This is a genomic window from Dyadobacter sp. HNCC25DJ185 (assembly GCF_056895195.1).
The window spans coordinates 519,043-576,713 of the sequence record NZ_JBXHAR010000004.1; the positions used below are offsets into that span (position 1 = coordinate 519,043).

At 47.2% G+C, this 57,671-nt stretch carries 45 protein-coding genes (1 of these 45 running past the window's edge); 31 read left to right on the forward strand and 14 right to left on the reverse strand.

Translation table 11 applies throughout. The features are described from left to right. Positions 1 to 46 precede the first annotated feature (46 nt). From fusA to rpsL, 3 genes are all read right to left on the reverse strand, one after another. Positions 47 to 2,167 carry an elongation factor G gene (fusA, locus tag AC1XUF_RS14105; RefSeq protein ID WP_483342438.1) on the reverse strand — a complete coding sequence of 707 codons (2,121 nt, stop codon included), beginning with the start codon at positions 2,165 to 2,167 and terminating at the stop codon, positions 47 to 49. Between the two features lie 299 nt (positions 2,168 to 2,466). After that, positions 2,467 to 2,934, reverse strand: a complete 468-nt coding sequence (gene rpsG, locus AC1XUF_RS14110) for a 30S ribosomal protein S7 (RefSeq protein ID WP_483342439.1) — start codon at positions 2,932 to 2,934, stop codon at positions 2,467 to 2,469. A 117-nt stretch (positions 2,935 to 3,051) separates the two neighbouring features. Then, positions 3,052 to 3,465 carry a 30S ribosomal protein S12 gene (gene rpsL, locus AC1XUF_RS14115; protein ID WP_138365922.1) on the reverse strand — a complete coding sequence of 138 codons (414 nt, stop codon included), beginning with the start codon at positions 3,463 to 3,465 and terminating at the stop codon, positions 3,052 to 3,054. 380 nt (positions 3,466 to 3,845) lie between these two features. Between rpsL and AC1XUF_RS14120 the strand changes: the two genes are divergently transcribed. From AC1XUF_RS14120 to AC1XUF_RS14155, 8 genes are all read left to right on the forward strand, one after another. Continuing rightward, entirely contained in the window at positions 3,846 to 5,870 is a 2,025-nt protein-coding gene (locus AC1XUF_RS14120; RefSeq protein WP_483342440.1) for a CHU_0125 family OmpA-like outer membrane integrity protein, read from the forward strand. Between the two features lie 126 nt (positions 5,871 to 5,996). Continuing rightward, positions 5,997 to 7,190, forward strand: a complete 1,194-nt coding sequence (locus AC1XUF_RS14125) for a deoxyribodipyrimidine photo-lyase (RefSeq protein ID WP_483342441.1) — start codon at positions 5,997 to 5,999, stop codon at positions 7,188 to 7,190. A gap of 146 nt (positions 7,191 to 7,336) precedes the next feature. Next, a complete protein-coding gene (locus AC1XUF_RS14130) occupies positions 7,337 to 7,918 on the forward strand; it encodes a LemA family protein (RefSeq protein WP_483342442.1) in 582 nt (193 codons plus the stop codon). 84 nt (positions 7,919 to 8,002) lie between these two features. Beyond that, a complete protein-coding gene (locus tag AC1XUF_RS14135) occupies positions 8,003 to 8,446 on the forward strand; it encodes a TPM domain-containing protein (protein WP_483342443.1) in 444 nt (147 codons plus the stop codon). A gap of 5 nt (positions 8,447 to 8,451) precedes the next feature. Continuing rightward, positions 8,452 to 9,219, forward strand: coding sequence for a TPM domain-containing protein (locus AC1XUF_RS14140; protein ID WP_483342444.1), 768 nt, complete (start codon positions 8,452 to 8,454; stop codon positions 9,217 to 9,219). 172 nt (positions 9,220 to 9,391) lie between these two features. Next, positions 9,392 to 10,300, forward strand: coding sequence for a hypothetical protein (locus AC1XUF_RS14145; protein WP_483342445.1), 909 nt, complete (start codon positions 9,392 to 9,394; stop codon positions 10,298 to 10,300). A gap of 154 nt (positions 10,301 to 10,454) precedes the next feature. Then, a complete protein-coding gene (locus tag AC1XUF_RS14150) occupies positions 10,455 to 11,945 on the forward strand; it encodes a peptide MFS transporter (protein ID WP_483342446.1) in 1,491 nt (496 codons plus the stop codon). Positions 11,946 to 11,988: 43 nt separating this feature from the next. Further along, entirely contained in the window at positions 11,989 to 14,034 is a 2,046-nt protein-coding gene (locus AC1XUF_RS14155) for a M13 family metallopeptidase (RefSeq protein ID WP_483342447.1), read from the forward strand. On the opposite strand, the gene AC1XUF_RS14160 is transcribed toward AC1XUF_RS14155, so the two are convergent. Genes AC1XUF_RS14160 through AC1XUF_RS14175 form a run of 4 tightly spaced genes read right to left on the reverse strand, consistent with a single transcriptional unit; the run spans position 14,035 to position 20,007 of the window. Beyond that, positions 14,035 to 15,195 (reverse strand): XylR family transcriptional regulator, encoded by a 1,161-nt coding sequence (locus tag AC1XUF_RS14160; RefSeq protein WP_483342448.1) that lies wholly within the window; start codon positions 15,193 to 15,195, stop codon positions 14,035 to 14,037. Between the two features lie 37 nt (positions 15,196 to 15,232). Further along, positions 15,233 to 16,480 (reverse strand): MFS transporter, encoded by a 1,248-nt coding sequence (locus AC1XUF_RS14165; RefSeq protein ID WP_483342449.1) that lies wholly within the window; start codon positions 16,478 to 16,480, stop codon positions 15,233 to 15,235. A 52-nt stretch (positions 16,481 to 16,532) separates the two neighbouring features. Next, a complete protein-coding gene (locus AC1XUF_RS14170; RefSeq protein WP_483342450.1) occupies positions 16,533 to 17,363 on the reverse strand; it encodes an ROK family protein in 831 nt (276 codons plus the stop codon). Positions 17,364 to 17,409: 46 nt separating this feature from the next. Beyond that, positions 17,410 to 20,007 carry a family 20 glycosylhydrolase gene (locus AC1XUF_RS14175; protein WP_483342451.1) on the reverse strand — a complete coding sequence of 866 codons (2,598 nt, stop codon included), beginning with the start codon at positions 20,005 to 20,007 and terminating at the stop codon, positions 17,410 to 17,412. Between the two features lie 196 nt (positions 20,008 to 20,203). Between AC1XUF_RS14175 and AC1XUF_RS14180 the strand changes: the two genes are divergently transcribed. The 3 genes from AC1XUF_RS14180 to AC1XUF_RS14190 are packed head-to-tail and all read left to right on the forward strand — an operon-like array spanning position 20,204 to position 24,580. Continuing rightward, positions 20,204 to 21,310: an acyltransferase family protein gene (locus tag AC1XUF_RS14180; protein ID WP_483342452.1), complete on the forward strand. Its 1,107-nt coding sequence runs from the start codon at positions 20,204 to 20,206 to the stop codon at positions 21,308 to 21,310. Further along, positions 21,310 to 23,748, forward strand: a complete 2,439-nt coding sequence (locus AC1XUF_RS14185) for a hypothetical protein (protein ID WP_483342453.1) — start codon at positions 21,310 to 21,312, stop codon at positions 23,746 to 23,748. The genes AC1XUF_RS14180 and AC1XUF_RS14185 overlap by 1 nt, the downstream gene beginning before the upstream one ends. A gap of 16 nt (positions 23,749 to 23,764) precedes the next feature. Continuing rightward, a complete protein-coding gene (locus tag AC1XUF_RS14190; RefSeq protein ID WP_483342454.1) occupies positions 23,765 to 24,580 on the forward strand; it encodes an HpcH/HpaI aldolase family protein in 816 nt (271 codons plus the stop codon). On the opposite strand, the gene AC1XUF_RS14195 is transcribed toward AC1XUF_RS14190, so the two are convergent. Both AC1XUF_RS14195 and AC1XUF_RS14200 read right to left on the reverse strand, forming a co-directional pair. After that, positions 24,581 to 25,561: a nucleoside hydrolase gene (locus tag AC1XUF_RS14195; protein ID WP_483342455.1), complete on the reverse strand. Its 981-nt coding sequence runs from the start codon at positions 25,559 to 25,561 to the stop codon at positions 24,581 to 24,583. An 86-nt stretch (positions 25,562 to 25,647) separates the two neighbouring features. Then, positions 25,648 to 30,990 carry a S8 family serine peptidase gene (locus AC1XUF_RS14200; protein WP_483342456.1) on the reverse strand — a complete coding sequence of 1,781 codons (5,343 nt, stop codon included), beginning with the start codon at positions 30,988 to 30,990 and terminating at the stop codon, positions 25,648 to 25,650. A 308-nt stretch (positions 30,991 to 31,298) separates the two neighbouring features. Here AC1XUF_RS14200 and AC1XUF_RS14205 point away from each other — a divergent pair, with 308 nt between their 5' ends. Further along, positions 31,299 to 32,072 (forward strand): shikimate dehydrogenase family protein, encoded by a 774-nt coding sequence (locus tag AC1XUF_RS14205; protein WP_483342457.1) that lies wholly within the window; start codon positions 31,299 to 31,301, stop codon positions 32,070 to 32,072. On the opposite strand, the gene ribD is transcribed toward AC1XUF_RS14205, so the two are convergent. Then, positions 32,069 to 33,169, reverse strand: coding sequence for a bifunctional diaminohydroxyphosphoribosylaminopyrimidine deaminase/5-amino-6-(5-phosphoribosylamino)uracil reductase RibD (ribD, locus tag AC1XUF_RS14210; RefSeq protein ID WP_483342458.1), 1,101 nt, complete (start codon positions 33,167 to 33,169; stop codon positions 32,069 to 32,071). The genes AC1XUF_RS14205 and ribD overlap by 4 nt on opposite strands. 58 nt (positions 33,170 to 33,227) lie before the next feature. Between ribD and prmC the strand changes: the two genes are divergently transcribed. Both prmC and AC1XUF_RS14220 read left to right on the forward strand, forming a co-directional pair. Then, positions 33,228 to 34,088: a peptide chain release factor N(5)-glutamine methyltransferase gene (gene prmC / locus AC1XUF_RS14215; RefSeq protein WP_483342459.1), complete on the forward strand. Its 861-nt coding sequence runs from the start codon at positions 33,228 to 33,230 to the stop codon at positions 34,086 to 34,088. A gap of 148 nt (positions 34,089 to 34,236) precedes the next feature. Continuing rightward, the gene (locus tag AC1XUF_RS14220) at positions 34,237 to 35,190 is read left to right on the forward strand and encodes an AAA family ATPase (protein WP_483342460.1); all 954 of its coding nucleotides are present in this window, start codon (positions 34,237 to 34,239) and stop codon (positions 35,188 to 35,190) included. Here AC1XUF_RS14220 and yidD read toward each other — a convergent pair whose 3' ends face one another. After that, positions 35,191 to 35,400 carry a membrane protein insertion efficiency factor YidD gene (gene yidD / locus AC1XUF_RS14225; protein ID WP_483342461.1) on the reverse strand — a complete coding sequence of 70 codons (210 nt, stop codon included), beginning with the start codon at positions 35,398 to 35,400 and terminating at the stop codon, positions 35,191 to 35,193. A 50-nt stretch (positions 35,401 to 35,450) separates the two neighbouring features. Between yidD and lgt the strand changes: the two genes are divergently transcribed. Both lgt and AC1XUF_RS14235 read left to right on the forward strand, forming a co-directional pair. Beyond that, the gene (lgt, locus tag AC1XUF_RS14230; protein ID WP_483342462.1) at positions 35,451 to 36,281 is read left to right on the forward strand and encodes a prolipoprotein diacylglyceryl transferase; all 831 of its coding nucleotides are present in this window, start codon (positions 35,451 to 35,453) and stop codon (positions 36,279 to 36,281) included. A gap of 93 nt (positions 36,282 to 36,374) precedes the next feature. Beyond that, the gene (locus AC1XUF_RS14235) at positions 36,375 to 36,995 is read left to right on the forward strand and encodes a hypothetical protein (RefSeq protein ID WP_483342463.1); all 621 of its coding nucleotides are present in this window, start codon (positions 36,375 to 36,377) and stop codon (positions 36,993 to 36,995) included. A 98-nt stretch (positions 36,996 to 37,093) separates the two neighbouring features. Here the strand turns inward: AC1XUF_RS14235 and AC1XUF_RS14240 are convergent, their stop codons facing one another. Beyond that, the gene (locus AC1XUF_RS14240) at positions 37,094 to 37,633 is read right to left on the reverse strand and encodes an RNA polymerase sigma factor (RefSeq protein ID WP_483342464.1); all 540 of its coding nucleotides are present in this window, start codon (positions 37,631 to 37,633) and stop codon (positions 37,094 to 37,096) included. Between the two features lie 511 nt (positions 37,634 to 38,144). Between AC1XUF_RS14240 and AC1XUF_RS14245 the strand changes: the two genes are divergently transcribed. The 13 genes from AC1XUF_RS14245 (at position 38,145) to AC1XUF_RS14305 (ending at position 54,193) form a co-directional block, all read left to right on the forward strand. Continuing rightward, a complete protein-coding gene (locus AC1XUF_RS14245) occupies positions 38,145 to 40,070 on the forward strand; it encodes a PfkB family carbohydrate kinase (RefSeq protein WP_483342465.1) in 1,926 nt (641 codons plus the stop codon). After that, positions 40,067 to 42,325: a ligand-binding sensor domain-containing protein gene (locus tag AC1XUF_RS14250; protein ID WP_483342466.1), complete on the forward strand. Its 2,259-nt coding sequence runs from the start codon at positions 40,067 to 40,069 to the stop codon at positions 42,323 to 42,325. The genes AC1XUF_RS14245 and AC1XUF_RS14250 overlap by 4 nt, the downstream gene beginning before the upstream one ends. Before the next feature lie 12 nt (positions 42,326 to 42,337). Next, a complete protein-coding gene (locus tag AC1XUF_RS14255; RefSeq protein ID WP_483342467.1) occupies positions 42,338 to 43,399 on the forward strand; it encodes a polysaccharide deacetylase family protein in 1,062 nt (353 codons plus the stop codon). A gap of 9 nt (positions 43,400 to 43,408) precedes the next feature. Further along, a complete protein-coding gene (locus tag AC1XUF_RS14260; RefSeq protein WP_483342468.1) occupies positions 43,409 to 44,599 on the forward strand; it encodes a sialidase family protein in 1,191 nt (396 codons plus the stop codon). Between the two features lie 17 nt (positions 44,600 to 44,616). After that, entirely contained in the window at positions 44,617 to 46,839 is a 2,223-nt protein-coding gene (locus AC1XUF_RS14265) for a hypothetical protein (protein WP_483342469.1), read from the forward strand. A gap of 41 nt (positions 46,840 to 46,880) precedes the next feature. Further along, a complete protein-coding gene (locus AC1XUF_RS14270; protein ID WP_483342470.1) occupies positions 46,881 to 48,203 on the forward strand; it encodes a DUF3748 domain-containing protein in 1,323 nt (440 codons plus the stop codon). Positions 48,204 to 48,292: 89 nt separating this feature from the next. Beyond that, complete coding sequence (locus AC1XUF_RS14275; protein ID WP_483342471.1) at positions 48,293 to 48,499, forward strand: DUF2683 family protein; 207 nt, start codon at positions 48,293 to 48,295, stop codon at positions 48,497 to 48,499. After that, complete coding sequence (locus AC1XUF_RS14280) at positions 48,490 to 48,750, forward strand: Txe/YoeB family addiction module toxin (protein ID WP_483342472.1); 261 nt, start codon at positions 48,490 to 48,492, stop codon at positions 48,748 to 48,750. Before AC1XUF_RS14275 ends, AC1XUF_RS14280 begins: the two co-directional genes overlap by 10 nt. A gap of 169 nt (positions 48,751 to 48,919) precedes the next feature. Continuing rightward, the gene (gene uxuA, locus AC1XUF_RS14285; protein WP_483342473.1) at positions 48,920 to 50,137 is read left to right on the forward strand and encodes a mannonate dehydratase; all 1,218 of its coding nucleotides are present in this window, start codon (positions 48,920 to 48,922) and stop codon (positions 50,135 to 50,137) included. Positions 50,138 to 50,162: 25 nt separating this feature from the next. Then, positions 50,163 to 50,957: an SDR family NAD(P)-dependent oxidoreductase gene (locus AC1XUF_RS14290; RefSeq protein ID WP_483342474.1), complete on the forward strand. Its 795-nt coding sequence runs from the start codon at positions 50,163 to 50,165 to the stop codon at positions 50,955 to 50,957. Positions 50,958 to 51,022: 65 nt separating this feature from the next. After that, the gene (locus tag AC1XUF_RS14295) at positions 51,023 to 51,856 is read left to right on the forward strand and encodes a BRO-N domain-containing protein (protein WP_483342475.1); all 834 of its coding nucleotides are present in this window, start codon (positions 51,023 to 51,025) and stop codon (positions 51,854 to 51,856) included. 36 nt (positions 51,857 to 51,892) lie between these two features. Next, positions 51,893 to 52,726, forward strand: a complete 834-nt coding sequence (locus AC1XUF_RS14300; RefSeq protein WP_483342476.1) for a ThuA domain-containing protein — start codon at positions 51,893 to 51,895, stop codon at positions 52,724 to 52,726. Positions 52,727 to 52,753: 27 nt separating this feature from the next. Continuing rightward, complete coding sequence (locus tag AC1XUF_RS14305) at positions 52,754 to 54,193, forward strand: Gfo/Idh/MocA family protein (RefSeq protein WP_483342477.1); 1,440 nt, start codon at positions 52,754 to 52,756, stop codon at positions 54,191 to 54,193. Between the two features lie 67 nt (positions 54,194 to 54,260). Here the strand turns inward: AC1XUF_RS14305 and AC1XUF_RS14310 are convergent, their stop codons facing one another. Continuing rightward, positions 54,261 to 55,121, reverse strand: coding sequence for an AraC family transcriptional regulator (locus AC1XUF_RS14310; protein ID WP_483342478.1), 861 nt, complete (start codon positions 55,119 to 55,121; stop codon positions 54,261 to 54,263). A 261-nt stretch (positions 55,122 to 55,382) separates the two neighbouring features. On the opposite strand from AC1XUF_RS14310, the gene AC1XUF_RS14315 reads away from it, so the two are divergent. Next, positions 55,383 to 55,811: an META domain-containing protein gene (locus AC1XUF_RS14315; RefSeq protein ID WP_483342479.1), complete on the forward strand. Its 429-nt coding sequence runs from the start codon at positions 55,383 to 55,385 to the stop codon at positions 55,809 to 55,811. A 175-nt stretch (positions 55,812 to 55,986) separates the two neighbouring features. After that, positions 55,987 to 56,811, forward strand: coding sequence for a sugar phosphate isomerase/epimerase family protein (locus tag AC1XUF_RS14320; protein ID WP_483342480.1), 825 nt, complete (start codon positions 55,987 to 55,989; stop codon positions 56,809 to 56,811). A gap of 47 nt (positions 56,812 to 56,858) precedes the next feature. Here AC1XUF_RS14320 and AC1XUF_RS14325 read toward each other — a convergent pair whose 3' ends face one another. Beyond that, on the reverse strand, positions 56,859 to 57,671 hold the 3' portion of the coding sequence (locus AC1XUF_RS14325; protein WP_483342481.1) for an ATP-binding protein. Its footprint extends 348 nt past the window's final position; only the last 813 of its 1,161 coding nucleotides appear in the window; its start codon lies beyond the right edge, outside the window; the stop codon is at positions 56,859 to 56,861.

The window sequence follows — 57,671 nt, forward strand, 5'->3', positions numbered from 1 at the left end:
GTTTTATGATAAATCTTTGCCAGATTACTCGGGCAAGAGATCAATATTAGGCTTTAACCAAACCCTTTGCCTTTTCAATCACACCTTCTGCAATGTTGTTAGGAACGATTTCGTAATACGCAAAAGTAAGAGATGCCGTTGCACGACCAGATGACATGGTCCGAAGGTCAGTTACATATCCAAATAATTCAGAAAGAGGCACATCTGCTTTAATAACCTGAGCTCCATTACGGGAATCCATACCTCTCATAATTCCCCGGCGACGGTTTAAGTCACCAGTGATAGGGCCAGTATATTCGTCTGGTGTAAGAACTTCGACGTGCATAATTGGCTCCATCAATTTTGAACCCGCGTGGCGGGCAGCTTCTTTGAAACCTAACTTCGCCGCAAGTTCAAATGACAGTGAATCTGAATCGACATCGTGGAATGATCCATGGAACAACCGCACTTTCATCGAATCCAAAGGATAACCTGCCAACGCACCGTTGATCATAGCTGCTTCAAATCCCTTTTGAACCGGCTGGATAAATTCACGAGGAATAGCACCCCCAACAACTTCGTTCACAAACTGTAAACCTTGTTTCGGTTCTTGTCCTTCTTCATTATCGTCACGTGGCCCAATTTCAAAGACGATATCAGCAAATTTACCCCGACCACCCGTTTGTTTCTTATATACCTCGCGGTGTTCGAAATTCTTAGTAAGAATCTCCTTGTAAGCAACCTGAGGAGCACCCTGGTTTACTTCTACCTTAAATTCGCGACGCATACGGTCGATAATAATCTCAAGGTGAAGCTCACCCATCCCTTTGATGATAGTCTGACCAGTTTCCTCATTACTTTCAACCTGAAGAGTTGGATCTTCCTCGATCAGCTTAGTGATGGCTTTTGAGAAGTTATCACTATCAGCAGCTTTTTTAGGCTCGATCGCATATCCGATTACAGGCTCTGGGAATACCATTGATTCCAGAACGATTGGCGATTTTTCATCTGAAAGCGTATCACCCGTTTTAATATCCTTAAACCCAACAACAGCACCGATATCACCCGCTTCAAGCCTGTCAATCTGATTCTGCTTGTTAGCATGCATTTGGAAAATACGTGAGATACGTTCCTTATTTTCGGAACGGTTGTTCAAAACGTAAGAGCCTGATTCCAAAACACCAGAATAAGATCTGATAAAGCAAAGGCGTCCTACATATGGATCTGTTGCAATTTTAAATGCAAGTGCACAGAAAGGATCCTTTACTGTTGGTTGGCGGCTGATTTCAGCACCCGTGCGAGGATCAGTACCAACAATGCTCTCGCGATCCAATGGTGAAGGCAAAATAGCCATCACATAATCCAGCATAGTTTGTACTCCTTTGTTTTTAAATGAAGAACCACAAACCATCGGAACAATTTTCATGCTGATGGTTGCTGCACGCAACGCTGCAAGAATTTCGTCCTCAGTAATGGAAGCAGGATCTTCAAAATATTTCTCCATTAGCGTATCATCGAATTCAGCTACCGCTTCAAGAAGTTTTTCTCTCCACTCAGTTGCCTCTTCGATCATATCATCTGGAATAGGAACCTCCGTGAAAGTCATTCCTTTGTCAGCCTCATTCCACTCGATACCGCGGAAGTTAACCAAGTCAACCACACCTTTAAATGAATCCTCAGCACCAATTGGTAACTGAAGAGGTACAGCGTAGCTTCCCAGCATTTCCTTAACCTGTGTACAAACCTTAAGAAAGTCTGCACCTGAACGGTCCATTTTATTTACAAAACCAATCCGGGCAACATTGTAATTGTTAGCCAAGCGCCAGTTGGTTTCAGATTGCGGTTCAACACCATCAACTGCACTAAAAAGGAAAACCAAACCGTCCAAAACACGAAGTGACCTGTTTACCTCAACAGTAAAGTCAACGTGACCTGGGGTATCAATAATGTTAATATGGTATTTTTCATTCCGATAATTCCAATCAACAGTCGTTGCTGCGGAAGTAATGGTGATCCCACGCTCCTGCTCCTGCTCCATCCAGTCCATTGTAGCAGCACCATCATGTACTTCTCCAATTTTGTGGCTTACACCTGCATAATAAAGTATACGCTCCGTTGTTGTTGTCTTACCGGCGTCAATATGCGCAGCAATACCAATGTTTCTTGTTAATCTTAGATCACGTGCCATGACAGATGGTGATGTGTTATATTTTATTCGATGTGCAATTCAATTTGAAGCATTGAAATCCAGGGACTAACAAACGCCGCTTTGGAAATTCAGAGCGCAAAAGTACAGATTGTCAGCCATAAAAACAACATTGGAAATATTTTTTTATCAAATAATTCCTGATCATATGTTCAGTGCATTTTACTCCTTCGATCATCAGCAAGTAAATAGTGCTGTCAAACTTCTGGCCGAATGAATAGCAAAAAAACAGGTACCACATTTTCGTGTGGTACCTGTTTCATTTCAGAGGTTAAATAACCCTAGAAACGGAAGTGCGAGAACGCCTTGTTGGCATCTGCCATACGGTGCGTGTCATCTTTCTTTTTAACTGCCGAACCTTCACCTTTCGCAGCAGCGATAATTTCACCCGCCAAGCGATCAACCATTGTTTTTTCTCCACGCTTACGTGAATAGTTAATCAGCCATTTCATGCCAAGAGATTGCTTACGCTCTGGACGAACTTCTGTTGGAACCTGGAAAGTAGCACCACCGACACGGCGGCTTTTTACCTCAACAGAAGGAGTTACATTGTTCAATGCTTTTTTCCAGGTTTCAAGACCATTTTCGTTGGTTTTTTTCTCAACCAATTCCAATGCGTCGTAAAAAATGGTAAATGCTATACTTTTCTTTCCTTCGTACATCAGGTTGTTAACAAACTTGGTAACCTGAACATCTCTGAACTTAGGATCAGGAAGGATGTATCTTTTCTTTGGTTTCGACTTTCTCATTTTGTCTTAAAATTTTTACGTAGGTTTCGTTTTGCAACTTATTCACCCCGAACATCGTCCGAGATTACTTCCCTTTTATCAGATTAATTCCTTAATAAAAGCAGAGAGAGTTACTTTTTATTTTTTCTTACCCTTTGTTGGTGCTGCCTGAACTTGTCCTGGCTTTGGACGCTTGGCACCATATTTAGAACGACGTTGTCTACGCCCGTTCACACCTGCTGTGTCCAACGCACCACGGATAATGTGATAACGAACACCTGGCAAGTCTTTAACACGACCACCACGGATCAAAACGATCGAGTGCTCCTGAAGGTTGTGGCCTTCTCCTGGGATATAGGCATTCACCTCCTTGTTGTTTGAAAGACGAACACGGGCAACTTTACGAAGAGCTGAGTTCGGTTTTTTGGGCGTTGTAGTGTACACCCTGGTGCACACACCCCTACGCTGAGGGCATGAATCCAAAGCCGGTGACTTGGATTTCCATGTAATGGTCTCTCTACCTTTACGGACTAATTGTGAAATAGTTGGCATTTAACAAATTGATTTTGATCCGGTTAACAAACCAGCCTTTTGTTATATAAACAGTTTTCCCGAAAAATCGGACTGCAAAAGTAGCAGAGTTGTGTTGATTTACAAAATGTTAGTAGTTGTTTTTATAAAAAACCTGATGGTTGCGGCTATGACCCGGTTATAACGGTCGCAGGAGTTGAAAACTAAATCGCTCTCCTACCATCAGTTTCAATCACAATAACCCTATTATTGCAGGATCTGAGGGTCTGGAATAGCCTAAATAGCCTAAATAAAAATCTTGGTCTGCCGTATCCATAATTTTATTTCCAATCGTTGTTTATTAGTATTGTTTTTCCAAAACCCGTGTGCGCGTCGGATCGTTTGATTTTATACTTTAAATTATGAAACTTTTGCGGAGTAATTTTACCCTCATCGTTAGCCTCTTTACGATAACGTTATACCTTTCCGGCTGCAATTCGGCGATGCAAGCTTATAAAGATGGACAGAAAAAGTTTGCAAACGGAGAATATGACCTCGCTATAAAAGGTTTCGAAAAAGCCGCAGCAGAAAACTACGAACCTGTCCAAACAAATTACCTGATTGCCGAATCATACCGCCTTTCCAATCGCTTCAGACAATCCATACCTTACTATAAGAAGGCATTGGACGGCGGCTTCACTAACTCTGATGCAAAATTCCAATATGCCTATGCCTTAAAAGCGGACGGTCAGTACAATGAGGCTTCCGCACAATTTGCCGCTTTTGCCAAGGATACCAGCGGAGCACCAAACTTACAGGAACGTGCATTGAGAGAAGTCGAAATCCTAAAAATCGCCGATCGCCTGAAAACACAGAAAATGGAGGTCGAAATCAAAGACATTCCACTTAATACCGCTGGTTCAGAATTCTCACCGACCATACTTGGCAACGAACTTGTGTTTTCTTCTTCAAAAAAAGAAAAAATCTATAAAAATAATGGACAGCCCATGCTTGGACTGTACAAAGTTGCGATATCCGAGGATGCGGGGTCAACTCAGGGAAATCCTGTTTTACTTAGTCAGGAAATCTTCGCTGAAGATGCCAATGAAGGCTCTCCCGCCTTTTCTCCCGATGGCAAAACACTGGTTTTTGCCCGTGGCAACAATGGTAAGAAAAAGGGGACTGCAGATGTAGATCTTTATATGAGCCGCAACGTAGGCGGACAATGGACCGTGCCTGCGATACTCCCTATTAACGACTCTTTGGCCTGGGACGGGTCGCCCGCATTTTCAAGAGACGGCAAGACTCTTTATTTTGCTTCAAACAGGGCCGGAGGCGCTGGTGGTATTGACATCTACCGCACCAATATGGACGCATCGGGACGGTTTAGCAAACCCGTGAATATGGGTAGGGATATTAATACAGCAGGAGATGAAATGTTCCCGTATGTTGCCGAAGGAGGAAAACTCTATTTCGCATCCGACGGACATCCTGGGCTTGGCAAACTGGACTTGTTCTCCGCAACAAGGAGCCAGGGGGTAATCTCCATTGAGAATCTTGGAATTCCATTCAACAGTCCGCAAGATGATTTTGGGCTTGTGTTTTACAAGAGCCTCAAAAAAGGCTTTTTTGCATCCAATCGTGACGGGGGGAAAGGTGATGATGACATCTACTATTTCTCGTCGCCAGAAGAGCCTGATAGTTCCGAGATTGCAAAAAACAATGATCCAAACAATCCGCTTAACCCCAATAATCCAAACTACATTAATGGGAAACCAAAAGTCGTACGTTATTTTCTAGCAGGCAATATTGTTACCACTGGCCAAAACCCCACAGCAATAGATTCCGCAGTAATACACATACTTCCTGATACTTCCGAAACCCAGATTGCGCAGTTAACGTCAAACTCAGAGGGCAAATTCGGGAAACAGCCCGTCGAAGAAGGAAGGTCTTACAGCCTCCTCGTTCAGCGCAAAGGCTACATTAGCAAACGCGAACCTTTTTCAATGAACGGAAAGTCGATTCCGCCGATCTTTTTAACCAAAGAACTCACCGATACCACATTCAATGTAACGATCAGACTTGATAAACTTGAATTAAACAAAACATTTGTACTGGAAAATATTTATTACGATTTAAACAAATACAATATCCGGCCAGATGCAGCAGTGGAGCTTGACAAGCTGGTGCAGATCCTGAAAGATAATCCAACCATGACCATTGAGCTCAGCTCGCACACAGATGCCCGGGCTACCGATGCGTATAACATGACCTTGTCGCAAAACAGGGCCGAATCGGCAGTGACATATCTCAACTCGAAAGGGATTGACGCCGACCGGATGGTCGCCAAAGGTTATGGAGAGAGAGAATTGATTATTCCCAATGCAAAGACGGAAGAAGAGCATCAGAGGAACCGTCGAACCGAATTTACTATTCTCAGCTACTAAAAAATCAGATATTATCTTAAAGCCCGCTTAGGAGACATTCCTAAACGGGCTTTTGCTTTACCCCCGCCCAATTTTTGTATAATTGTACCTTAAAAAACTCGCTTTCAGATTTATTTAAGTATTTTAATGGCTCAACGCATTATTTACTGGTTTAGGAATGACCTGCGATTGAACGACAATGAAGCTTTGTTCAACGCCGTTCAAGCTGCCAGAGAAGTCGTTCCGGTATACGTTTTCGACCCCCGACAATTCGAGAAAACAAGGTTAGGTTTCCGGAGGACAAGTGCGCTGCGGGCGCAGTTTATTCTAGAATCGGTTTCGGAACTTCGAAATCTTCTGAGGAAGAAGGGAGGCGATCTGCTAATCCGCGTAGGTGAGCCTGAAAAGATTGTTGCGCAGATGGCAGAATACTACAATGCAGAGTATGTTTATACAAGCAAAGAAATAGGACCCGAGGAAACAAGAATAGAGTCTTCTTTGAGCAAGAATCTCAAGATCAGCAATGTGGATATCAAATTGTTCTGGATGGATACCTTGATGAATGCGGTTGAACTGCCCTTTCCTATTTCAAAACTACCTTCCAATTTTCTTGATTTCAGTAACAAGATCAAAAACAGCATTCATATCAAGGACTCTCTCCCCGCACCGGAAAAAATAACGTTGCCGGCAGATTTCGATGCCGGAATGCTGCCGTCCTTGCCTTCGCTTGGGGTCGATCCGAAGGAAATCTTGCTGTCACACCAAAAATCAGCCAATAAGCTGGCTGGTGAAACCGAGGCGCTAAACGCATTTGAAGGATTTCTCAGAGACATTGATCTTCGTACCGAAACACATGGATTTTTAGATACGCTGACAGACTCGGGTTTATCGCAGTGGTTATCCCTTGGATGCTTATCGGCCAGGGATATATATAACAGGATCATAGCCCGAAATCCATCTGATCAAAATGAGCGGGTAATTCAGGATCTGCTTAAAAGAGACTACTTCCACTGGATCCTGCTTCGATATGGCCCACGGATATTCAAGCCCAGCGGTGTAAGGCATGATTTTACCACCCGCTGGATCAATGATAACGACATACTCACTATCTGGATCAATGGAAAAACTGAAGACGAGGAAGTTAATGCAATTATGGCGAAGTTGCCCGCAACTGGATCACTGACAACCAGAGAACGGGAGCTCTCCGCAAATTACCTGGTTAACCACCTAGGCATCAATTGGACGCTTGGCGCCATGTATTTTGAAAGCTGCCTGCTGGATTACGAGGTATCAGTGAGTTGGGGGAGGTGGAACAATATAGCAGGAGTCGGGGAACATTAATTTGTCCTGACGGGCCCGGAGCCCGTCATCACGAAACCTTCCCGACCTATGGTTCCCAAAATGCCGGTTATGTAAATTTTGTGCCGGTTTTTGCTAGCTTTGGACAACTTTGAATCACATTCATTAATTCTAAACTGAATATTAAAATGTCAAAAGGACTCATTGCAGTAATCGTCGTAGTTCTGATTCTGGGATTCGTAGGCTGCGGTAAATATAATGGCCTGGTAAGTAAAGACGAGGTCGTAAAAGAATCGTGGGCAAAAGTAGAAAGCCAGTATCAACGCCGGGCCGACCTGATCCCAAACCTCGTAAGTACCGTCAAAGGGGCGGCTGATTTTGAAAAAAGCACATTAACCGCCGTGATTGAGGCGCGTAGCAAAGCAACTCAGACTACAATCAACGCAGATCAACTTACTCCTGAGAATATCGCCAAGTTTCAGGCTGCGCAGGACCAGTTAAGCGGGTCCCTATCCAGATTACTTGTATCCGTGGAACAATATCCGCAGCTCAAAGCCAATCAGAATTTCCTTGAACTTCAGGCTCAGCTTGAAGGCACTGAAAACAGGATCGGAGTAGCAAGGAACGATTTTAACGCAGTTGTCAAAGATTATAACCAGGAGGTCCGCACTTTTCCCACCAATTTATTTGCAGGAGTCTTCGGGTTCTCTCAGAAAGGTTATTTCACCGCAGCAGCCGGCTCCGAAAAAGCCCCTTCTGTGAAATTCTAATTAAGGGATAAATTGGTTTCCGTCAAATAATGTCCGGAAACCAATTTTGTTTTTGTATTCTTCCCGCCCAAAATCGATCAGCTTATGCCAGGGGATTCTCTTTTTTTCTCGGACGAACAGCAGAAACGCATTATCGACGCGATTCAACAAGCTGAAAAACAGACTTCCGGGGAAGTCAAAGTTCATATAGAAAAGAAATGTCCGACCACAGATGTCATGGAGAGGGCCAAGGAAGTATTCTTGTTTCTCCAATTGCATCAGACTGCAGAGCGCAATGGGGTACTTTTTTATCTCGCATATGAGGACAGAAAATTTGCTGTTCTCGGTGATAAGGGGATAGATGAGAAAGTATCGGGCGATTTCTGGAATACTACCAAGGACCTTCTACGCGAATATTTTTCCAAGGGGCAATTTTCAGAAGGGTTATCAAAGGGCATTGAAGAAGCCGGTATCCAGCTAAAAACGCACTTCCCGTTCCAATCCGATGACATCAACGAACTTCCCGACGACATCTCGTTCGGACAATGAATGCTATGAATAAAATCCTGAGCCTTTGTTTTCTTTTAGCCATATCGCTTGAGGCCCTACAAGCGCAGAATATCCCCGCGAAGCCAAACCCGCCACGACTGGTGAACGATTTCGCAAACCAGCTGAGCGAAGGTGAAAAGGCCAGTCTTGAACAAAAATTGGTTGCATACAATGATTCAACTTCATCACAAATCGTCATTGTAATTGTCCCCACCACCGGCGAATATCCGATTGCCGATTATGCATTCAAATTGGGCCGGGAATGGGGTGTTGGGCAAAAAGGAAAAGACAACGGTATCGTGCTTCTTTGGGCACCCACCGACAGAAAAGTATTTATTAGTACTGGATACGGAATGGAGGGCGCCATACCAGACGCCATTGCAAAGCGGATCATCTCCCAGGTTATTACTCCGCAATTCAAGAACGGCCAATTTTACCAGGGGCTGGATCAGGGAGTTGATATGATCTTTAAATATGCTACCGGTGAATACAAAGCGGACCCGAAAGAAGATAACGGAGACGGGTCGTCTTCGCCTCTGCTCACGTTTGCTATCATCTTCGTCATTATCCTCATTATCATTTTTAGAAACCGAAGAGGCGGTGGTGGCGGAGGGCTCCGTAATTTCGGTGGTCCGATAATATGGCCATATACTACCCATTCCGGGGGAGGAAGCTTCTCTGGTAACTGGGGAGGTGGCGGAAGTGACGGCGGCGGATTCGGAGGATTCGGGGGCGGAAGCTTTGGAGGCGGGGGGGCTGGCGGCGACTACTAATACACACAACCTTATCGCTTTCAGTCTATTATAAACAAAAACAATGAGCCGACCGCAAAATTAGACTTGCGGTCGGCTCATTGTTTTTGCGGTGGATTAAAAACTTTGTGTATCGCATTGGCACAGTTCTTTGAACATATCCCATAAATTATATCATTTAACCTAAGCATTTATGGAAAAGAAAAATAATAACGGACTTTTGGTCGGTTTGATCCTGATGACCATTGTGGCTGCAGTTTTCGGCTATTTGTATTATAATGAACACAATCTGGCTAAGGTGCAGCAAACAAATATTCAGGCCCGCGTGAACGAGCTCGCAACCGCCGAAATAAAACTTGACTCGATTGGAAAGCAACTCGACGCAAGAATCGTGGAAGTGCAAAACCTTGGTGGTAACATTGAAGAGCTGGAAAAAGCGAAAGCCTCATTAGAACAGGACCGTATCTCGCTGCGCAAAGGAAATACCAATCTGGGCAAGAAAGTGAAGGAGTACGAGGAATTCCTGTCAAAAAAAGACGTTGAAATCGCCCAGCTCCGGGAAGAAAACCAGCAGCTGATTAGTCAAAATGAAACGCTGGTCCAGGAAAAAACAGAACTGCAGACAACCAAGCAGGCCATAAGCGATTCGCTAAGCGGGGTTGTTGCCAAGAACACCGAGCTGGAATCGAAAGTAACCATGGCTGCGGCGTTGAGAGCTCGTAACGTAAAAGTTTATGCTGTCTCTTCAAAAGGTAAAGTACGGGAAGGAGAAAATGTGAAGGCCAAAAGAGTAGACAAAGTCAGGGTCGATTTCATGCTTGAGAAAAATCCGCTGACCATGTCAGACAACAAAACGATTTACCTCCGCATTATTGATCCTACCGGTGCTACCATTTCGGATACCAAGACAGGTTCTGGCACATTCGATTTTAATGGTCAGGAGCAAGGTTACACGATCAGCAAAGACGTGCTTTACGCGAATAACAATCAGGACGTCAGTATTATGTATGACCGTGATGCGCCCTTCACAAAAGGCACTTACACAGTTGAATTATACTCTGAAGGCTTTTCGGTTGGTGAGGGGTCATTTTCTGTTAAATAATTCAGGTTACACATCTTTGTTGAAAGGGACAGCCGATAAAATATCAGGCTGTCCCTTTTATTTTCTCGGCATATATATTTATCTATAATTCCTATCTTGCGCGGAAAAATTATATACAGATCACTCAAAAAACCAAATAAAACATTACTGTTATATGCCTTCACAGATATCTCAAAAGCACCCCACCGGACTTTACGTCTTGTTTTTTGCCGAAATGTGGGAGCGGTTCAGTTACTACGGGATGCGCGCGATACTCCTGCTCTTTCTGATTGATAAAGTGAGTGGTGGGATGGCAATGAGCGCGGCAGAAGGCGCGGCAATTTATGGGATCTATACCGCCTCGGTATATCTTTTAACATTACCCGGCGGTTGGCTCGCAGATAACATTCTGGGACAAAAAAAAGCAATCTGGTACGGGGGAATTGTCATCATGGTCGGGCACATGATACTTGCCGTTCCCGGTGGTTCAGTGCTGTTTTTCATCGGCCTTACTACGGTTGCGGTCGGAACTGGTTTATTGAAACCCAACATCAGCTCCATTGTGGGTGAGCTTTATCCCGAAGGCGGTGCCAGGCGGGATGCAGCATTTTCCATTTTTTACATGGGGATCAACCTCGGCTCATTTTTAGGGATAGCCATCGTTGGTTACCTCGGCGAGCGGGTTAGCTGGCACATGGGCTTTGGGGCTGCCGCGATCGGAATGTTATTGGGACTTATCGTTTTTCGATTTGGTGCCGCAAAATATCTGAGAGGATTGGGGGATGTTCCGCCCGCACAGATTTCTACCCCTGAAAGTGTCGCTCAGTCGGGGAAAAACAAAACATTGGGTTACGGTCTTGTTGCGCTGCTGGTCGTTTTTCTGATTGTCCTGCAGTACTCCGGAACCATTAATATGACTACCGCCCAGGGGCTGGCCCAGGGTGCGGGCGTTATCATTGTTACGATTTCGGCATCTTATTTTTTATACATACTAATTGCCGGCGGGCTGACCCGCGTTGAACAATACCGTGTGTTGGTACTCATCATATTATTCCTTGCAATCTCACTTTTCTGGGCAGGTTACGAGCAGGCAGGTACTTCATTGCAAATTTTTGCAGAGCGGCATACCGACAGAATGATCGGCGGGTGGGAAGTGCCTTCCAGCTGGTTTCAGAACTTCCAGCCTACATTTGTACTGATTTTTGCCCCAGTATTAGCTAGTTTGTGGATCTTTCTTTCATCCAGGAACCGCAACCCTTCTATTCCCGTCAAATTCGCCGCAGGCCTCATCTTGCTTGGCCTGAGCTTCTTTGTGATGGTTATTGCCGCTAAAATCGCCGTTACCGGGCAACTTACCTCTCCCCTCTTCCTCACATTCACCTATTTCCTCCATACAATAGGTGAATTGTGCGTGAGCCCTGTCGGATTAAGTTCTTACACAAAACTCGCTCCCAAACGCTATGTAAGCCAGCTCATGGGAATCTGGTTTGTAGGAGCCTCGCTCGGTAACCTTATCGCAGGGTTATTCGCAGGTGGCTTCGACGAAGAAAACATCATGCAAATGCCCGCTTTATTTAACCAGGTAGCGCTTGTCACAACCGCTTTTGGCCTGGTCATACTTGTCTTCTGGAAGCCAATCAAAGGCTGGATGGGCGGAATCAGTTAAGCACATTTAATTTATCTTATCACTTCATAACACATTGAAAAAAATGAAATTAGCCGCAATCTGTTATTCAGCGCTGGCCGCTTCTCTGCTTCTGGCAGCGTGCAAAAAAGAAAAAGAAGAAGAAACTCCAACTGAAAAGGTTCCAGGCTTTGATATCAGTTCGTTGGACTCAACCGTCAAAGCCTGCGATGATTTTGATACATATGCCAACGGAGGCTGGAAAAAGAAGAACCCAATTCCCGGCACGGAAAGCCGCTGGGGCGCTTTTGGCATCCTCGATAAAGAAAACAAGGAAGTAAGGCTCAGAGGCATTATTGAGGAAATCACCAAGCTGGAGGATCGTAAAAAAGGCAGCGAAGAGCAGCAGATCGCTGATTACTACCAATCCTTTCTGGATACTGCGACCATTGAAAAACGGGCTTTGGAACCTTTGAAACCGTATTTGGATAAAATCAATGCCGTTACTTCCCTAAAAGACCTGTCGGCTGTTGCCGGGGAAATGCAGAAAGTCGATGTCGCCAATGTTATTGGATTTGGTGTGGAGGGCGATTTGCGAAACAGCAAAATCAATGTGTTGTACCAGGGACAGGGAGGTTTGAGCCTGGGTGAGAAAAGCTATTATGAGCGCACCGATTCCAGCACCGTAAAAGTAAGGGCCGAATTTGTGAAACACATCGACAAAATGTTCTCGCTCGCCGCGTTCACAGACCCCAAACCGGGACAAACGATTCTGGATTTTGAAACAAAACTGGCCAAACTGCAGCTTACCAATGTAGAGCTACGCGATCCGGTAAAGACGTATAACAAAATGTCTTTCAAGGACTTCGAAAAGCTGACACCAGATTTCGACGTGAAGATATTTGCCGACAAGCAGGATATCAAAGCAGATACAGTGATTGTACAGAACAAGGCATATCTCCAGAATCTCAACACTTTGCTGAAAGCCACGCCGCTTGCGACATTGAAACAGTATAGCAAATGGCAGCTCCTTTCCCGCTTTGCCGGTTACCTTCCAAAGCGCTTCGATCAGGAAGATTTTCGCTTTTTCAGCACGGTAATGCGTGGTACCAAGCAGCAACGGGCGCGGGTTGAGAGGGCGATACGTTCAACGGACGGGCTACTTGGAATGCCTTTGGGAAAACTGTTTTCTAAGAAGTATTTCCCAGAAGAAGACAAGAAAAAAGTTTCTGATATGATCGAAAATGTACGCTCGGTTTATGGGGAGAGAATAGATAAACTGACCTGGATGAGTGATTCGACCAAAGCAAAAGCACATAAGAAGTTGAAAGCATTTACCTATAAAATTGGGTATCCTGACAAATGGAAGGATTATTCGTCCATTAAAATCGAAAAGGATAAGCTGTTCGAAAATGTGATCGAAGCATCGTTGTACCAGCACAAGGAAGAGGTCGATAAAATTGGCAAGGAGGTGGATAAAAAAGATTGGCTGATGACGCCCCAGACCGTGAATGCCTACTATAACCCGCTGAACAATGAGGTTGTATTCCCGGCCGGTATCCTGCAGCCGCCTTTCTATAACCGTAATGCGGATGATGCCATTAATTACGGCGGTATCATTGCAGTGATCGGTCACGAATTTACCCATGGTTTCGATGATCAGGGATCTCAGTTTGATGACGAAGGAAACCTGAAAAACTGGTGGACCGCTTCCGACCGTGCCAATTTTGACAAGCTGACCAAAAAATACATCGACTATTTCAGCGGGATCGAGGCATTGCCCGGTTTCAAGATCAATGGCGCCCTTACCATTGGAGAGAACGTAGCCGACCTCGGCGGATTAACATTGGCCTATTATGCATTGGAAAAATCGCTGAAAGGCAAAGCTGAGCCTGCGCCAATCGACGGATTCAACTGGAAACAGCGTTTCTTCCTGGGATGGGCGCAGGTATGGCACATGAACACTACCGATGAGGCATTAAGAAACCAGGTACAAACCGACCCGCATTCACCAGCAAAAGACAGGATCAACGGCCCGTTACCGCAATTGAAAGAGTTCGAGGCAGCCTGGAATTGCACTGCCGGAAGCAAAATGGCGCTGCCGGATTCTGCCAGGATCGTGATCTGGTAACTACTTACCGGCAAGATATTTGTTCCTGTAAACACTTGGACTGCACCCCTTAGCCTGCCTGAACTGGCGGGCTATATTTTTGCTGTCGCTTAAACCCATATCCAGCGCGATTTCGAAGACAGACATATCCGTATCCAGTAATTTTTGCGAGAACTTTTCGATTCGCAGATTGAAAATGTATTTGTAAATGGGGTAGCCGGTTATCTCCAGAAACCGCTTTTCCAATGCCCTGCGCGACAGCGGAACTTGTTTTACCACTTCCTCTACATGCAGGTTTTTGTCGATATTCTGGTGAATATACTTCAAAGAAGAGGCGATATAGTCATCGTTCGTGGCGTAAATATCCGTCGAATGCCGGGTAATCACCTGCATGGGTTTTACAATGATATCATAAAAATCGTCCGTACCATTTTTGATCATATGGTCCAGTAATTTTGCTGCGTCGTATCCTCCCTTTTCGACATCCAGTGCGATGCTGGAAAGCGGCGGGTCGGACAGGTCACAGATCATCTCATCATTGTCGACACCGAGTACAGCCACCTCTTCCGGAATCCGGATACCCACCTGCCGGCATGCCTCGGTGATGTGCTGTCCCTGATTGTCGTCGCAGGTCATCAGCCCAATGGGTTTTGGAAGTGATTTAAGCCACCGGCTCAGCGAACTGGGCTTATAGTACCAAAGCTCCGTTGATCTCGCCTTTTTATGTTCAAAATAATGGACCTTATGGCCTTTTGCATTTAATCTCTCCTCAAAACCCTCTGCCCTCTCCCGCGACCAGACGATATCATTGAAGCCGTAAAAAGCAAAATTCGTGAAGCCCTTTTTGAGAAAATAATCGGCCCCCAACTGCCCGGCTTCGTGATATGCGCCGGTAATGTTAGGAATTTCAGTAAAACGCTCCTTAAAATCCTGGGCAATGACCGGTATCTCCGCTTTCAGGATCTTTTCTATTTCTTTGTTGTAAAGTTGCCCGACGATACCATCTGCGCCCCACTCCAATGCCCATTGCAGGATCCCATCGATACCAATGGTTTCGCGGTGAAACAAAGGCATCCGGCAAAAAACCCACGGCCCGAATTCTTTTGAATAGGCATTAATTCCCTTCATCAGGCTCTTGCTGTATTCTTCGGCGAAATCGAGAAGCAGAATGATTTTGTACATGGCAGGGAAGCTGTCAGCTATTAGCCATTAGCCTTTTTTAGAAAATGTCTTTGATGCTGGTGATCGTGTCGTTGGTGATCAATGGTTTGGCCCAGATTCCTATGCTCAAGATATAACCTAATGGGATTAATAAAAAGAGCATAGCCATTTGCAACCCGAAAAGCTCACCCAATCCTCCGACGATCAACGGCACCACCGCACCTCCGGCGATTCCCGCACACAAAATGCCCGAAAACGTTCCGTGGTGACGTGGTACGGAATTCAGCGCAAGTGAAAATATAACTGAATACATCACCGAGGCAAAGAAGCCTGTTACCGGAAATGCCAGCAAGGCCAGGTCTTTGGATCCGAACAGCGCAGCAAACAACGAAACAACTGCTCCGGAAGTAAAAAAAATCAGCACTTTGCGACTATCGATCAGTTTCAACAGGATCAGGCCCAAAAAACACCCCACTGTTAACAAACCCCAGAAATAGGAGATAACCGAAGCGCCGGTCGTCGCGGGATCTACCTGGTGGTAGGTCTGTAAAAATTGGGAGATCCAGTTCGCAATGCCTTGTTCGGTACCCACATAGGCGAATATGCCCAGGAAAAACAGCCAAACGAATTTATTGCCTGCCAGTTCAGTAAATGACTTTCCGACATCGATCCGCTCGTCTTCCAATAACTCCACTTTGGGAAACTTCACCAGCGAGATGACTACGACCATCGCCATCGCGATCACCGCAAAAACCCAGTACAATGAAACCCATTTGAGATTTTCAGGCACCAGGTTATTCAATATGCCGATCAAAAAGCCGGATTGGCCCGAATGTACATTGGCCACCAGATAACTATAAAGCAACGGGCTCAAAAATGAAGCCGCGCCAAAAAAAAGCTGCGCCAGAACGGAAAAGAATGCAAACTTCTCCTCTCCCCCAGCCACCCGTAACAAAGGGTTGATTACTACCTGCAGCATCGCCATACCTATGCCGATCATGAAAAGCGAGAACAATGCTATGGAAAATCCGGGGATCAATGCAAAGAGGAGCGCGCCCATGAATGCCAGAAAAAATGCCAGGATCAGGATCTTTTTTTCTCCGTATTTCTCCACCATTAACCCTGCCGGAATGGACATTACCCCGTAAGCGACGAAAAAAGCAAAGGGCAGAAATCCCGCCAGACCAATGCTCAGATCAAAACTTTTGACGATATCAGGAATAATCGGCCCAAGAATATTGGTAAGGAAGGAGATAACGAAAAAGATCAGCAGGATCAGAATGACAATAAAAATATTTCTCTGCATGAAAGAGGTGCCTGGGTTTAGAAATCTAATTTAACTTTTATTCGGCATTACTTCAAGCATCCAGTAGTGCCGCAGCACCAAGCAAAGCAATGTTTTCATTTTCCGAAAGCAATAAGGTCAGGCGCCGCAGTGACTCGGGATAAGCGAAATCTTTCAGACTATTTAACATGCTCTCCTGAAAAAACCGGTTGGCTTTGGCGATCGAGCCACCCAATACAATTGCCTCCGGATCATAGGTATACATGATCGCCTTGATCACAGCGCCCAGATGCACCCCGAATTCTTGCCAGACTTCAATAGCCCTCGCATTGCCACCCAGTGCAGCCTCATGGGCATCGAACGCATCGACGCCCAGTGCATCTTCGAAAAAGCGGTTGCAAACATAATTTTCCAGTATTGAATCTTTGTAAGGCAGCATCCCTATCTCACCTGCTCCGCAATTATTACCCGCATACAGCTGATTATCAATGATGATCCCCGACCCCAATCCTGTTCCGATAGCCATTCCGATCACTGAACGATACTGCTGCGCCAGCCCGAACCGATGTTCGCCGAGGATAAAACAGTTGACGTCATTATTGATGGAAACCGGCAAATTGAATTCATTCTCCACGATATCTTTCAAGGCGACCTCTTCCCAGGAAGGGATGTTCATTACATTGTACACAATCCCTTTGCTGATATCCACCACCGAAGGGACACCTATACCGATCCCTTTCACCGGATACTTCGTAAAAGGCCTGATCAGGTCCATCAATTGATTCAAAGTAGACGGAAGCGAGTGCTTATTTTCCAGCAATGTCTTGTTCTGCCAGGTAATCGACCCGCCCGACTCTATCCCGGCACGGATGTTCGTGCCGCCGATATCTACACCTATGTTCATCGAGTCTTTGGAATGTTGAGTGGTTTTTATGTTATCGAAGAGATTGTTATTTAGCCGCTAAAATGCTCGTTCTGCTTGCAGTTCCGGCTGCATCAAAACTTTTTAGCTTAACTGTTCCCGAGATCCTGACTGGAGCGGTGTATACAGCTGATGTCACGGTTGGCTCCGAACCATCCATCGTGTAGCGGATCGTCAGCCCCGGAAGCTCCACATTGGCTTTCAGCTCGCCATTTTCAATGATTGCTCCCGGCATGGGAACGCGGTAGTGATAGCCGCCATTCAGGTATTTCAGTCTTGGCAAATGATTCTGCGCAATGGTGTTGGCAAATACGTTCCAGCCTTCCTGTATCATTTTCTTCCGGGTCACATCGTCGGCGACATTTTCCCATTTACGCTCCTTCCACGCGCTTTCCGCAAAACCCAGCAGCTTGGGCAGGATCGAATACTCCATCATATCCCTTCCTTTGATTGTCTCGCTCCAAAGCTGGGACTCCACGCCGTACACATTCTTCCTAGCCTCCGGTTTCATCAGTTGCTTGCCGACAAACTCTTCTTTCATAGGCTTGCCCATGGCCGTTTCTTCGGTCGTTTTAAACATATTGTAAGGCGAGAACGTCCACATATCTCGGGCATCGACAAATCCAGCCCAATACAATCCCGGCTCTTTGGGATCATTATTGTAGGACATATCGTAATAGAAGTTGGTTACATTGCAGAGGATCACCTGATAGCCATCGTTCGCCATGCGGTTGCCCAGGTCCACATCAAATACGTTGTTCCAGATGTACGGAAAAACAGGATGTCCCACGAATTCGGGATTGGACAGATAAGCTCCGGCGGGCGTTTTGGTCAGAGCCACCTCTTCCCAGCCGTGCACTTTCAGGTTTCTTTTTTCGAGTCTTGGCAAAAGCTCCCTGAAGAAGTAAGCCTGCAGGCTTTTGGGGCCCTTAAGCTCAGGGTGATCTTTCAAAAGCTTGTCGATCATTGGCGATTTCGTCCACACACCTTCCGCCACTTCGTCACCGCCGGTATGGAAAGTATCCATGGTCAAGCCGGCTTCTTTGTACATTTTGCCGATTTCGTCCACGACCTTTTCATAGAAATGGTAGACCGACTCCCTCGCAACGCAAACTACATTGTTCTTATAACCCTGGGCCGATAAATACACCGACTTATCATCAGGATCGATCAGGCGATACTCGTTTGCCTCCTTTTCCTTACCTTCTTTCATTAACCTTTCATAACGCGCCTCCATAGACTTGATCGCCGCCAGTGCGTGCCCGGGGAAATTCACTTCCGGGATTACCTTAATGTGGCGTTCGTTGGCGTATTTTAAAATCTCGATGAAATCAGCTTTGGAATAGTAACCGCTTCCGTGCTTGTCTTTGTCATAAGCGACCGGCCCGGATCCATAACTTGGTTGCAGGGCGGGTGCATTCATGCCGGAAGTATGCTGGCGTTGCGCCCCCACTTTGGTCAGCTCCGGCAACCCGTCGATTTCAAGCCGCCAGCCCTCGTCTTCTGTGGTGTAAAAAAGAAAGTGGTTGACTTTATACGACGCCAGCAGGTCCAATAACCTTTTGATGGATTCTTTGGTCTGAAAATTCCTTCCTACGTCCAAATGCATACTCCTGAAATGGAAGCGCGGTGCGTCTTCCACCTGCACATAGCCCAGTACCGCCGAATCCGCCTTTTTGATGTAAGATTCAGTGGGTATCAATTGCAAAAGGCTTTGAACTCCGTAAAAAACCCCTGCGGCATCGCTACCGGTGATCGCTACGCCATTTTGATCTACATTCAGCTGATAGGCTTCTTTGGCAATACCATTTACATTTACCGCGCCAGTTTTCAGCACGATCGCTGGTCCTGCAGCGCTTTGAGGTAATCCCTTTTGAATGGGAAAATCAGTACCGGTAACTGCTTTCAGTTTCTCGATCAGCAGCCTGGCTTCTGTTTCCAGGCCTTCCTGATAAAATACATTGGCCTTATTGGTCAATGTAAATGTGCCGGCACCCGAAGTCATTTTCACCGGGCTTGGGATAATTTTTAATAGCTGATCCGCGCCTAATGTGGTGAAAGCCAGGTTATCCTTGTAACGTGTTTCAGCAGTTGGAAGAGGTTTCAGATCCCTGCTACCTCTCAATATCTGTTCTTTGGTGGTAAAAGGCTCAACCGTGAAATCGGCCACCTGAACAATGTCTTTCTCTTTTCCTTCTTTGTCATAAAAAACAAAATACAACCCCATCGGCGCATCTGTTTCCTTGATCACACCCTCGGTACCTGTATAGGTGATCGTTACCGAATCGCCGGGAGCTAATTTGAAATCCTTCGCGGCAACCATTTGGTACCAATCGCCATTGATATGCTCAATTACGGCAGGCTGAGGCGTTTTGTTGGAATGGATCGGGCGGGGTGACATGCTGAAAAACAATCTCCAGTTAGTCCCGTCGAGTGTTATATCGCTGCCATTTTTTAGGGTAAATTTTGCTTCAAAGCTACCTTCAGGTTCGATAAAATTACTGACGAGTTTCCAGGAAATACCGATTTTCTCGGCCTGTTCCCTGGTTATCTCTCCGGATTTACCGCAACCGATCAGCAGGATTATACAGAGGATGAGGAGTTGATAATGCAATGATCTTTTCATAAAGTTTAAGAAGCAGATGGTGTTAGAACCTGAAAAACCGGTTGTATGCAAAACCGGATCGGCAGATATGATTATTACTGATAAGTTGGCAAAATATACTAGTCTTTCGGATTTCCCATCGCAAGAAATCATTTAATTGCCCGGCTGATAGCCTTTCCAAAACATATGCACGTATTAAAGCCTTAAACGGCTTATTATGGAAAAACAATCAGGCACATTTTCAAGATTGCTTTCGCTCGACGCCATGCGCGGGTTCACCATTGCAGCCATGATCATGGTCAATTTTCCGGGCAGCGAGGAACATGTGTTTCCTACATTGCATCATACCATTTGGAACGGATTAACCTTCACAGACCTCATTGCCCCCGTCTTCCTTTTTATTGTAGGCGTTTCCATTGCATTTGCCTATTCTAAAAGACTGACCGTAACCGGACCGAAAACGGACCTCTATAAGAAAATCATCGTCCGCTCGCTGAAGATATTTGCGGTAGGCATGTTTTTGAACCTGATCCCGTATTTCAACTTTTCAGACCTGCGGTATACCGGCACCTTGCACCGCATTGCGATTGTGTTTCTGGTTTGCGCGGTCCTTTTCTTAAATACCACCTGGAAACAGCAGCTATATCTGGGCATCGCGATCTTAATACTCTACTGGCTTGCGATGGTCCTGATCCCTACACCCGGTGCAGGAAAAGTCATGCTCGAACCTGGCAATAACCTGGCTGCCTGGATTGACCAGCAGTATTTGCCCGGCAAAATGTGGCAGGGCAACTGGGACCCGGAAGGAATTCTGAGCACCTTTCCCTCCATCGTGACGGGTATCAGCGGTATGCTGGCGGGACGGCTTATGCTCACTAACCTCACACCCAATGAAAAAAGCAATTACCTGATGTCGGCGGGCTTATTTGTTTCCGCCGCAGGTTATTTCTGGGGTTTAACCTTTCCTGTGAATGAAAATCTGTGGACGAGCTCATTCGTACTGGTCACCTCCGGTTTTGCCTCCATGCTTTTGGGAACGTTATATTTTGTCATTGACATCAAAGGCTGGAAAAAAGGCATCGCACCGGGCCTGATCTTCGGGGCTAATTCCATTGCAGCCTATGTGCTGGCCGATATCCTCGCGTTGTTTTTTTACCTATTAGAAATCGGTGGAAAAACCCTTAATGAGATGGCGGTGGATTCAATGTCCGAAGCTGGCATGGACCCGCGCCTGGCCAGTATGTTGTATGCCGTATCATTTGTATGCATCAACTTCATTCCCGCCTATATACTCTACAAGAGAAAAATCTTTATCAAGCTTTAATGGGACGATCCACGATTTCCGGAAGGTTTGCTTGCTTTTTTGCGATACTGCTGACGACGCTATACTTTCAGCCCGTCAAAGCGCAATCCATTGATTTTTCCAATGCCAAAATTTTCGTCAATACTGCCGATAAAAATACGGTATTGAGAAGTGTGGAGATATTGCAATCGGAGGTAGAAAAGCGGAGCGGCGTTAAGCTGGCTATTTTGAAACGATTGCCCAAAACAGGCAGCCTGATTGTTATTTCCGCCGAAAAAGATGTTGGTAAGCTTCCGGAAAATTACCGCTCGGCACTCTCATTGCTTCCGGCAATCACTGGCGAAGGCTTAAAGGTTTTGGTGGTGAAACAAACCAATACCGTCCTGGTCGTGGGTAAGGACGCGCGGGGGATTTTATATGGTATAGGCCGGCTTTTACGGAATATGGAACTTGCGCCGGGGCACATCGCATTGCCTGCGGACCTGGCGATCTCAACCAGTCCAAAATATCCGCTGAGAGGACATCAGCTGGGTTACCGGCCCAAAACCAATGCATATGACGCCTTCACGATAGAAAGGTTTGACCAATACATCCGTGAACTTGCCTTATTTGGCGCCAATACTATAGAAATCGTACCTCCGCGCACGGACGATGATTCTACCAGCATCCATATGAAAATCCCGGCTGCCCGGATGATCGTGGAGCAGTCGCGGATCTGCAAGTCGTACGGACTGGACGTTTCCATCTGGTATCCTAATATGGATAAGGATTATATGCATCCCGATTCCATCGCGAAGGAGTTAAATGAGCGTGAACTGGTATTTGCGAGTCTTCCGAAGCTCAATGCCGTATTTGTTCCGGCGGGCGATCCGGGTGAGTTGGAACCGGACGTTCTTTTCGCCTGGCTTGCCAAAGAGGCGGACTTGCTTCAAAAATACCATCCCAATGCCAAAATATGGGTTTCGCCACAGGTTTTCAGGCCAACCCAAAAGTGGTTTGACAACTTTTTTATCCACGCCAACAAAGCGTATCCCTGGTTTGGAGGCGTCGTTTTTGGGCCCTGGGTAAAAATTCCGGTACACCAGATCCGCGAGCTGCTGAAACCCGACATCCCAATCCGCCACTACCCTGATATCACCCACAATTACAGTTCCCAATACCCGGTGCCGCATTGGGACCTTGCTTATGCCATGACCCTGGGCAGAGAAAGCATCAACCCACGCCCCTTTGATGAAAAAGCCATTCACAATGCATTGGACCAATTTGGGATTGGAAGTGTAAGTTATTCCGAGGGGACCAATGACGACGTGAACAAATTTGTGTGGAGTGACCAGGACTGGAACCCGGATACGCCGGTGATCGAAACGCTGAGGGATTATGCCCGTTTGTTTTTTGGGACTAAATACACCGAATCTGCTGCGCAGGGACTTACCGCTTTGGAAAGGAACTGGCGGGGCGAACTGATCACCAATGACGGGGTGGAAGTGACACTCTCCCAATGGCGGGCAATGGAAAAAGAAGCTTCTCCGAAATTGCTGCAAAATCCGCGTTTTCAAATGGGACTAATCCGGGCTTACTTCGATGCCTATACGCGTAGACGGCTGATCTACGAAACCGAGTTGGAAAGAAACGCAAGAGAAATACTGGAAAATGCACCCAAAACAGGCTCAGCAGAAGCGACGAGAATGGCCAAGGAGATTCTTGAGAAAGCCTGGAAGCAACCTATTTTTCCAGATTACCAGAAGAAATGCAGGGACCTGGCCGATTCGTTGTTCAAAAGCATTGGCGCGCAGCTTACCATGAAAAAACATGGGGCGATGTCGGGCAGGGGCAATTTTATTGACCTGATCAACATGCCGCTCAACGATTCGCCCTGGATGCTCGACCAGCTCGAAAGCATTGCGAAGCTGGGCAGCGAACCCGAGAAATTGAAAGAGATTGACCATATGCTGCACCGCACAGATCCAGGTCCCGGTGGTTTTTATGACCATTTCGGCGATCCCGAAAGCTGGTACCGCGTCGTGCCGGGGCTTTCTTGGGAAAAAGACCCGGGAAGCCTGGAATCCCCACGCATTGGATTTGGCGTGGGACTGGTGGGCGAAGAATGGGTGGACGAAATTCAGGCCACAGGCTTCAAAGGGCAGGTAACGCCCAGAGCCTGGATGATCCAGGCCAAAACGCTGTACGACCAACCGCTCAAAATACATTACGACCAGCTTGATCCGAAAGCCACTTATCGGATCAGGATATCCTATACTGGCCGGTTCCGCTCGCGCATGAAAATGACCACGGACGACGGACAGGTCATCCACGACTTTATACAGACCGGCCACCAGCCGACCTTTGAATTCAATGTGCCCAAACAAGCCAGCGCCGACGGCAGCATTACTTTTATATGGAATTGCGGCGAAGGTGAAAGGGGCTCCCAGGTAACCGAGATCTGGCTGATGAAACAATAACCTGAATTTTCTTTTCATGGAATCACCACTCACTTTACTTGATAAACTAAATGCCGGCCGCAATGTATACGGCACCTGCATGACTTCCACGGGGCCTATGTGGCCTGGGGCAGTCAGGAAAATCGGACTTGACTTTGTGTTTATAGATACCGAACATATTCCGCTCGGGAGACCTGAAATGGCCGTTCTGTGTCAGCAATTTAAAGGTTACGGCATATCGCCCATTGTCCGGATTCCCTGTCCGGATGCTTTCCTGGCTTGTCAGGCGATTGATTGCGGCGCGACCGGCGTCGTAGCCCCTTATCTTGAATCTGCCAGTCAAATCCGCGAACTGGTAGGTGCTACCAAATATCGTCCGCTCAAAGGCGAGCTGCTCCACGATTATCTGACTGGTAAAACGGAAATCCCCGCAGATCTCAAAAAGTATGTGGATCGTTTCAATGCAGGCAACATGTGCATTGCAAACATCGAGAGTGTTCCGGCCGTGGAGCGACTGGACGAATTACTTTCTGTACCCGGACTGGACGCCGTTTTTATCGGCCCGCACGACCTGTCTGTAAGCATGGGCCTGCCCGAGCAATACGACCATCCGGAATTTGAAAAAATGGTGAAGCATATTATCCGGATAACCCGTTCAAAAGGGCTGGCTGTCGGCATTCACTTTTCGCTGGAAGCCGAACGCCAGGTACAATGGATGAAGGAGGGTGCCAATATGGTGGTACACAGTTTCGATATAGCCCTGTTTGCGCAAAAACTTCAAGCAGACCTCAACAAAATCAAAACCGCAGCGGGGGATGAGATTCGGAGTGGCGGACCGCAACTGATTGTCTGATTATTTTTTACCTTCCCACATCATCAAACCTTCAATCAATGCGGTCAATTGCTCAAAAGGCATATTGGGCGTAAGATAAGCATGAGGGCCCATCGGGTCGTCCTGCCATCTATTGTTGCCGCCATCGATGATGATCTTGCCTCTTTTTAAGCCAAAATACGGTAAAGCACCCCGCACGGCAACCAGTACGGCAGTCTGGTCCCAGCTCATGCGGCCTCCCGCATCCTGCTTGCTGAGCGGCATGGACATTGCAAATACATCTTTCACCGGGCTGTTCAGCTTTTCATTGGCGACTACCCGCAAGCCGGTTTTGACTTCTTTTCCAATTTCAAATCCGCTGAAAATAATTTCAGTAGGCCATTCCGCGAATACCTTCTGGGAAGCGACGGAATCAATAAGAACATTGTATTCCCGCCCTGACGGAAATGCACCTGCCATGGAAACGAGCTGCTTCACTTTTTTTCTGACAAGACTGCTTCCCGGAAGCGGCGAATAACTGTCCGGCTTCGAATCCAGCAAATCTGAAAGGTTTGTCAGAAAACCGATAGTCACAATGGTTACGCTTTGATCAGGTTGTTTGGCAAGGATCTCGCGATATGTTTTCACTGCGTCGGGCGCATCGGAAGTTTTAGCGATTTTATGCGGATACTTTTCAGCCAGCATGGCCGGCCATTTCTGGAATGCGCCATAGCTCGCACCGTTGCCTTTTGGCGCGCCGGTAGGAAGTTCCGGCCTGCCAAAGTAAGTGTTCAATATCTCAATAACAGGCACAACCAGCTCATCTTTGTTGGAAGCGATCACGGCCAGCGGCTTTACTTCCCCTTTGTCGGCCAGTGCATGCATAACCGCCATGGCTCCCACATCATCGTAATCCGGACCTATGTCGGTGTCCAAAATAAGGGTATTGGTAAATCTGCCGGTAGTTTGGGCGTGTGAGGCAGAAACTGCAAAAATGCAAAGGGTAAATAAAACTTTATACATGATTACCGCTGAAACGCTGTATGGGGCAAACGCTGATGACATATTCGTTTAACCCAGCCATTCTGCTGCAAGTTCACCCAAATTTTTCAATCTTTAAACACCTGAAATACCTGTTTTTCTTTGCCATCCAGAATTTCAATTACATAAAGACCCCATACGTATTCCGGACCAGACAGGTCGATCCTACCGTTTTGTAAAAATCCCGTGGCTGTGAAATTACTTTTGTGGAACAACTTCCCGTTGATGCCATATACATTCACCCTGACTTCCTTCCCAGTCTCAGCCTGATAATTGACAAAAAACATCCCTTTTGACGGGTTCGGATAAACAGTCCATTCTATCGTTTCATCAAAGACCACCGGCCTGACCCTGGAATAAGTGTAAGTGCTGTCGCTATCGGTCATTTTTAAACGATAATACCTTACCCCGGATTTGTCAGGAGTCTGATCCGTAAAATTGTATTTCCCGTTTTTATTCGGTCCACCCGCGCCATTGACTTCCGCCAATTTTGTAAAACGGTTTTGCCTGTACGCTTCGTTACCGGTCGCCACTTCAATATCAAAATGGTCAAAGTTCTCCTCGGAAGCCGTCAGCCATTCCAATACCACGTCGTTACTATTTTCATCGCCTGTTTTCTTTTTGGCATTAAAACTGATCAGTTCCACGGGCAAAGAATTGGTATTACCGATAAACCCTTTGGCAAGCCAGAATTCGGAGAAATTTTTAACCCGCATTTCGACATAATACCCCTTGTCATAGGGTACCATCGCGATTTGGCCCGAAGGGTGAAAGGACCAGTTCCCGCCTGTGCTGTTTGCAAGCAAGCTGTCCTCTTTGGACTTGTCGTTATTGTGGTACTTGGAAACTCCCAGTTTATAGGCATTATCAGGTCTGGCACAACCTGCGCAGCCGCTGGCGCCGATCAATGTTTCGCTTTCAGTGTCAAGAAGATAAAGCCGGATACCTACAGAATCGGCCAAATTGGTGTTGGCTGGCTTGATGGTGTAGTTGCGGTTCAGATAGTATTGATTACTGGCGTTCCGGATACCAGATGTGTTGATATAGGCCTGGACCTGCGTTTCACCCAGATTCTGCCCGTTGGGATTAACGGAGGCGATCAATTGTCCATTTTGAATAAAGTGGACCCAGTTATTGCCACCGCCCGGATTTTGCGAAACGGGTGCCACCATGGTAGCGCCGTCGTAGATACCGCTGGTTTTATTGTAAATATGAATATCGTCCACCGCAATTCCTTCCCGGTGCGTGAAACTATCCGAGATCAGCACAAAACGAACTTTGAGATTTGAGAAACCAGTTGGCAGCGGAACAGTCGCCACATGCCAGCGAACATAGTCCTGCACGCTCCATGCGCCGCTGCCTGCATAAGTCTTGTTGTACCAGTTCGTACCCTGCCCGGAGGAGCCCAATCTTGTCCAGGCGCCGCCATCCCCTGAATATTCCAGATAAACATAATCGCAGGGAGCAGGGTCGCACACTTCTAAGTCCAGCGCAACGCTGAAACTCAATGTAGGATTGGCAAGGCCGCCTATTGCAAAGCACGGGGAATACAGATAGGATTCTTCACGATCGTTGTGACTGCCTGAGAGATTGGTCTTCCATATTTTGGCGCCGCTCGCAGCCGTATTAACCACCGTAGAAACGGGTGTGCCATACTCCCAGGAGTTATTAATCCCCTTCGAAAACCAATATCCGTCCCCTTCTTCAAAATCTTCCATATAAGGGAAAGTGCTGATAACGGGAGCGTTGAAGAATTCCAGCGTGAGTGTATCATTGTCGTGATAGCCGTCGCTGGGCAGTGCACACCATACTTTAATTTGCTGCCTCCCCAATGTGGCTAAATCGGCTTTCACAGCAAAGGTGTAGTTCACAGTCGATCTTTTAGCAATAGAAGGAATCGTGTCTCTCACAATTGTTCCGTCCGCGAGCTCATATACCAGTGGTATCTTGGCCGCTGTTTTGGCTGAACTGTTGCGTATGCTGATTGTGACCGATTCCTGGTTACCCAAGCCGCAGCTTGCAGCGACGGGTGTTACCAAGCCTATCATTTGTATATCGTCGACGACCGCGTAAATTTCAATGTCATCAAAAGAATATCCGGCACCGTTGTAATAATCTGCGGTGACCATTTTACCCCATTGCCCCAGACGAATCTGAAAACTCGAAGAAAAATTTTCGCCATTCACAGAAAGCAGGTTGCTCAACTCAATCCCGCCTGGCGTTTTGTAACCGTCCTGGGCGAGGTTCTGATTGGCAAAAAGGTCGTACGCTTCAATCCATGGGTCGGTATCTTTTCCCCTTATCCATACCTTGTTATTGGCATTGATCTTCTGACCGTGGTTTTTGTACCTGAAATTCAATCGCAAATCGGTGTCCTCTACATGAAATGCGGACAGGTTAAATGTCCCATCAAGAAAATTAGTGTTACCCAATGAATAATAGCGATTTGCATCCAGCGTGAGCGCTCGTTGACCGGAATACGCAATACCTGAGTTAATAAAAGTCCTGACACGGCCGGCATCAGAGCTCGATGAAAAGTCATACCGGCCATCCCCTTTCAGGCCCGTCTGATTACTTACAACTGCCTGGACCGGAAGATATTCCAGGTCATCCAGAAAAGGCAGTGCAATAGGCTGATTCGCCAGTTGCCTGAACGTTTTGACCAGGGTATCATTAGCAGGAACCTTGTCGCTATTGCTGTGGATATATATTTTAAAAGTATAATCACCAGGACTGGAAAGATTGGCCCCGACCGAGAAAGTATGGTCATAGGTCTTCCCTTTTTCTATAAATGGTGTGATTGTTTCAATCGGGATGGCCGTACCATTCAGTTCATAGCCTACGTCAATCGGGTCGTTTAAATCTACATCGTCCAGGTTCTTAATCCTGATCTTGACAAAAACCGTGTTACTCAACTGGGACGAGGTATTCATCCTGCCTGATCCGGAAGGCGTCAGGACCGACTCTACTTTCACATCGTGATTGGAAATATTTCCCTGACAAGTCCCTGAATCCGGCCTGCGTGAGATGGAAACGGCTTTTCTCCCGGGATGTCCATTCAACCTGGCCCGCACTGAAAAGTAATAAGTAGAATCTTTCAGCATCCCGGCCATTACATAGCTGGTTGCAGTTGTGATACCTGCAGAAACCATCTCGTCCCCCTTCAAAACCATCACTTCATAATCGGTTGCACCGGTCACCGCGGTCCAGTCCAGAGAAATATAACCTTCGCATTGCAATGATGACAAAGTAACCGTTGGAGTGCCCAGAATGGTAAATGCCTCACTGACGCTCTCCTGCCCGGTGCTGTTCTGGATCACCTTAATCCTGGCTTTATCTGTGGTGGTACCTGCCGGAATGGTCCACGGAAACTGACGGGAACCGGCGATCAGGTTGCTTCCGATGGTTGTCCAGGCACCTCCGTCATCCTGGCTGAACTGGATTGTAAAAGTGCTGGTCACATTGCCATAAGCATCCCAGTTGATATAAATCGCATCACCGTCCCTGAGGCGTTCGTTACCTATAGGATAGGTAAGCGAGAGAGAATTGGGTATGATATCGTAGACGACAAAGTACTCCTGCGCCGGATTTTGAGCAACCGAACTCCCCTTGACCGAAATTTTATAGCTGCCCTCAACAGGATTCGCAAGGATCACCTGCTCCACATTATTGATATGATCAACGCCGGTAGTCGCTACATTGTTGACTTTTGAAGGTGTAGGGTCCAGCAGCCGGGGAAGTGTCACTACAGAGGTCGACGAATTGACCACTTGAAGGTCCAGGTTGTGAACCAGGTTCTGATCAGAGAGGATGGGTGCGGCAGGATCATTCCAATAAAGCATGACTTTTAATTCCGCCGTACCGGATGGTATTGAAACCGAAAATTCCTTTGTCTCCTGATGGGCCACGTCATCAGTCCGGTAGCTTCCTGATTCCAGCATTTTTAACGACCGGAGCAGATTGAGCCAGCCGAAACCATATTTGTAATCCGGGCCATCATTTCCTTTGTCTGCAGCCCCATTCAAAAGCAAAGCCTTCATCAGTCCGTTCTTCGGGTTTTGCGCGCTATGCAACTGGCGATATCTTTCATATAATAAAGCCAGGCCGCCCGCAACCGCTGGCGATGCCATGCTGGTACCGGTCCCGGTCCCATATAAGTTCACCGGGATTGACGACATCACGCCGCTACCATGGGCTGTTATCTCAGGCTTCAAACGGCCGTCCCGCACGGGACCATGGCTCGAACTGGCCGTAATCACGCCAGTCTCTGTGGTATATCCTACACTGATCACATTTTTGGCAGTCTGATAACCGCTCAGAACATTGCCGAAACCAGCAGGGTAAGGACTGCAGCTAAAACCGCCACTATTACCGGCGGCAAATACATGCTGAAGAAAAGGCATATCAAAAGCCTGTTGATCAAGTATATAGGAATACAGGTCATAATTACCGAAAGTCTCACAGGTATTGATATCGCCGCCATAGGAGTTATTTGTAATAACCATCCCAAAATCCTGGACATATTCGGGAGCGTAGGCCAGTATATTGGAAAAGTTTTGCGAGACGATTGTCGCTTTTGGCGCATACCCGCTGTATCGCTCATTCATAATCCCGGCACCTCCCAGCGTCCCCATCACGTGAATACCATGTACACCCGCTTCTAAGGCATTTCTGTTGATCATCCGGTTGTTGAAATCGACGTGCTGCAACGGATTGGCGTCGTCGCCCACTCCAACCACCACCCCTTGTCCGCTCAGGTTGCTGCCGCCCGGCAGTGTCGAACTGAGCACATTGGCCCTGGCATCGGTGGTCGACTTGTTGTTAAAAGGTTTGTCGTCGGAAGGTATCGCCTGCACAAACTGGATAAAAGGCTGCGAAGCCAGTTCCCTTAATCTGTCAACCGGAAGCCTCAATGCGAGGACCTGATGTGCCTGATATTGGTCTGAGATAATCAAAAACCCTCTGGCTTTGAGACTGTCCCTGACCTCAGCAGGTGTAAAACTTTTTGGAAAACTGATCCACACATCCACGTATCCAGGCGTTTTAATCGCGTGGGCAGGTACACGTCCATTGGCCAGGCCCGGCTGCATTTTTTGCTCCGCTGTAAGTTCAATAATGGATCTCCCCCTGACCCGTGCAAGCGCACCGACTGCCTGGTCGCCTTTTATCGTGGCTGTGTAAGCAAAATTGGGAATGTATTCCAGTATTTCAATCCCCTCCTTTTTCAACTGCTCTTTCTCTTCCTGGGTGAGAATGTCATCAAACTGGATTATCACAAATGATTTCTGTTCCTGGGCCGAAATTCGCAGCTTGCTTCCTTGCCCGCCAGTAGCAGCCAGGTTTCTGGCGGGAGTGAACGCCCCGCTTTTCAGCATGATTCTGTAATCCTTTTCCTGTGCTTTTGCCGACACAGAAACTAAAATAAATAGGAATAGGGTTCGGTAAAAATGCTTCCATTCCATACAATTCGAAACTGATAAAGATTAGTTATTCTACTTGAACTAACGATAATATGCAAATAATTTCAGTTTATATTAAATATTCTCTACTTCCCGGGATCAATTAGTTTATCAAGCCTTTGTACCAGGAAACATATACGTCCAAAATCACTGCCGACGTATACGGGCATACATGCCGAACCCGCCAGTTTTAAATTTGGTAATTATCTGGGCACTCGATTAACTTAGTGTTTTCTAAAGTCGCACAAGCCGACACGCATATGGATTTATACGGTTTAATCGGGTACCCACTCACGCACTCATTTTCTAAAAGGTATTTTACAGATAAATTTGTCCGGGAAAAGATCAAAGAGAGCAGTTATGAGCTTTTTGAAATGAAGTCCCTGGAAGAGCTTCCTGTTCTGCTGAAGAAGAAAGTGGACCTGAGGGGCCTGAACGTCACAATCCCCTATAAAAAAGACGTCATTGCTTACCTGGATGACCTGGACGATGCTTCGGCGGAACGGATTGGGGCCGTCAACACCATTAAAATATACGCCGATGGAAGTACGAAGGGCTTCAACACCGACTACTATGGCTTCCGGCAATCCCTGATCGAATGGCTCGACCGCCGAGGGGAAACCTGCAGTAATTTCAAGGCCCTGGTACTGGGAAACGGGGGTGCCGCCAAAGCGGTGATGGTCGCCCTGGACGACCTGCATGTGGAATTCAAGCTCGTTTCGCGCCAGAAAAGCGACGAGTCGATCCAATATGAAGAGCTTACTGAGGGGATCATGAACGACTATCTCCTCATCATCAATACCACGCCGCTGGGCACATTCCCTAAAACCGACGAATGTCCTGCACTTCCGTATCAGTGGATTACCAGGAAGCATTTTCTGTACGACCTGGTATATAACCCTGCCGAAACCTTGTTTTTAAAGTATGGGCACGACAAGGGAGCAGCAACACAAAACGGACTGAAAATGCTTCAGTTACAGGCTGAGAAAGCCTGGGATATCTGGACGACCGAGGAAAATTTGTGGAGTATTTAGTTTTTGGAATAAAAAGTCCATAGATCTTCCTCCACCTTTTCTGATCCGGTAAAGATCCCTTTGGGAACCGGTGCCGCAATACCATCGCCAATCCGAACAGAACCCTGGCAACGCCGGATTTCGTCCCATAAACCTGATTCAAGAAATGCATTGATCACCATGGCGCCCCCTTCTACCAATACAGACTGTATTTTGCGCTGGTGCAGGCCCGTTAACAACTGCTCGATCTCATTGTTTCCGGCGGATATCTGCATATAATTTAAGGGAAAAGCGTCCGCATATCTTTCAGGGAATGCATTAACCGGCGTCTGTTCCTGGTAATTCACGATTATAGTGGGTTGTGAACCGTCCAAAAGCGCCAGGTTTCCGGGAAGCTGCAAATATCTGTCCAGTACAACCCTGACCGGGTTTCGCCCGGCCCAGTGCCGCACATTCAGTCGTGGGTTGTCGTTCAAAGCCGTCTTATAGCCTACAAGTATTGCATCTTCTTCGGTTCGCCATTTGTGGACCCTCACATCGGATAAAATCCCACTGATCTTCACTGGCGCTCCTGCCGCAGGTCCCAGAAAACCGTCGGCTGTTTCGGCCCATTTAAGGATAACGTAGGGCCTCTGAAAGTGCATAGCCGTAAAAAACCGTTTGTTGAGTTCCAGCCCCGCGGCAGCGAGCAGGCCCACACTTACTTCCGTGCCTGCATTCCGCATACGCCCGATCCCTCTTCCCGAAACCAGCGGATTGGGGTCTTCGTTGCAGATGACAACCCTTTTCAGTCCTTTATTGATCATCAAATCGGCGCAGGGAGGCGTTTTTCCATGATGGGAGCATGGTTCAAGCGTTACGTAGGCAGTCGATTCGGATAGCAAATGCCCGTTTCCCTTTTGCTCGGCATCCTCCACCGCCCACACCTCCGCGTGCGGCCCACCATACTGACGGTGCCACCCTTCACCAATGATCACATGATTGTGCACAATCACGCAGCCGACCATCGGATTAGGACTGACACTCCCACGGCCATATTCTGCCAGCTGCAAAGCCCTGCTCATCCATTGCATATCCGTCTCCATCTCGCAAAAATACAAACGTCCTTTTAAACTCATCTTTCGCGAGTTGCCATAATTTGCTAACTTTCCGACATTGGATTAAAAAACATTGAAAATGACTTCGGCACGCCAGCTATATCAATATATATTAAAAAGCATTAAAGTTTATCCCGAAAAAGAAGCGCAGGCGATCGCATTCATGCTGCTTGAGCATTATGTGAGGCTTCGCAACATCGATGTCCTGGTTGACCGGCCTATCCCTGAAAACACTGCGCAACCGGATTGGGATAATATCATCGAGCGTCTCAATAACAACGAGCCTGTACAGCATATCATCGGGTCTACCGAATTTTGCGGCCTTGAGTTCCGGGTTTCCTCGTCGGTATTGATACCCCGTCCGGAGACGGAAGAGCTTGTCAGAATGGTAACGCGTGACTATGCCGAACCCGAAAAAAACATTTCGATCCTCGACATCGGGACCGGCAGCGGATGTATCGCCATTGTACTCGCCCGTTTTCTGCCCCACGTATCGGTACATGCCTGGGACGTATCCGACGAGGCGCTTGAAGTTGCCAGGGAAAACGCACGCCAGCTGATTGCAGATGTTACATTCGCAAAACAGGATATGCTGAACGTTACTTTTCCCCTTCCCGGAAATGTCATCCAGTTCGACTGCCTGGTCAGCAATCCACCCTATGTTACCTACTCCGAGCAAGAGCACATGCGGCCCAATGTGCTGCGTTTTGAACCCCACGAAGCACTTTTTGTAGAGGACAGCGATCCCTTGCTTTTCTATAAAGCCATCGCTGACTTCGGTACGCATTACCTGAAACCCGGTGGCAGATGCTACGTAGAGATCAACGAGCATTTCGGGACAGGCACCAAGCAGGTTTTTGAAGAGCGCAATTACAAGAATGTAGAGACCCTCCGTGACATACACGGAAAGGACCGGTTCGTAAGGGCAATCTGGCGATAGGACTGTTGTTACCTTCGTTCTGCAGGCCCTTGAAGGATTGAGAAGCATCATTGCATCCCCTTTCAGAAGCGGGGGCAGGCAGAAATGCCGAAAAGCCAAGAATAAGACACCAAATCAACAACCGCAATACAGGTAGCAAAGCATTTAGATGTATATAGAAAAAATCAAAGAAGTACTCGATGAGATGGGGAAGGTGGTTGTAGGGCAGGATAAATTGCTCAATCGGTTGCTAATAGGACTTTTTACGGGGGGCCATATTTTGCTGGAGGGTGTTCCAGGATTAGCCAAGACACTCACGATCAATGTCATGGCGAAAGTCCTCCATCTTGAATTCAAGCGTATCCAGTTCACGCCTGATCTCCTGCCCGCGGATTTGATCGGAACAATGATCTACAAACCTAAGATCGGCGACTACGAAGTAAAAAAAGGACCCATATTTTCCAATTTGATCCTGGCCGACGAGGTTAACCGGTCTCCGGCAAAAGTACAGTCTGCATTGCTCGAAGCAATGCAGGAAAGGCAGGTTACCATTGGAGATGAAACTTTCCTGCTGGACCGTCCTTTCGTGGTCCTTGCTACCCAAAACCCCGTCGAACAGGAAGGCACGTATCCACTTCCCGAAGCTCAAATCGACCGGTTTATGATGAAGGTGTACGTCGATTACCTTGATAAAGCCAAAGAGCTGGAAGTAATGCGGCGTATGTCGGACATTAACTATGATTACAAGATCAGGCCCATACTTAACAAAGAAGACATTTTCGCGATCCGCGACCATGTGAACAAGGTCAATATTTCGGACACGCTCGAACGGTATATTATCGAACTTGTATTTGCGACCCGTCGCCCTTTGGATTATGGCCTGCGGGACGAAGCGCGCTATATCCAGTTCGGTGTTTCGCCCCGTGCGACGATTTACCTTAACAGAGCAGCCAAAGCACTAGCTTACCTGGAAGGGCGGGATTATGTATTGCCGGAAGATATCAAGGAACTGGCACCGGACATCATGAACCACCGGATCCTGCTGAACTATGAAGCAGAAGCCGACGGTGTGCGTACCACGACCATCATCGATTCCATTTTAAGAAAGGTAGCGATAGGCTGATCAGGGTACAGGGTCGTGACCATGCCCTCCCCAAGGGTGACACCTCGAAAAGCGCTTCAAACCCAGCCAGAAGCCTTTTATTGCGCCATGTTTTTGCACTGCCTCAATCATATACTGCGAACAAGTGGGCGTATACCGGCAGGAATTGGGGAGGTAAGGCGATAGCACTCCCTGGTAAATCCGGACCAACCCTATGAGTAAAAATTTCATTTCTCTTCTTGTCCCAAAGTAGTATATTTGACAATTAACATCACCTACGCATGATTTCGTATATATTGTGGGACGCCAGTCCTGAAATCTTCACAATCCCCGAATTTTTTGGTCTTGGCCCTTTTCCCGTGCGTTGGTACGGGCTTCTTTTTGCAGCGGGTTTCCTGATCGGCCAACAAATTATGATCTATATCTTTAAAAAAGAAGGAAAGTCTCTGGAGGATATCGATGCACTTACCTTATACATGGTGCTTTCAACAGTTATTGGCGCCAGGGTTGGGCATTTCCTGTTTTACGAGCCGGAGGTACTTTTCAAAAATCCGATGGAGGTGATCCTTCCTCCATATGCAGGGCTCGCGAGTCATGGGGCTATTGTAGGTATCATTACAGGGCTTTGGCTCTATTCGCGTTCCAGAAAAGCAACCGGGCAGACATTCTTCTGGGTAGCCGACAGGATGGTGATCACCATTGCGCTGGGCGGCGCTTTTATCCGGTTCGGCAACCTGATGAACTCCGAGATCGTGGGCAGACCTACGGATGTGCCCTGGAGCTTTATTTTCCTTCGCAACACTGAATTCAGGCAGATACCACGGCACCCGGCCCAGCTTTACGAATCCATTTCTTGCTTGGTCCTATTTTTCGTTTTGCTTTGGATATGGAACAAGTACAAAGCGGCCACGCCACGCGGATTGATGGTAGGGGTGTTCTTCGTATGGGTGTTTACGCTGCGCTTTTTATACGAGTTTCTCAAGGAGAACCAGGAAGCGTTCGAAGACAATTATGTATTGAACATGGGACAGCTACTGAGCATTCCCGCTGTGCTTTTGGGCATTTACTTTATCATTCAATCCCGTCGAAATCCTGTGCAGCCCGCATCATAGCTTAAATAACACCAAAGCAACCGGTCGGCAACCGAAAATGCTTTATTTTGACTAAATTGAATTGAAAACTGAACAAACCCAATTCCAGTCAAAATGAAGACATCATTTATTTTCGCGCTGTTCCTGTCTTCTGCGATACTTTTTAGCAGCTGCGGTAGCAAAGAAAAAGAAGAGGAAAAACAGGAAGAAAAAGCCAAAGAAGACAGTCCGACGGATGCACTTCAGGCATTTGCAGATAAAGCAAAAGCAATCGGCGACCGCGAAACCGTTGACCCAGTAGACTTTCGGAAATTGAAGGATCTCCTACCCCAAAAATTGGTCGGCCTGGACCGTACCGAAGCTACCGGCGAAAAATCCGGTGCAATGGGCTTCACCGTCTCTACCGCAGAAGGCAAATATAAAGGCTCCGCCGATGAATCCGTTGACATTGAGATCGTCGATACCGGCGGGATCGCGGGGGTTTCTACAATGGCACTAGCAGCATGGACAATGGCTGAAATCGATAAGGAAACGACTACCGGCTATGAGAAAACCACCAAAATCGACGGTTATAAAGCTTTTGAAAAATATAATAACGAAAGCAAATCCGGCGAAATCAACGTGTTGGTCGCTGATAGGTTTCTGGTTAATATCGAGGGGGATCACATTTCCATCGATCAGATGAAAGATGTTTTGAAAGAAATAGATCTGGCTAAACTGGCGGAGTTTAAATAGCATTCAAAATGCAAAAACAGAAGCATCGTACTTCTGTTTTTGCCAGGTTTTAGGAATGTAAAAGATCAGACTGAGGGAACACCTTCCCCAATAACCACTCAGATCGTAGCGAAGTCGACCTTATCTCTTAAAATTTGCTTGGCCTTGACCAGTTGGTTTTTGACGGTGTTCTTGGATATCCTCAGAAACTCCGCGATTTCCTGATAGGACTTCCCTTCTTCAATATTCAGTTTCAGGATCAATTTTCTCTTGATAGACAGGGAATCCACAGCTGCCTGCACCAGGCCCAGCCTTCTCTCACTCTCTTCCCGTTCATCTTCTGCCGCACTCTTAATCGCCTCCATATAATATCTGCGGAGCTGATCGCTTTTTTCTATCTTTTTGAAATGATCAAAAGCCATATTCCTTAAACAGGTAAACAGATAGGAATTGAAATTATAGTCCGGCTTGATCTGGGCACGTTTGACCCATATTTTTATAAATACATCCTGAACCATATTCTCTGCTTCTTCTTCGTCTTTCAGCAGCGAAACGGTAAACCGCAAGGCAGGCGTTTTGTAGTAATTGTAGAGTTCTGCAAAGGCCGCTTCATCGCCTTGCGTAACTTTTCTGATAGTGTTCTCGTCAGGATAGGCCACGGTTGTAAAGGTTTATCTTAATATGAAAGGGTTTGGGATCAACAAATGAATTATACCAAAAAGAACTTTTATTCTTACTTAGATACCATTTTATAAATACGTCAAAGATGACAAATATTTATCATTTCTGACTTAACATTCAAGTGTGTTGAGAAAAACAAAGTTGTTTGAAAAGCTGGTATGGCAACTGAAAATTTCGCCATTTAAAAAATCACCAGGGTTTTCTTTTGAGCGGTGTCCTAAATTGTTTGATAAAACTACATGAAGATTTTTATTCTCAAATCGCAACTTGCGTAAAAATGTCTTCAATTTGCGCAAAGTCCCGCGATTTAGCAATTAAATAACAATTACATCTCAGTGTGTTCTCATTTGGACGCTACCGGGCGATTATCGCCCAGCCTTTAGCTCAGATTTCTTGGTTAGAAAATAGCCCGCCAATCTGCTTAAAGAGTATATAGCGGAAAGAAGGCACCAGATCTTTCCACATCCTAAATCCAGCCTGTTATCGCATATGGATCAAAACCGCATCATTCAAATCCTTGAAAAAATATCCTCGGTCAGGGTCGCCGTTTATGGTGACTTTTGCCTCGACTCTTATTGGGTCATGGATAACAGGGGCTCCGAAATATCAATTGAAACCGGCCTCATGACCGAAACGGTTGCCACGCATTACCACTCTCCCGGGGGCGCGGGGAATGTAGTTGCCAACCTTTCTGCATTGAAACCGGCCTGTATCAAAGTCATCGGAACGATTGGGAACGATATGCAGGGGAGAGAACTGGCGGCCCAATTGGAAATTCTCGGTGCAGATACTACCTCACTTTTCATCCAAAAGGAAAATTTCAATACTTACAACTATATAAAAAGACTGGTGGGCGGCAAAGAAGAGCCCAGAATAGATTTCGGCGTCTATAATGCGCGCAGCATAGAGACGGACGAAAAAATCCTGGCCGCCCTGGAAGCGGCGCTGCAGGAATGTGACGCATTGATTTTTAACCAGCAGGTGACCGGTAGCATCAACAATGAATCGTTTATTACCGGGGCTAATCAGCTTTTTGAAAAATACCCTGACAAAATCGTCATGCTGGATTCGCGCCATTTTAACGACCGTTTCGAGCATACATTCTTGAAAGCCAATGACCGGGAAATTGCATCCCTCGCGGGATTAGAGGTAAGCACGGAGACCAACGTGCCGGTGGCCGAGGTAAAAAACTACGGAAAACAAGTTTTTGAAAAATCCCTGAAACCCGTCTTTGTAACTTGTGGCGAGAGGGGCATCATTGCTTTTGATGAAAGCGGATACCATGAAATTCTCGGAATTCAGCTCAAAAATAAGCTGGATACCGTCGGCGCAGGAGATACCGCGATCAGTTCGATCAGCCTGTGCCTTGCGGCTGGATTTTCACCGGAAGAAGCAGCCCGGTTTGCCAATTTCGCGGCCGCGGTAAGTGTGCAGAAATTATACACCACCGGCACTGCCAATGCCGAGGAAATTCTGCATATCAGCAAGGAGCCCGACTTTATTTACAATGCGGACCTGGCCGAAAACGAGCGGAACGCCGTTTACTATCCCGGTACTGATTTTGAGCTTTGCGCACCGGAAGTTTTAGAAAAACTGGGACATATACGCCATGCCGTTTTCGATCACGACGGGACAATCAGCTCCCTAAGACAAGGCTGGGAGGAAATTATGGAGCCGGTTATGATGAAATCGATCCTGGGAGACCAATACGAAACAATAGATACGGGTACTTTTCATAAAATCCGCGAGGAAGTTAAGTTATTTATCCATAAAACGACTGGAATACAAACCATTTATCAGATGGAAGGGCTGGTTAACCTGGTGAGGGAATTCGGCTATGTGCCAGAGGAAGAGATCCTGGACAAATTCCAGTACAAGCAACTTTACAACGACGCGCTGATGGAGATGGTCAACAAGCGCATGGAAAAGCTCGTAAAAGGTGAGTTGGGTCAGGAGGATTATACCCTGAAAGGGGCTGTTGCTTTTCTTTATCAATTAAAGGAAAGAGGCGTAACGATGTACCTGGCCAGTGGCACCGACGTGGAAGATGTCCGCAATGAAGCTGAAATGCTGGGTTATGCCGATCTGTTTAATGGCGGTATTTATGGTGCTTTGAAAGATTACACGAAGTTCTCAAAGAAAATGATTATCGAAAAGATCATTCGCGACAATCATCTCAACGGAAATGAGCTCGCTGTTTTCGGTGACGGGCCCGACGAAATTCGTGAAGGCAGGCGCGCGGGCGGGATTTCGGTTGGTATAACAAGTAACGAGGTACAACGCTTTGGGCACAACCCTGCCAAGCGGCCACGTCTCGTCAAAGCAGGTGCACAATTGATGATCCCCGACTTTTCCCAATACAAAAAACTGGTAGGCCTTCTGTTTCAGGAAAATGAAAATTACGCTGAGGCATGAGAAAGCACGCTCATTCATTGCTTCCGCTCTCCTGCCTCCTGTCAATTTCCCTTATTTTATGCTCGTGTAAAAAGGAAAAAAACGCTGCTCCTGAAAATGCTTTTTATCAGGATAAACCCTTCTGGCAGGAATATCACGATGCGTATTCTGTAGGAAATGGGACCGGTGAAAATGAAGTCCGCCAGATCGTGGCCGATCGTGCTTCCACCATATGGATAGCCACAGCAGCCGGAATTTATAAAAAGAACAGGGATTCAAGAGATTGGTCCAAAGTTATAACGGGTGAAAACGACGGCCCGGCATACGCAGTAGCGCAGGGTCCCGGCTCAGCAGTGTGGTTGGGGACCTGGAATGGCCTTTATAAGATTGAGAAGGATGCGCTGGTCAAAGTAAGCGGGCCGGAGGGACCAATATCCGCCATTTGTGCCACACCAGAGGCGATTTATGCAATTGGCCCAAACGGCTTCTGGATGGACAATGGGGAGGGATTCATCAAAAAACAAAGCGGTATAGCCCGTGCTGTGCGGGACGTAATTTCTGACCATCATCACGGACTCTGGATCGCAACCGACGTTGGCCTGTACCATTGGACTGCGGATACGACCGAACATTTTTATAAGACCGACGCCCTCATCAGCGGATATGCCAAGGGTTTGGCAATTGATGGCAGCCAGAAATTATGGATCGGGGGGTTGGGCGGCATTACCATTCAAAATGGAGGTAAAAAGGAAAAGGAATTGCGGACGTCCGACGGTATCCCTTCTACTTATGTGACGGCATTACGATACGCCCCCGACAGTTCCATGTGGGTTGGCAGCCAGGCGGGCGTGGTTCGCTTCCGGCCAGACGGCAGTCATTCGCTATTGATTTCGCGCCGCTGGCTGATGAATGATCAGGTCAACAGCATTGCATTCGATAGCGAAGGTACCGCCTGGATTGCAACGCCGGGCGGCGTGAGCGCGATCAGAAAACGGAAAATGACCTTGGCCCAGAAGAATGACTTTTTCTTTGATGTATTGATGAAAAGGCACATTCGCGCGCCTTGGATCGCCGGCCAGGCACATTTGCGGGTGCCGGGAGATACCACCACCTGGGAGCCGGAAGACGACGATAATGATGGCGAGTACACCGGAAATTACCTCGCGATGGAGAGTTTCCGCTACGCCGCCACGAAAGATCCGGCTGCGAAAGAGAATGCAAAAAAAGGATTTGGCTTTTTAAAACTGCTGCAGGAAGTCACGGATACTGACGGATTTTTCGCCCGTACCATTATCCCCGCCGACTGGACGCACATGCACGACGAAAACCGGACATTTACCGAGCGGGAAAAAGCGGATGAACTCGTCAAAGAACCGCGATTCAAACCCGTGGAAGTGCGCTGGCACAAATCAAAAGATGGAAAATGGCTTTGGAAAGGCGATACCAGCAGCGACGAAATGTGCGGCCACATGTTTGGCTACTACTATTATTATACACTGGTGGCCGATGATGCGGAGAAGAAAATCGTAGCGGCGCACGTCGGGAGAATCGTCGATTATCTGATAGCCCATAATCTTAACCTCGTGGATGTGGATGGTACGCCTACGCGCTGGTCGGTATGGTCGCCGGATCAGATCAACCGCGAGGCCGAGTGGCTGCCCGACCGCAACCAGAATTCGATGGAAATGCTGGCTTTCCTGAAACTGGCGTATTTCATGACCCAAAACCAGAAATACGAAAAAGAGTATCTCCGCCTGATCGAAAAGGAACATTACCTCGAAAATATGAAAGAGGTGACGAAGCAAAACCCGGCCTGGCTGATCTATTTTGACCTGGTGTTGCAGGCCTATCTATATCCGATCCTGATCAATTGCGAAAAAGATCCGGAGAAGGTCAAGTTTTACAAAGAGCACCTCGAAGAATGGTTTGCAAAAAGAAAAGGCGACCATAACCCGCTGATTAACTTCATTTATTGTAACGCGCTGAACAAAAAAGCGGAACTGACCAATTCTGTTGATTTCCTGATAGACACCCCGCTGGACCTGGTCGACTGGCCGATCGATCACCGGAAAAGAGAGGATATCAGCGTGGTCCGTACGCCGGTCCTGGAAGATGAGCAGGTGAATCAACTGCAACCTGCCAGCATCCGGATGACCGTGCGCTGGGACAAAAATCCGTGGACGCTCGCTGGCGGCAACCCGCAGGTGGAGCGGGAGCCGGTTTTCTGGCTGCTGCCTTACTGGATGGGGCGGTATCAGGGTATGATTTCCAAATAACCAAAACTGGATATGAAACGATTAATGCTACTTTTAGCGATCAACATGCTGCTCGCGACAATGAACCAAACCCAGGCACAAACTGCCGAAACCTACGCCGAAAAACTAGGCTGGCCGAAAGGCGCCAAAGTGGTGATTTTCCATGTCGACGATGCGGGCATGTCGTATTCTTCAAATGAAGGGGCCAAAAAATCGATCAATAGCGGCATCGCAACTTCGTGCAGCATTATGATGCCCTGCCCCTGGGCGGCGAGTTTTGCCAAATATGCGATCGCGAACCCGAATATGGATGCCGGTTTGCATTTGACATTGACATCGGAGTGGCAGGATTACCGCTGGCCGCCGCTGACCGGCATTCTACATGCCCCCGGGCTGGTGGATAACGAAGGCGCGATGTGGCATGAGGTGGAACAGGTCATCAAAAGTGCCAGCCCCGATGAAGTGGAGCAGGAGATCAGGGCGCAACTGGACCGCGCATTGAAACTGGGTTTGAAACCCACGCACATGGACTCGCACATGGGCACCTTGTTCGCGCACATTCCGTACCTCGAACGCTACATCAAGGTCGGCGCGGAGCACCAGATACCGGTGATGTTTCCCGGCGGGAACAACAAGCTGCTGATTGAAAGTCTGAATAATCCCATCATCAAAAAGCTCAAATCCGAAGGAAAATGGAAGGAAGGCATGAAGCTACCCGATCCTGAAATCACGAAACAGACCGGTCCGGTGGGACAAAAAATATGGGCGGCGGGCCTGCCGGTACTGGACGACCTGCACACGATCAGCGGCGACTGGAAGCCCGAGGGAAGCAATGTTACGCCCGAGCAGTGGGGCAAATACAAAGTCCAGAAATTGAAAGAAACATTAAAAAACATGCAACCGGGTGTCGCAATGATCATTGTCCATGCCAGCGACGTGACGGAGGAATTCAAATACATCAGCGCGTCGGGCGGCTCGCGGTATGCCGATATGCTCTCGATGCTGGACAAGGATATGAAGGATTTTATCAAGTCGGAAGGCATCATTCAAACCACCTGGAAGGAAATGATGGAGCGCCGGAAAAAAGTAAAATGATTGGAGTAAATGAAGAAATTGATATTAATACTAGCCCTCAGTTTAAGTTTCAGAGTATTATTGTTAGCACAACAATCGTCGGGCAGCGGCCAAAATGCGATTGTACGACAAATGCTGATTTTCCCGCATCAGCCACAACATGTGCACGGGAGCAGCCTTGTGAACCTTCCTAACGGTGATTTTTTGGCAACATGGTTTCAGGGAAGTGGTGAAAGGACAGAAGACGACGTACGGATCATGGGAGCAAGGTTGAAAAAAGGTGATACAAAGTGGAGCGAGCCGTTTTTGATGGCCGATACCCCCAACATTCCCGACTGTAACCCGGTGTTATTCCTGAATGCGCAGGGCAAGTTATTCCTGGTCTGGATCGCGGTGCAGGCCAATTTGTGGGAGCAATCGATTTTACGGTTTAAAACTTCCGTCGATTATAGTAAAGCCGGTGCGCCGGTCTGGAACTGGCAGGACAACATTCTTTTAAAACCCGACAAACATTTTGAGGAAGAGGTAGCGAAGAAGTTCAAGGATCTGCCTGAAAATACGATGGGATGGGCCGGATATGCGCCCAAATACGACGAAATGATTATCGAGGCCAGCAAAGATGTACCAAAACGCAGCATCGGATGGATGACGCGGATCAAGCCGCTGCTGCTGGAAAATGGCAGGATTGTGCTGCCACTTTATTCCGATGGCTACAATTTTTCGATGACGGCAATTTCAAATGACAATGGTGAAACCTGGAAACCAGGCTTGCCGATCGTGGGCCGCGGCCCGATACAACCGGCGATCATTAAAAAGAAAAACGGCAACCTCGTGGCCTATATGCGCGACAGCGGCGACGAGCCTACCCGCGTCCACGTCAGCGAATCGGCTGATAATGGGGAAAGCTGGAAGGCAACTGTGAAAACCGACATTCCGAATACGGCCAGCGTCGAGCTGATCACTTTGAAGGACGGGCGCTGGGCTTTTTTAGGAAACGACATTGACAACGGCCGCTACCAACTGAGCCTGATGCTTTCGGACGACGAAGGAAAGACCTGGAAACGAAAGACTTATATTGAAAACGACGACAGCAAAAAGGGAGGCTACTCCTACCCTTGCCTGATCCAGACACCAGACGGATTGCTGCACATGACCTACTCGCACCACCCTGAAAAAGGGAAAAAGTCGATCAAATATGTCGTGGTAGATCCCTCGAATTAAAAATCAACTCTATGAATATGAAAAACCCACTACTACTCCTCTTACTTGTTTCGATCCTTCACTTCCGAAACCCGGCTGCTCACGCCCAGGCGGTTGTTTACAAAGACAAGCCTTATTTGCAGGATTACAGCGTCAAATTTTACTCGGATACGACCAAAACCCACCTCTTACAGGCCGCTTCCGACCGAAATGGCAACATTCAGATTCTCGCAAAAGACGGGCTCCAACATGTTTATGACGGCCAGTTTTTATATCCCGGAAAAATAGTCCCTGACGACACTTACCGGTTTTTGAAATACAAAAAAATTTCCGCGATCACTGCTTATGAGCACCAGTTTACCTATCTGACGGATTCGGTTATATTGAGCAATGCATGGGCCGGGACATTGTTTTCCAAACATTCATTGCCCGGCGCCAACATTTTTGCGAGCGGAAAAGATCAGACTTTCCTGATCTCCGATGGGAAATCCTTGCAGCTGATTAAGGATTCTCAAAATCTTTGGAGCGGCAAATTGGATGGCGACGATGTGATTTCGATTGTGTTTCAGGCTACTGCGGGTCAGTTCTGGATTTTGGGTAAAAAATCGCTGTATTCTCTTTCGGTAAATGATAGAAAACTGGCAAAACAATTCTCAGGAGCAGATTTCACCTCTTTTGATATTACCAGCAAGGGAAGTAACATGACAATCGGGACTACGGACGGTTATCTGACATTTAACATTACTACCAAAAAAGCAGGCGCAATTCACAAAAAGCTGCCGGTGACCAACATTACTGCGGTGAAAGAAGTGAATGGTAAGATCTGGTTCGGCTCGGATCAGGGTGCATTTGCGCTGCGGCCGGATGGAAAGTTTGACTATTATTATGGTGAGCGCTGGCTGCCGGGCAATAAGGTGATCAACATTGCCGAGGGGCCGAAGAATTCGGTTTTGATCCTCACAACAAAAGGTTTAGGTCAGATTATTTTCAAGTCGATGACTTTAGGAGACAAGGCGATGCTCTTTGAAGAGCAGGTACGGCAGCGGCATATCCGGAATGGTTTCAATGCTACTTTGGTGCACATAGACCATGGTAACCTTTCGACCGGCTATATGGAGGATTCGGATAATGATGGATTGTGGACTTCGATGTATCTCGGCGGTGAGATTTTCAGGTACGCCGTCACCAAATCTCCTGATGCGCTGGCCAATTGCAAGGATGCGCTGGACGGGATGGAAAGGTTATATACCGTTAATCCGATACCGGGTTTTCCGGCGAGGTCATTTGAGCGTTCGGGACATATCAAGGAGTTGCACGATCATGAAAAGTGGCAGCATTCGCCCGAAAAAGAGTGGGACTGGAAATCGACGACCAGCAGCGACGAGGTGATCGGGCATATTTTCGCATTTGGCGCCATGGCGGAGCTGGTAGATGATCCGACATTGAAAAAACGGGCGATTACGCTGATTGATACCGTCATGTCGCACATCATCAAAAACGATATGTACCTGATCGACTACGACGGAAAACCTACGATGTGGGGCAAGTGGAACCCGGAGTATGTAAATGCATTCCCGACCAATGTGGGCGACCGGAAGCTGAATTCTTCGAATATTGTCGGGATGCTACAGACGGCTTATCATTTTACCAAAAAAGAAAAATACAGAAAGAAAGCTTTCGAGCTGATGACCAAATATGGTTACCTGGAAAACATGATGCGCTCGATGAAAGTGATCGGAAAAGCGCCGGAAGATGCCGACGAGCATGCCAAACACATGTCCGACGGCTGGAACCACTCTGACGATGAAATGTACTTTGTGGGTTACTGGGGCCTGTATCGATACGCATTCAATGATACTTTGAAAGCCAAATACAAGGCGCAGATCCTGGACCACTGGCAGGTTGAAAGGCCCGAAAAAGAAGGTGCCTGGAATATTTTTACGGCATTGACGGGTACCAAAGAATTTGATCTCAATGAAGCGGTCTGGTATTTACAGGAACATCCCCTCGACCTGATCGACTGGGTGATTAAGAACAGCCACAGAAAGGACATTGAGCTACTGGAACCCAATTTCCGCAAGCAGACTACCAAAGAAGTGCTACCTCCCGACGAACGTCCGGTGCAACGGCACAATGGTAATATGTTCAATCTGGACAGAAACGGCGGAAATGGCACTTCCGAACACAGCGCGGGCGATATCTGGCTTTTGCCTTACTGGATGGGGCGGTACCTGGGTGTGATCTCGGCACCTCAGAAATGATGTATGCAGTTTCAACATACCTTCTTTTTTGGCTTTTAATAATGCTGGCACCCGATCCCAGGAATGATACTGCTTTGGAAGAAAAGCAAATCACGCACGACCTGACCTACCACCACGACCTGGACAATAATGACAATTTTTCACCGGATGGAAAATGGCTGGTGTACGATACCCGGACCGACGACGGCGGCATCGCAGAATCGGCCAGGATTGAGCGTGTCAACATTGCGACCGGAGAAAAACAGGTTTTGTTTGAAATCAAAAACAATGGTGCCTGGGGACCGGGCGCCGGTGCGGCCAGTTACAGTCCGAAGGAAAATGCGGTGGTTTTTATTCATGGACTGGACAACAGCTCAAAAGAAAATCCCTATCAGCAGTGGCGGCGGACAGGTGTGATCATCCACGATGACAAACCCAATGTTCCGGTTTTCATGGATGCGCGCGATGTAACATTTCCATTCACGCCGGGCGCGCTGCGGGGAGGCACGCACCGCCACGAGTGGAGCGGCGACGGAAAATGGATCGGATACACTTACAATGATGCGATTTTAAAGGCATTGGAAGACGCTACCGGCAAGAAGTATAACCTGCGGACGATCGGCGTTTCGAAGAAAATCCGCCCGGTCAATGTGGACAAGTCTGATGTAAATGTAAGCGGGGAATGGTTCAGTGCGCTGGTTGTGCGCGTGGTACCCGATCCAAAACCAGGAAGCGACGAAATAAGTCACGCAGCCAATGATAGCTGGGTAGGCACAAACGGTTATTTGAAAAAAGACGGCAAGCGACAAATGGCGCGGGCGTTTCTGGGAACTGTAAAAGACAAAAATGGCAGAGACGTCCCCGAAGTTTTCATCGTAGACATTCCCGACGATATCACCAAACCCGGCCCCCTCGGCCCGCTAGAAGGCACCAAAACCGATTTCCCGATGCCACCGGCAGGTGCCGCCCAGCGGCGACTGACATTCACTGCCGACTCCAAAAATCCGGGTTGCTACGGCATCGTCAGATCATCCCCTGACGGTAGTAAGCTTGCATTCTTGGCCAAAGACGAAAAGGGTATCATGCAAATTTTCACATTATTTCCCTTAGGCGGTAAGCCCGAGCAAGTGACGGAGCACGATTCAAATGTAGCAATCAACATTCGCTGGCATCCTGACGGGCAACATTTGACCTACATTTGCGGAGCAAGCATTATAAATTGTAAAATTGGAGAAGGGCCGTTTTCGGAGCGTGCGAAAGTGCTCAGTAAGGCCTCGGAATTTGTTCCGAGTAATCTGGTTTGGTCACCTGACGGGAAGGTTTTGGCTTTCAACCGGCTGGTGAAAGGGGCTCAGCAGGTTTTTGTGATGAAAGTTGATTTTTGAAAGAAGCGGCAGGCCCTGCTCTAACAAGCTTCGTAATTGCATGTGAGATTTGAAATCGTTATTTTTGATAACATTCAAGCAAACAAATAATGGAAACCTACATCGTACAACCTAAAAACCAATACGAAAAAAAAGCCCTTAAAGCTTTCTTCAAGGCACTTGACGTTCCGTTCAAAACCGAACAACGGGAAGAAAGTTTGTACAATCCTGAGTTTGTAGCCAAAATAAAAAGGGGTGACGAGGACGTAAAAGCCGGGCGTACCACGAAGGTAACGCTCGACGAAATATGGAAATAGAGTTTACCTCGGATGCGCGTGAAGATTTTAATTATTGGAAACGAACCGGCAACACGCGGATTCTAAAAAGAATAAGGCAGCTACTCGAAAATATCCAGGAAACCCCATTTCATGGAATCGGTAAGCCCGAGGCACTCAAAGAAAACCTAAGCGGCAAATGGTCGAGAAGAATCGACAAAGAGCACCGGATCGTTTACACTTTTTCTTCTCAAAAACTTACGGTTTATTCTCTCAAAGGACATTATAGCTAATGTCCTTTATTAGTTGGCCCTCCCTCCTATTTGTCACTTGCATTGTAAGGGACACCTTCATTTGTTTGCGTCAGCTAAAAACATCGCGGCCGTATGCTAAAAGGCTTTTCTTTTTAGCATACGATGCGGGATCTTTTGCAAGCAAAAATCCAAAAAACAAGAGTACAAAATGATTCATACCATGCGCTGGTTTGGCCCGAATGATCCGGTTTCTCTGATGGATATCCGGCAGGCTGGATGCAGCGGGATTGTCAGCGCCTTGCATCAGATACCGGTCGGGGATGTTTGGACGGTTGATGACATTAAGGAAAGAAAAAGGTTGATTGAAGCTGGTAATGAGAAGTTTAATCCGCTGAAATGGCTGGTTGTGGAAAGTCTGCCGATTCATGAGGATATTAAAAAAGGGCTGCCTTCTCGCGAAAAGTATATCAGCAATTATAAAACTTCACTGGAAAACCTGGCTAAATGCGGCATTAAAACGGTTTGTTACAACTTCATGCCGGTGCTCGACTGGTCGCGTACCGCATTGGATTATACGCTGGCCGGAGGGGAGAAAACGCTGCGGTTTGTCTGGGAAGACTTTGCCATTTTTGACTTATACATTCTGAAAAGGCCCGGCGCTGAAAAGGATTATGAACCGGAGATCCGGCAGGCTGCGCTGGAAAAATTAGAGAGCATGTCTTCGGAGGAAATCCGTGTGCTGACAAACACGGTGCTGCTCGGGTTACCCGGTTCAGAGGAAGCATTTGAGCTGACCAATTTTCAGAACCTGCTGAATGCCTATGCCGACATTGGTGACAAAGAGCTGCGGGAAAATCTGTATTACTTTATACAGCAGGTGGCGCCGCTGGCGAACGAGCTGGGAGTCAATCTCTGCATTCACCCCGACGATCCACCGCGCTCGCTTCTGGGCCTGCCGCGGGTGGTTAGCACAGAATCGGATTTAAGGGAGTTGCTGGAAGCTTGCAATGTCCGGGCAAATGGGATTACGTTTTGTACGGGTTCGCTGGGAGTCAGAGCTGACAATGATTTGACTGGGATGATCGAAAGGTTCGGCGACCGCATTCATTTTGTGCATTTGAGAACTACTAAAAGAGAAATTGATTCGGCTTCCAAGCATTCCTTCAACTTCCACGAAGCGCCGCATCTGGCTGGGGATGTGGATATGTATGAAGTTGTAAAAGCTTTATTGAAAGAAGAAAACAGGCGGGCACACCTCGGTTATCGCGACACATTTTTGCCGATGCGTCCGGATCACGGTTTTCAAATGCTGGACGATCTGCAAAAACGAACTTACCCCGGGTATTCGGCGATTGGGCGGCTTAAAGCTTTGGCAGAATTAAGAGGATTGGAAATGAGTATTTCGCGCTCGTTTCAGGAAATATGAATCACGAGTTAAAATTTGAATATCAATGTCTGCTACCCCTGAAAATACTTTGGATAAAAACACACTAAACATCTTTTCACTAAAAGGAAAACTGGCTTTGATTACAGGCGGAGGGAGCGGTATTGGCTTCAACATTGCGCAATGTTTGACAGAGGCGGGCGCAAAAGTTGTCATTACTGGTCGCAGAGAATCTGTTTTGCAGGAGGCCGTGGTGACTTTGGGAACTGATGCCAAATATGTGGTCAATGATGTGACGGATCTGAAATCGATACCTGCCCTTGTCGACGACATTGAGGCAACATTCGGGGCGATTGATATCCTGGTCAATAATGCAGGTATCAATATGAAAAAACATGCCGTAGAGGTGACTGACGAGGATTTCGACAAGGTTGTACAGACCAACCTGCATGCGGTTTTCTCGATCACCCGCGAAGTTGGGAAAAAAATGATCGCCCGGAAAAGCGGCTCTATTATTATGATTACCTCGATGGCAGCACTATACGGAATTGACCGGGTAGTGGCTTATACTGCTTCAAAATCGGCAGTCGGAGGGATGGTCAAGGCGCTGGCTACCGAATTTTCACCTTACAATGTACGGATCAATGCCATCGCGCCGGGATTTATAGAAACGCCGATGATGCTGACCGCCATGAACGGCGACCCCTCCCGCCGCGACAAAGCGATGGACCGTACGCCGATGGGCATCTGGGGCAAGCCGGATGACGTGGGTTGGGCAGCTGTTTTTTTGGCTTCGGAAGCCGCCAAATTCATTACCGGCGTTTCGCTTCCGGTGGATGGCGGGAATTCGATCGGGTTTTGAGGTAAGACTGCTAGCTACACCGCTTTTGAAATAATTATCTTTTAACTAACCACTATATATGCACTATGGAAAAGAGGATTAAACTTTTTGAGAAGCAGAAAATAAGAAGTCACTGGGATAAGGACAAGCAAACATGGTTCTTCTCGATCGTAGATATAGTCCAAGTCCTTACTGAAAGTCCAAACCCCAGAAAATATTGGAGCGTACTTAAAACTAGGCTAAAAAAAGAAGGAAGTGAGTTGACTACAGTTTGTAGTCAACTGAAAATGCAGTCTTCGGACGGAAAGTTTTACCTGACTGATGTAGCCGATACAGAGCAGATTTTTCGGCTGATTCAGTCAATACCTTCTCCAAAAGCAGAACCCTTCAAGCTGTGGTTGGCCAGAGTTGGCAGGGAAAGAATAGAAGAAACTGAAAATCCGGAGCTTTCCATTGACAGGGCGATGCAGACATACCTCCAGAAAGGATATAGCAAAGCGTGGATCAATCAGCGTCTTAAAAGTATTGAAGTCAGAAAAGAGCTGACGGACGAGTGGGAGAATCGTGGTGTAAAAGCAGGAAAAGAATTTGCGACATTGACGGACATTATTACACAGGCTTGGAGTGAAAAAACTGTAAAGGAGTACAAAGAATATAAGGGCTTGAAGAAGGAAAATCTAAGCGATAATATGAGCAATCTCGAACTGGTTCTTAATATGCTTGCTGAGGCTACAACAACTGAAATATCAAAAGAAAAGCTACCTTCTACATTTGAAGAAAATAAGATAGTCGCCCATGAAGGTGGTACCATCGCCGGAAATACAAGAAAGGAAATAGAGGCTAAAACGGGCAAAAAAATCGTAACTAGAACAAACGCAAAGATGCTTTCGGACAAATCCGACCCTGACCAAATCTCTTGAATAGCGCATCTAAAATCCAGTCCTAACCCAAACAAAATGAAAAAAACAAACTTCCTGAAACCCCTTTTCATTCTCCTGATTTCAGTACTGACGCTGGCGAGTGCCGGGGCGCAGAAAATCAAATGGAACAAGGTTAAAATTCTTGTTTATACCCGAAATGGGAAAGGGTATGTGCATGATAACATTGCCAATTCGCTGGTGGCGATTCAGGCGCTGGGGAGGCAAAATGGCTTTGGAGTGGATACGACTTCCGATGCTTCGAAGTTTACGGATGACAATTTGAAACAATATGATGCGCTGGTTTTTTCGAACACCAATAATGATGTGTTTGATACGGATGCACAGCGGGTTGCGTTGATGCGGTACATCCAGGCCGGGGGCAATTTTGTGGGAATACATTCCGCTTCGGGTACCGAGCGGAAATGGCGGTGGTTCAAGGATATGCTCGGCGGGACGTTTTTCTGGCATGAGCCGGGACAGAGCTTTTCCGTCAAAATTCTCGATCCCAAAAACCCTGCGCTGGCCCATTTACCGGCGATCTGGAAGCGGCAGACCGATGAATTTTACTTTGTAAAGGAAATGGCGGTTAACCTCACCGTGCTGGCCGTGAATGATCACACCACCATTGAAAAACCTGCTGGAAAGGCGCTGGACACATTTGGTGACGTATTTCCGTCGGTGTGGTGGCATGAGTACGATGGGGGCCGGGCGTTTTATACTTCGCTGGGGCACCAGAAGGAAGACTATGACCAGGAGGACTTGAGAAAGCACATTCTCGGGGCGATTGAATGGGCGATCGGGCCGCAGAAACCGAGAAATTATAGCAAAGCCTATGCGACAAGTCCGCAGGATGTTGTGCGTGCCAAATAACACTCAACCATACTAAATCCCAATCCAATGAAAGACATTCAGCAAGAAAACAGCCAGGACAGACGGTCCTTTATCAAGAAAGCTGCCACCGGTACCGCCGGAATTATCGCAGCTTCCATGTTCCCCACGATTGTTCCTGCCAGCGTTTTTGGAAAAAATGCGCCTAGCAACAAAATCAACATTGGGCAGATCGGCTTTGGCCGTATCGGCTCGTCGCACGATTTGCCGGAAGTAATTAAAAATGAAGCTGCGCATGTGATCGCCGTGGCGGATCTGGACAAAAACCGGCTTGCCAATGGTAAAGTCTGGATCGAGAAAAAGTATGCAGAGCGCACCGGGAAGGAGAACTATCTGGAAGTGAAAACCTTTGACGATTATCACGAGATTCTGGCCCGGAAAGACATTGACGCGGTGATCATCAGCACGCCCGACCACTGGCACGCACAGCCAGCGATGGAGGCCGCCATCGCAGGGAAGCACATTTATATGCAAAAACCGACTTCACTGACGATCAAGGAAGGCAGGATGATGGCGAATACGATTATCAAGAAGAAAGTGATTTTCCAACTGGGAAGTCAGCAGCGCTCGATTTCGCCCTGGCCGCAGTTCAAGAGGACTTGTGAGTTGGTGAGAAATGGCCGGATCGGGAAATTGAAAAAGGTATATGTTGGTCTGCCCGGCGACCCTGCTGGCGGGATCACGACAGAAATGCCGGTACCACCGAATTTGAACTACAACATGTGGCTCGGCTCGACACCGGAAATTTATTATACCAAAGACCGCGTGCATTCTCAGACGGATATGTTGAACGAGCGTCCGGGGTGGCTGCGTTTAGAGCAGTTCGGTGCTGGAATGATCACCGGCTGGGGTTCGCACCACATTGACATTGCGCACTGGGGCATGGATACTGAACTGACCGGACCGATTGAAATTGAAGGTAAAGCCACATTTCCGGCAAAAGGATCGGGATTGTGGGACGTGCACGGTGATTTTCTGGTCAATGCCAAATATGCAAATGGAGTTGAAATGGAAATTGGCGGCACGAATCCGAACGGGATCAAATTTGAAGGTACCGAAGGCTGGATTTTCGTTTCCCGCGGGAATGTCGGCGTGACGGCTTCTGACCCGGTTGCAGCTACTACTGCCGCGAAAAATGAGGCATTTTATGCGAGCGATGCCAAAATTCTCGGTTCAGTGATTGGAGAAAACGAAATACATCTTTACGAAAGTCCAGAGCAGCACCGGAACTGGATTGAAAGCATCCAAAGTGGAAAACAAACCATCAGTCATGCAGAAATTGCGCAGCGCTCTTGTACGGCCTGCTTGCTTGCACATACTGCCATGAAACTGGGCCGGAAATTGAAATGGGACCCTAAGAAAGAAGATTTTATCAATGATAAAGAGGCGAGTGCCATGCTCTCTCGTCCGCAGCGCGCACCTTATGGTACGAATTATGTAAAAGGTTAAGCAACTGACATTCAAACAAAAACCCGACGAGCCTTGAAGACTTGTCGGGTTTTTCATTTATAGGTTGTTAGTAATTCCCTTTATACTCTCGCGGAGTTTGACCAATGTATTTTTTAAAATTCCGATTGAAGTTGGACAGCGAATCGAACCCGCTGTCGTAGGCAATCTGGGCGATGGTCCATTTATCTTCCAGCAATAATTTGCACGAATGTCCGATGCGGATTTCGTTTACAAAATCGATGAATGTCTTATTGGCCCTGGCTTTGAAATACCGGCAAAAAGCAGCTTCCGTCATCCCGGCGAGTGAGGCGACATCGCCTAGCCTGATCTCCTGGTAAAAATGCTGCAGAACGTAATTGTGCACTTTTTGCATTCGCTCGGTTTCCGAAACTTTGTAGGTATTCACATATCCGTAACTCGAAATCGGGCTGCCGCCGGTTTCGTGGGCCAGTTTATCCAGCAGCGTGAGGAGTTGCAGAATGCTTTTAAAACCTTCGGTATGCGTGAGCGACATCAGTTCCTGACGGATATGTTCGCGGAGTTCGCCTTTGTATTCGATGCCTCTTTTGGAGTCGAGCAGCAGCTGGCGGAGTGCCAGCATTTCAGGTTTTTCCAGAAAATCTTTACCTAAAAAATCTTCCTGAAAATAGAGCACAATTCCGTGGGTCGTCAATGTGGACGACTGGTCAAAATATGCCGGGTCGCTGCGCCATAAATGCGGTACGTCGGGGCCTAGAAAAACGGTATCTCCGGGCTCAAAAGTTTGCACAGAATCGCCGATCAACCGCTTGCCGGTGCCTTCCAAAACTGTAAACAATTGATAATGTGGATGGAAATGCCAATTAGGGTCAAAATGAGGTGCGCGAAGTTCCTGAACGGTGACGGTTCGCACCTGACTTTCGATATTTTTATGAATGGGTGCCTTCATACAAGCTCCTGAATTTTACCACTGAACGTTAAGGGTCAGTAAATTTAACATCAAAATACGGTTACTGAACCATTTTTCTTCCTGGAAATTCATTTAGCAAGCGGTAAACGATTAGCGTCTGCCGAGCGTTGTAATTTATGCTAACCGAAGCTTTTGCAAATGGCATAATATTTGAAATATTATGCTACCGCAAGTCGCACTTGCAACCATTTATTTTGACACCATGTCCTCATTTCGTTACTCTATTAGTTTTTTAACATTATGAAAAGCTTTGCACTTCCGGCAGTATCGTTGCTGCTGTTTTTGATGTTGTCCAGCTGTGGAAAAACAACCACAATCAACAGTAATATGGAGCTCACCGGCAAGTGGGAATTGGAAAGCATCGTGCAGGATAACATCACCATTAAAAAGCCGGCTCCGGCCAAGGGGCAAATGAATGTAAGTCTGATCTTTAAAGATAAGGGTGAACTTGAAGGAACATCTTCCAGCAACCTTCTGACAGGTTTTTATGAAACCGCCCAGCAGAACACGATCCAGATCGGCGGCGGCGGGACTGAAAGAGCTGAGACCAGTTGGGGTAACCTTTTTGTAAATGCGCTGCCGAATGTCAACTTATATGATCTGAAAGCTGATCGGCTTATCCTTTATTATGAAAACAACAATCAGCTGATTTTCAGCCGGGCGAAGTAACATTACATCGCAATTTTCGGGAGCAGTTCTGGTCAGCGGACCGGAACTGCTTTTTTATGCATATCAAGATCAAATCAGTACTCGTCAAATCGCATCAAACAAAGGGTATTTTTTTACTGTAAAATTGTACGGATATTACTTGCCTAGCTACTTTACAGTTTAAAAATCCTGATTGATGAAATATAGTATGAACCTCCTTTTGTGGGGGACTGAAATTGACGACAGCCTTTTTCCAACATTGGAGCTGATCAAAGAAATAGGTTTTGACGGCGTCGAAGTGCCGATATTTAATACCAATCCCGAACATTGGTTCAACTTCCGGAAAAAGCTGGACAGCCTGGGTCTGGCCTGCGAAACAGACACCATCTGCGGCCCGGACCAAAACCTGATCAGCCGCGATCCCGCGATGAGAAGGCACACGATCGAACATTTGAAAAGTGCACTGGACTGCTCCCTCGTTTTGGGCGCCACCAAATTAATGGGTCCATTCCACTCGGCTTTGGGCGTTTTTACCGGGCAGCCTGCCACAGCCGACGAATGGCAGTGGGGCGTAGAAGGAATCCGGGAAGTAGCAGATTACGCCGAATCCCTGGACATCACATTGGGCCTCGAATACCTGAACCGCTTCGAGCTGTATCTAACCAGCTGCACCGACGAATTGATGCGATTTGTAAACGAGATTAACCATCCGAACTGCAAAATCATGTTCGACACTTTCCACGCCAACATCGAAGAAAAAAACATCGGCGACGCCATCCGCAAAGCCGCAAACCAGATCAGCTTCATCCAGCTTTCAGAAAACGACCGCTCCACGCCCGGAAAGGGAAATGTGGATTGGGAAGGAGTTTTTAAGGCGATTAAGGATATTAAATATGACGGCTGGCTGAGCATCGAGGCTTTTAGTCCTAAGCTGCCGGTGGCTAATATATGGAGGAAGATGTTTGATTCCGAGGAGCAGCTGATGCGGGATGGGCTGGGGTTTATTAAGGCGAATGTTTGAAAACAGGGAGTAGCCGGTGTGTTATCACCGGCTACTCCCTATCTCTATTAAATATCTCTTTTTGCCATGTCGAACCAATTGATTACGCTGACTCCGTTCGATCGCTCTTCTTCTTGATTGCCTGCATAAACGATATATCCTTTTTGTTCGCCGCTGAGCTTGTTCCAATATAGAATGCTTTTGAAAAATTCACCGTTGATCGTTTTTCCGGCTTTAATCTCGATGGGCAATAATGAAAGTCCGTTATCAACCACTACGTCGACTTCATGACCGGTTTTGTCGCGCCAGTAGTAGAGGTTAACCGGCTTTCCGTCGTTCGTTCGCTTTTTCAAAAGCTCTGTGACAATCAAACATTCAAACAAGCTGCCTCTCAAAGGATGGAGTGTCAATTGATCCGCGCTGGTGATGCCGAGCAGCGAGCAAACCAATCCTGTATCGTAAAAATAGATTTTGGGGCGCTTAACAAGGGTTTTGTTAAAATTTTTGAAGTGGGGCCTGAGCAAGTAAATAATGTAACTGCTTTCCAAAACCCCTATCCACGACTGCACCGTTTTCGTATCTACGCCAGTATCGACGGCCAGCGAAGTCAGATTTAGTTCCTGACCTGTTCTTCCAGCCAAAAGACGAATGAAGCGCTCGAAAACGATCAGATCAGTGATATTTTTAATCTGCCGTACATCCCTGTCTATGTATGTACGCAGGTAGTTGGGAAACCAGTCTTGTGGCGGAATTCCCGGATCGTAGATAGGCGGATAAAGTCCTTTTACGATCAGTTCATTTTCATCAGGCGCCTTTTGCTGATCTCCAAAAAGCTCTTCGACACTGAAAGGAAGCAGGTTCAGAATTGCGACACGTCCGGC

What these genes read in the sequence shown, in the direction of transcription:
- fusA (WP_483342438.1), bottom strand. Translation starts at nt 2,167, where the DNA reads ATGGCACGTGATCTAAGATTAACAAGAAACATTGGTATTGCTGCGCAT.
- rpsG (WP_483342439.1), bottom strand. Translation starts at nt 2,934, where the DNA reads ATGAGAAAGTCGAAACCAAAGAAAAGATACATCCTTCCTGATCCTAAG.
- rpsL (WP_138365922.1), bottom strand. Translation starts at nt 3,465, where the DNA reads ATGCCAACTATTTCACAATTAGTCCGTAAAGGTAGAGAGACCATTACA.
- AC1XUF_RS14120 (WP_483342440.1), top strand. Translation starts at nt 3,846, where the DNA reads ATGAAACTTTTGCGGAGTAATTTTACCCTCATCGTTAGCCTCTTTACG.
- AC1XUF_RS14125 (WP_483342441.1), top strand. Translation starts at nt 5,997, where the DNA reads ATGGCTCAACGCATTATTTACTGGTTTAGGAATGACCTGCGATTGAAC.
- AC1XUF_RS14130 (WP_483342442.1), top strand. Translation starts at nt 7,337, where the DNA reads ATGTCAAAAGGACTCATTGCAGTAATCGTCGTAGTTCTGATTCTGGGA.
- AC1XUF_RS14135 (WP_483342443.1), top strand. Translation starts at nt 8,003, where the DNA reads ATGCCAGGGGATTCTCTTTTTTTCTCGGACGAACAGCAGAAACGCATT.
- AC1XUF_RS14140 (WP_483342444.1), top strand. Translation starts at nt 8,452, where the DNA reads ATGAATAAAATCCTGAGCCTTTGTTTTCTTTTAGCCATATCGCTTGAG.
- AC1XUF_RS14145 (WP_483342445.1), top strand. Translation starts at nt 9,392, where the DNA reads ATGGAAAAGAAAAATAATAACGGACTTTTGGTCGGTTTGATCCTGATG.
- AC1XUF_RS14150 (WP_483342446.1), top strand. Translation starts at nt 10,455, where the DNA reads ATGCCTTCACAGATATCTCAAAAGCACCCCACCGGACTTTACGTCTTG.
- AC1XUF_RS14155 (WP_483342447.1), top strand. Translation starts at nt 11,989, where the DNA reads ATGAAATTAGCCGCAATCTGTTATTCAGCGCTGGCCGCTTCTCTGCTT.
- AC1XUF_RS14160 (WP_483342448.1), bottom strand. Translation starts at nt 15,195, where the DNA reads ATGTACAAAATCATTCTGCTTCTCGATTTCGCCGAAGAATACAGCAAG.
- AC1XUF_RS14165 (WP_483342449.1), bottom strand. Translation starts at nt 16,480, where the DNA reads ATGCAGAGAAATATTTTTATTGTCATTCTGATCCTGCTGATCTTTTTC.
- AC1XUF_RS14170 (WP_483342450.1), bottom strand. Translation starts at nt 17,363, where the DNA reads ATGAACATAGGTGTAGATATCGGCGGCACGAACATCCGTGCCGGGATA.
- AC1XUF_RS14175 (WP_483342451.1), bottom strand. Translation starts at nt 20,007, where the DNA reads ATGAAAAGATCATTGCATTATCAACTCCTCATCCTCTGTATAATCCTG.
- AC1XUF_RS14180 (WP_483342452.1), top strand. Translation starts at nt 20,204, where the DNA reads ATGGAAAAACAATCAGGCACATTTTCAAGATTGCTTTCGCTCGACGCC.
- AC1XUF_RS14185 (WP_483342453.1), top strand. Translation starts at nt 21,310, where the DNA reads ATGGGACGATCCACGATTTCCGGAAGGTTTGCTTGCTTTTTTGCGATA.
- AC1XUF_RS14190 (WP_483342454.1), top strand. Translation starts at nt 23,765, where the DNA reads ATGGAATCACCACTCACTTTACTTGATAAACTAAATGCCGGCCGCAAT.
- AC1XUF_RS14195 (WP_483342455.1), bottom strand. Translation starts at nt 25,561, where the DNA reads ATGTATAAAGTTTTATTTACCCTTTGCATTTTTGCAGTTTCTGCCTCA.
- AC1XUF_RS14205 (WP_483342457.1), top strand. Translation starts at nt 31,299, where the DNA reads ATGGATTTATACGGTTTAATCGGGTACCCACTCACGCACTCATTTTCT.
- ribD (WP_483342458.1), bottom strand. Translation starts at nt 33,169, where the DNA reads ATGAGTTTAAAAGGACGTTTGTATTTTTGCGAGATGGAGACGGATATG.
- prmC (WP_483342459.1), top strand. Translation starts at nt 33,228, where the DNA reads ATGACTTCGGCACGCCAGCTATATCAATATATATTAAAAAGCATTAAA.
- AC1XUF_RS14220 (WP_483342460.1), top strand. Translation starts at nt 34,237, where the DNA reads ATGTATATAGAAAAAATCAAAGAAGTACTCGATGAGATGGGGAAGGTG.
- yidD (WP_483342461.1), bottom strand. Translation starts at nt 35,400, where the DNA reads ATGAAATTTTTACTCATAGGGTTGGTCCGGATTTACCAGGGAGTGCTA.
- lgt (WP_483342462.1), top strand. Translation starts at nt 35,451, where the DNA reads ATGATTTCGTATATATTGTGGGACGCCAGTCCTGAAATCTTCACAATC.
- AC1XUF_RS14235 (WP_483342463.1), top strand. Translation starts at nt 36,375, where the DNA reads ATGAAGACATCATTTATTTTCGCGCTGTTCCTGTCTTCTGCGATACTT.
- AC1XUF_RS14245 (WP_483342465.1), top strand. Translation starts at nt 38,145, where the DNA reads ATGGATCAAAACCGCATCATTCAAATCCTTGAAAAAATATCCTCGGTC.
- AC1XUF_RS14250 (WP_483342466.1), top strand. Translation starts at nt 40,067, where the DNA reads ATGAGAAAGCACGCTCATTCATTGCTTCCGCTCTCCTGCCTCCTGTCA.
- AC1XUF_RS14255 (WP_483342467.1), top strand. Translation starts at nt 42,338, where the DNA reads ATGAAACGATTAATGCTACTTTTAGCGATCAACATGCTGCTCGCGACA.
- AC1XUF_RS14260 (WP_483342468.1), top strand. Translation starts at nt 43,409, where the DNA reads ATGAAGAAATTGATATTAATACTAGCCCTCAGTTTAAGTTTCAGAGTA.
- AC1XUF_RS14265 (WP_483342469.1), top strand. Translation starts at nt 44,617, where the DNA reads ATGAAAAACCCACTACTACTCCTCTTACTTGTTTCGATCCTTCACTTC.
- AC1XUF_RS14270 (WP_483342470.1), top strand. Translation starts at nt 46,881, where the DNA reads ATGCTGGCACCCGATCCCAGGAATGATACTGCTTTGGAAGAAAAGCAA.
- AC1XUF_RS14275 (WP_483342471.1), top strand. Translation starts at nt 48,293, where the DNA reads ATGGAAACCTACATCGTACAACCTAAAAACCAATACGAAAAAAAAGCC.
- AC1XUF_RS14280 (WP_483342472.1), top strand. Translation starts at nt 48,490, where the DNA reads ATGGAAATAGAGTTTACCTCGGATGCGCGTGAAGATTTTAATTATTGG.
- uxuA (WP_483342473.1), top strand. Translation starts at nt 48,920, where the DNA reads ATGATTCATACCATGCGCTGGTTTGGCCCGAATGATCCGGTTTCTCTG.
- AC1XUF_RS14290 (WP_483342474.1), top strand. Translation starts at nt 50,163, where the DNA reads ATGTCTGCTACCCCTGAAAATACTTTGGATAAAAACACACTAAACATC.
- AC1XUF_RS14295 (WP_483342475.1), top strand. Translation starts at nt 51,023, where the DNA reads ATGGAAAAGAGGATTAAACTTTTTGAGAAGCAGAAAATAAGAAGTCAC.
- AC1XUF_RS14300 (WP_483342476.1), top strand. Translation starts at nt 51,893, where the DNA reads ATGAAAAAAACAAACTTCCTGAAACCCCTTTTCATTCTCCTGATTTCA.
- AC1XUF_RS14305 (WP_483342477.1), top strand. Translation starts at nt 52,754, where the DNA reads ATGAAAGACATTCAGCAAGAAAACAGCCAGGACAGACGGTCCTTTATC.
- AC1XUF_RS14310 (WP_483342478.1), bottom strand. Translation starts at nt 55,121, where the DNA reads ATGAAGGCACCCATTCATAAAAATATCGAAAGTCAGGTGCGAACCGTC.
- AC1XUF_RS14315 (WP_483342479.1), top strand. Translation starts at nt 55,383, where the DNA reads ATGAAAAGCTTTGCACTTCCGGCAGTATCGTTGCTGCTGTTTTTGATG.
- AC1XUF_RS14320 (WP_483342480.1), top strand. Translation starts at nt 55,987, where the DNA reads ATGAAATATAGTATGAACCTCCTTTTGTGGGGGACTGAAATTGACGAC.